The organism is Piscinibacter defluvii, assembly GCF_004011805.1.
Classification (GTDB): Bacteria; Pseudomonadota; Gammaproteobacteria; order Burkholderiales; family Burkholderiaceae_C; genus Piscinibacter; species Piscinibacter defluvii.
Genome location: NZ_RCHJ01000031.1, coordinates 1 through 47,487 on the forward strand (window position 1 = coordinate 1; position 47,487 = coordinate 47,487).

The window sequence follows — 47,487 nt, forward strand, 5'->3', positions numbered from 1 at the left end:
TCAAATTTCGATCGGCACGATCCTCTCAAGTGGGTCAAATTTCAGTCGGCGCCAACAGGAGACGGCTGACACGCGCAGCAGGATCGCCTGGACCAGATCGCGGACCGCTTGACCGGAGGGATCGAAACGCGTCGCGTCTTCGTCCCCTCCGAGACCGGGCACAAGGTGCCTCACGACGGAGGCGACCACTGCGTGCAGCGCCTTGTCCCTGGCACGCGGCGCCCATGGCGTGACACTCGTGGCCTCGACGCTTCGATAGAGCGCACTGTGATAGCTGCGGAAGTGTTCGAAGTGGGACAGGTCCCTGGGCCGTCCGAAGTTGTATAGCGTGATCACCAGGCCCGGGATGCCGCGACCGACCCGGCTGCTGGCCTGGATGTACTCGGCAGTCGACTTGGGTTGCCCGTTGACGACCATCAGCCCGAGCCGCGGCACGTCCACGCCGACCGAGATCATGTTCGAAGCCAGGACGGCGTCCTTCGGCGCAGCGAATTCGAACGGATCGGCCTTGAACTGCGCGAGTGTCGTCGAGAGCGCGTGGAGCAGACCCGGCAACTCGCGCGACGACTTGCGGCTGCTCAGCTCCTCGGGTTCGAGCTCGAGATCGCGCCTCTTCGAGGCGAGACGCCCCGCGAGGAACTGCATCTGGCGGGGGACGTCGTCCTGCATGAGGACATAGGCACCGCCCAGCTCTCGAAGACTGTTGAAGTACGCGACGCAGGTCCAGTAAGCATCGATCGACGCATCATCGGCCTTGCCTCTCTCGGCCAGCGTCGCCGCCGATTGGAGCAGCGCCGCGATCACGGCCTGCAGTGCGAACTTCGGGCTGCGCCCTGCCGTCGGGATGCCGACGTAGAGTCTGTCGGGACCGGTGGAATCGCGCACCGCGAAGAAGGAGTCCGACGCATCGAATCCGGGTGGCGGGAACTGCAGCACACTCCTGTCGAAGAGGGCACGCACCTGCTCGGCCGCGTGGCCGATGGTGGCTGTCGAGCCGATCACCTTGGGCCGCACCTTGCCCCGCGTGCAGACGAGATCGACGATCGTCTCGTAGAGACCCGCCATCGATCCGAGCGGTCCCGATATGAGATGCAGTTCGTCCTGGATGATGAGCCCCGGCGGCAGTCCGCCATCGAGGCCGAAGATGCGCCTGATGTCGGTTCGCCTCGGTAGCTGTGCGAACTTGTCGATGGTCCCGATCAGCAGCGACGGTGGAGACTCGTAGATGGTGGCATCGACGGTCAGAACGGGCAGCGGCCGGCCGCCCGTCTCGCAGTCCTTCTGGCTGCACGTGATGTCGATCCGTGGCTGCAGCGGATCGGCCCGGTATGCGGTACCCCTGAGCTCCGAGCCGCACACCGGGCAGCGGAGCAGTTGCCGCGGCGTGGACTTGGGCTTCTGGTCAGCGTGCTCTTGGTCCAGCGCCTCCCGCGCATCCTCCATCAGGTTGGGCGTTGCTTCGCCGCCGACGTAGAGCCCGAGCGAGATGCGCGCGTCACCCAGACGCTTGTCGGACTCGCGGATCGCCTCGCACGCGGAGATGAGGGATGCGGCGCGCTGGAACTGCTGCACGGTCAGCAGCCGCAGCGTGTAGCGCATCAGAACGTCGACACCACCGTGCTCGCGACGGTGTCCGTCGGTCAGCCGCCGGTGGAAGATCTGGAAGGCAGTCAGCGCAAGATAGGCTTCGGTCTTGCCGCCTCCGGTCGGGAACCAGAGCAGGTCCATGCATTCGCGATCGTCAAGGCTGGGATCAGCCAGGCCGGGAACGACCAGCAGCATGAAGGCCAGCTGGAATGGACGCCACTGGAGCGGTCTCGGATGCTCCTTGGCTCGATATCGCGACTGCCGATCCATCGCGGCATTGGCCAACGCGAAGGCGCTCCAGACGGCGTCATCGCTGCGGAGCATGTCCACGCCAGCCCGGATGCGGTCCAGGGTCGAACTGCATCTTCCGAGGTTGTGGTCGGCGGCATCCCGCAGATCGCCACGGAATTCCTCCAGGCGAGCGCGCAGGAACCGGTCGATCCACTCCGCATACCGATCCGCGAATGCCGCGAGTGCCGCGACGACTGCCGCACGTTCGGACTCCCGCGACAGGAACTCGGCCTTCAGCGCATCCGGATAGGAGGTCCTGAACTCGTCGAGGAAGGCGTGACCGTCAGGACTTGTTCCGAGCACGCGGGTTTCGGGCAGCCATGCCGTGCGCACATGGCCGACGGCCGCGGTCGCATCCGGCGGCCATGTGGCGGCCACACCGTGGCCCACTGCGAACTCGCGCACGTCCCGGTACAGCAGCGAGTTCACCAGCGAGTCCTCGTCGCCACCCGTGATCGGCGGCGCACTCCGGGGCTGGATGCCGGGCGACTCGCCGACAGTCGCTTCGATCACGATGCCCGCCTGGAACAGGCAACGCGCGTCACGGGGCCCGGCATCCTCGTCGTCGGTCTCCTCGTTGATCAGGGTCACGGTGTAGACATGCTGCGCAGGTCCGACGCGCCTTCGGACGTGGAGCGCAAGGCGCTTGTCCGTGATGCCGGCCCCTTGCGCGTCGACGAACTGGTTGATGCGGAGGGTTCCCGACTCCTGCGCAGGCGACAGACGGACCGAATAGCCCAGCTGACTGCGCTTCCATGCCTTGCGGACCTGTGCACCCTTGGGCGCTGCGGTGCCGGCGGTGGGGTCCGGTTTCGCATCCGGGTCGAGCTCCACCGGCACGTACCGGGAGGTTTCCCCCAGGCCGATCGTGATCGTCGCTTCCTTGGCCACGGCGAACGTGATCCCGATCGAGCACGGACGGATGGCTCGATAGCCAGGGACCGAGGCCTCCACCGCCGACGCCGGATCACTGCCGCTGTCGAGCCCGGCGTCGTCGTCCATTCCGTCCACGGGTGCGCCGCGCGGCCAGAGGATGCCGGTCAGGTAGGTGTCCACAGGTGCGGACTCGATGATCTCGTCGGGAGCCAGCGGACCCATGAGCAGTGCGCTCGCCAGCTCGGCGAGATCCGCCCTCACCTGCTCCTGCGGCTTGTGGTCATTTGCCATTGCGCTTCCAGGTCTTGAAGTCACCCGTGCCGAAGAGCGTGATACCCAGCCAAAGGCGGCTTGACCGCCAGGGTTCCGGGACCGCCTCGGCCATGTCGCCACGGGCGCAAAGGGTGACGATCTCGCCGATGCGGAGATTGAAGATCGTGTTCGGCAACCACAGTCCTTCGTTCCACAGGTACGCGAGGAGATCGTCGGTCACCTGCTGGGTGGTCCGTGCGAGCCTCCGGCCCGCCTTGGTGCCTTCCTGCAGGCAGATCTCCCATCGCGCGTCGCGCATGCGCGATTCCTCTTCATCGGAATCCAGCCGCTTCAGGATGACCTTGTGTCCGCGAAGCTGCGCCGCTCTGGACGCAAGCATCTGCTGCAGCTCGGTCACCTGCTCGTCGCCGCCATGGAACTCAGCGTCCACGAGGCTGTGAGGATCGATGTCACCGGCAAGGCCGAACTGGAAGTTCGTCATTCTTCCGGTCTTGCCGGGTGAGCCGAGCATCGCGAATCGACTTCGTCCGGTTCTGAGCGATTCATCGAACGGCCCGGCATACACGGAATCGGACGGTATCCGGTTCAGCACCCTGCCCGCCCGTGTCACCGCGACGAATCCAACGTTCGCGAGTTCCAGCGGATCCTCGGGTTCCTTCTGGTTCTTCCTGGCGCGAGGGTCGAGAAGCGAGACGTTGTCGAACTCCATTCCCTTGGCCTGGTGGACGGTCGTGATGTAGACAGCGGCTTGCTCTGTCGTCTGATCGTCGGGGAACGAATCCGGCCATGCCAGGCGCTCGCGCAGATCTCCCATGTCGATCGCCGAGGCGTCGTCGCTGGCGCCGCTCGCGCGCGCAAGCCTTGCCCAGCACACCTGGAGGGATGGCATGTTCAGAGCCGTGCGCGCGTCCGGATCGAACTCTTCCAGGGTCTTCCGGTAGACGGTCTCGAACGTCGATCTGGCGACGTTCTGCGGCTTGAAGCGCCAGAGGAGTGACGCGATCCAGGCGGGAGCCGATGGCGTCTCGCCCGCTGTCCGGAGTCGCACCGACACTGCCGGGCCTTCGACCTGATCGCCGAGCAGCATCTTCACCACGCGCAAGGCTTCGCCATTCGTGCGCGTCAGGATCGCCACCGAGCCCGCCGGCAGGCTCGCGAGCCAATCGGGGCTGAGCTGCGTTCCTGCCGGCATGCCCGGGATCCGTTCGAGGAACCGCTGCATGGCGGCCAGCTTCTTCGGTGCGGTCAGGTCCTCGCTCTGCAGGATCTTCCGCAGGCTTGCCGCCATGCTGGCGAGCTTTTCGGTGGACCGATGATTGCGGGTCAGCGAGACCTCGCGCAGCCCGGAAGCCATCCGGGTCTTCAGCCTCTCCCACGGATCACCGGCTGCGCCATGTCCGCTTGCTCGGGCCGCCCATCGGTAGATCGACTGGACTGGGTCGCCGAGGACCGTGAAGCCGACACGCCGACCTTCCGCATTGAGCCGGGAGAGCAGCTCGATGACCATGTCCGCCCGCACTCCGGGCAGATCCTGGAACTCGTCGACGATCACGTGGCGAATACCGGCGAGCCGATCGGCGACGATCGCATTGGACTCGTCGGCGAGAGCCGATGTCGCCGCGACGATGTTGTCATCGTGCTGGCGACCCAGGAGTTCCGGTACGGCGGCACCGCATTGCCGGAGAATGCGGAACGCCCAGGAGTCGAAGGTGCGAATCGCCAGGTGCCGCAGGTCCTCGACGACATGCCCGTCGGCGAGCTGCAGGCCGGCGATGCGGCGGGTCAGCGTCGCCACCGCGCTCCGCGAGAAGCTGAGAACCAGGATCTGCGCCGGCAGAAGGCCCGAGCGGATGAGGTGCGCGAGCCGCATGGCCGCGACCTGCGTCTTACCCGTTCCAGGTCCGGCCACGACCAGCAACCAGGCCTCCGACGGTGCGTCGATGACCTCGGCCTGCTCGGGGTTCGGTTTGAATGCCGTGTCTCCCGGCTGCGAACCGGTCCCGGCTGTCATGCCGCCCTTCCCTCTGCCAGCTTCTCCGGGCGTTCACGCGCTTGGACTGCGCGGGATCGCATGAGACCATGCACCACCTCCGCGATGCGTCTCGCGAGGAGCGGAGGAACGGCATTTCCCACCTGCGTGTACTGCTGCGTCCTGTTTCCCTCGAAGAAGTAGTCATCGGGGAACGTCTGCAGGCGCGCAGCCTCGCGCACTGTGAGGCTGCGACATTGGGTCGGGTCGAAGTGGATGTAGTAGTGACCGTCCTTGGCGATGTGCGAGACGATCGTGCTCGACGGTCCGTGCGCGCATTGCACCCTGAACCTGTCAGGAAAGGGCGTTCGGCGCTCGATGATGTCCCTCGCGTTCTCGTGATCGGGAAGTAGCGCTACTGGGAAGTTCTCGAGCTTGGGCGCGTGGCCGAACTCCTGCGCGAACGTTGCAGCGAAGAGGTATCTCGCCAGATCGCTGGCCATGTGCTGACGCGCCTCGTGCTGGATCACTCCACCGAGCCCGGGTGCATCCAGCCAGGCCGAGAGTTCCTTGGGCGCGCCAGTCAGGCTCGCACGTTTACGCACGAAGGCTCCACCGGCATCGTCGAGTTCCGACGCCACCGTGGCCGCAGCGCTCATCGCGGCCATGACCTGCCGCTCGCCGCCGACGCCCCATCCCCTGACCGTCGCCGGCGCGCTTCGTACGACATCGCGCCAAGCCTCGGCGGAGTCGGCGCCTCGGGACAGGCGGCTCCTGATCCTCGGCATGCCCGCCAGGGTCTGCCCCACCGTGACCTGCCGGGCGGCTTCGACGAGGAGTTTCGAAGGCCGACGCGAGAGGTCGGATCGGACTCCGAGAAGGATCACGCGATGTCGCGTCTGTGGGATTCCGTAGCGCTCCGCCTCGATGATGTAGTCGTCGGGGACGAGGCCGAAGACTTCGTCGCGCTTCACGAGGGACCGGATTTCGTAGGAGAGGCCCTTCGCCGGTGCCGCAAGGTCCCTGCAGATGCGAGAGAACATCGGCGTTCCCCCGTGGTGAGAGGAGATCAGCCCCTTGACGTTCTCCATGACGAACACCGGCGGTGCGTGCGCACGGATGATGCGCAGGTATTCGCGATAGAGGAAGTGCTTCTCGTCTGCCTCGAAGGCGATGTCATTTGCTCGCCTGGCCCGACCCGCCAACGAGTACGCCTGGCATGGCGGCCCGCCGATCAGGACCCAGTCCGTCTCACCGGCGAGGGCCGACCGGATCCGCGAGTCGACGGTGACCGCCGGACACTTCCCGAGTTCGGCATTCATCACCTCCTCGCTGGCCTCGCGGAACGCCTCCCGGACCATCGGAAGCCCGTCGAACGTGGCGCGATCGATGCCACCTCGAAGGAGTTCGTAGTAGGTGTCGAGGTCTCCGGCCTCCGCCAGGTGCCTGCGAACGGCGCGGAGGCGAAGCGTCTGGCAGGCAACCGCTTCCTTCTCGACGGAAAGCGCGAGACGGAACGCTCGCTGACCGCGCTCGTCGGTGAGGGACGAGAACCCTTCGCCCAGTCCACCAGGTCCGGCGAATACGTCGACTATCGGAATTGGCCTGGTGCCTCCCACCTGCTGCCCTTCAATTCAATATTGTTCTCGTTGCATTCTGCCCTCTGGCCGAATGGCCGGACCTTCGATCCGCACAAGTTCGGGAACATCCGGGCCGGACAGGGGTGTGCCTGTCGTGCGGGCGAAACGATGCCGCTCCTTGCCTGGCTTCCTGCGGTCAACTCTCTCGAGTGATGGCGAATTCCAGCAACTGCTCCGTCGTCACCTCGCCCGGCCAGAGGGATTCGGCCAGCCAGCGATAGAAGGTGCTCGACGCGATACGGCTTCTCACACCATCGGTGCGCCAGGCCTTGGCGATCGGCGCGGCCAGTTCGCCCAGCTTGTCCGCTTCGAACTTCGCGAACTGCTCGGACTTCTGACTCTCCGTCATTTCGCCGAACAGCACACGTGCCCTGTTGGTTCTTGCATGCTGCCACTCGTCGCGCAGCTGCTGGAGCTTCTCGGTGACGCTCGGCGCGGGGGCCGGTCTCTCTACCGGCTTGTCACTGTCATCGCCGTGACCCGCGTACTGCTTCTTCAGTGCGTCCCGCAGATAGGCAGCGGGCGACTTGAGTTCCGGTAGCGTCTGACTCTTCATTCGCTGCTCGACATGCTCGACCGTCGCACGAAGAACACCTTCGTCGGTCACTGCGTACAGATCCTGCGCATCCGCACGCTTGATCCCGAGGGCGATCAAGCGTTCGACCAGCTGGAGGTCGAACACGTTCTTCGTCGTGTCCTTCATGCCGTCGAGACTGGCCTGCGGCTTGGGGATGATCCGGAACTGGAGCTCCTCGACCTTCCGACCTCGCTTGTGCTCGACGACCTCCATACGGAAGTCCTCGCACAACGTGTCGAGTTCGACGAGCGCCTTCTTGATGGTGTCGCGTCGCAGGATCCGGTAGTCGACCTTCTCGATGTCGCTGCGGCCGGTGAGCACGGAGGCCCACCAGATCACATCCTCCCGCATCGTGATTCGACCTGGCGACGTCAGGTACCGCGCCCCCAGTTCGTACAACACGGCGGCAGCGTAGCTGCGCATCTGGGAACTGATCTCCAGCAGCACCCGTGTGTACTGTGCAGGCTTGAGGAGCTGCTCGCGTATCGGCTCGGGGTATGTCCAGGTGATCGTGCACGCCTGGCCACGACCAGGCTCATGGATGACGACAGGCCCGAGCAGCTGAGTCGATGTCCACTTCCGGGATGCGCCCGAGCTTGTGTGCCACTCGATGGTGGTTGCCTGCATGTCGCGGATGTGCGACTTGAGCAGCTCGGTGTTGTTCGACGTGAATCGTGCGTCGCCGATCAACTCCGCGAGGTTGATGGTGTACGCGGGGTTGTCGACCCCTTGCCGCTGTGCGTGATAGAGGAAGACGTTGTAGATCCGCCTCGACAGCAACGTCAGCTTTCCACGCTTCGGCCTGATGGCAATAGCTTCATTCGCTTTCGCGACGGACTGTTCGTCAGGACGCGTCGCAACAGCTGCGGATCTGGATCGTCTCTTTCTACCGTGGGGCGGCACTTGGTCTTCTGGATCCGACTCCATCAGCGCGACTTAGAGAACTAGCGGAATGCCATCTTGGCTTGGTATTGTGAGTGTGTCAAATCACAGTAGACCACGGGCGGCCGCAAGGTCGCCTTGCTATCTTGAAGATCACACTTGAGAGATTGAAGAGTTGTAGGGGCGGAAAAAGCGTTGTCCGACAGTCACTTGGCGCCAGAGGAGCGAGTGGATATGGGGATGTTCCGGAGACTTCTTGGGCACCTCCCGGAGTGGACTTGGGGTGCGGCGGCGTCGATGCGGAGGTTTTTTGGGGATGTCGGTGAGTGGACTTGGGGTACAGGTCAGTTTGGTCGCACCAAAATGCACAAATCTGCAGCGATTCACCGGCGTAGTTTGGTACGACCGAAAGATCGGCTCTCCGAAGCCGCCCTGCCAGCTCCCAACATCCCCAAAAGCTCTCACAGTTGAGGGTCGCGTCAGGCGTCGCTGAGTTCGGGGTCCCCAAAGAGTCTCACACTCCGTCGGTCTCAGACGGATCGCCCATTTTGCAGCGATTCGACGGTTTTCGGTACACTTGCCGGAAAGCATCGAACGAGGCGAAATCTTGGCGACAACGGCTGATTCAGCGACACAGGTGAGCAGGCCTGGCAACCAGGTTGCCGCGCCCTCCTCCACATCATCGGTCGCTCCGCGCGCGCTGATCGACATCCAGCGCATCCAGGCCCTTGCGAACCGTGCAACCAGCATGGTGGAACAGATCCGAGGCCGCCTGCTGGCGCCCGAGGCCAAGAAGGTCTCGCCTCTCTACTCGGCGTCGCAGGTGGCAACGCTGTGCGGCGTCGACAAGGCGCATGTCAACTACCGGATCTCGAAGGGTGATCTTCCGGTCGGGCAACTGACGCCGACGGGCGGCAAGCGTGAGTTCAGTCTGCCGGAGGTGCGGCGATGGAGTCGTACCTACAGAAGCGAGAAGATGCGACCCGCCGGCCAGAGAGCCATCTGCATAGCCGTCGCCAACTTCAAGGGTGGGGTTTCGAAGACGACGAGCGCGATGATCCTCGCCCAGGGGCTGAGCCTTCGCGGGCACCGGGTGCTCGCGATCGACATGGATCCCCAGGGTTCGCTCACGACGCTCAACGGGCTGCTGCCGGAGGCCGAGGTGAGCGAGGAGATGACGGTCGCGCCGCTCTGTTCCGGTGAGACCAGCGACATCACCCCTGCGATCCGCTCCACGTACTGGGATGGCCTGGATCTCGTTGCTGCGGCGCCATTCCTGTTCTCTGCGGAATTCGCTCTGCCGGCTCGCCAGATGAACGATCCCACGTTCCGTTTCTGGGACGTGCTGAATGCCGGTCTGGAGCCCGTGCGGGACCTCTACGACATCATCATCATCGACACGCCGCCATCGCTGTCCTACGTCACGATCAACGGGCTCTGGGCGGCGGACGGCATCGTTGTTCCGGTCCCTCCTTCCGGACTGGACTTCGCCAGTTCGTCTCAGTTCTGGAGTCTTCTCGCCGATCTGGGTAGCAACCTGGATCAGCAGGAGAAGGGCGGCGCGCGGAAGGTGTTCGACTTCCTCCACGTGCTCCTCAGCCGCGTCGACCAGGCCGACGCCGCAGCACCTGCGGTCAGGCAGTGGATCCAGGCGACTTACGGCGAGTTCGTGCTTCCCGTCGAGATTCCCAAGACCTCGGTCACCAGCAACAAGGCCGCAGAGTTCGCCACGGTCTACGACGTCCAGAAGTACGACGGATCCGCGAAGACCTACAAGCGGGCCGTAGATGCGTACGACCGGTTCGTGGATCTGGTCGAGGAGTCGGCCGTCGAGTCCTGGCGGGCTCGACGCGCCGGCGGAGGGCAAGGCAGATGAAGATGCACCACGCGCGAGCTGAACATGGTTCGTGGCAACCAGGTTGCCAGTCAGGAGGGGCAGGGGAATGAGCACGAAATCGAAGCTGCTTGCAGTGACCGAAGGCCTGCAATTGCCTCCCGAGATTCCGGCCAGCGCGCAGCCGCCGTCCCCCGCGGAAGGACGGCCGGCGGTCGAAGCAGGCCAAGCTGGGGTTGCGGCCGAAGCGCAGACCCGATTCCCACCCGCCGCGCCGAGCCCGTCGGCGAAGACAGGGCCTGGCCAGATGCTGCAGTTCCGGGGGCAGATGCTGGCGGTGGAAGGTGAGCTCGGCAAGCTTCGCGAGCGACTGAAGGAGCACGAGGGGTCTGTACCGACCCGCAAGCTGGACCCGGCGTGCATCGTCCCGAGCCGCTGGGCGAACCGCCATGCGGACTCCTTCGGCAACGCGGACTTCCTGCGACTGAAGCAGGACATCGAAGTCGCCGGAGGCAATGTGCAGCCGATCGCTGTGCGGCCGCTGCCGGAACAGGCCGGGCGATACGAAATCGTGTTCGGCCACAGGCGCCACAGGGCTTGCAGCGAACTCGGCCTTCCTGTCCTGGCCATGGTCGAGACGGCGCCATTCACCGACCACGAGCTCTTCTCGGCGATGGACCGCGAAAACCGCGAGCGCGCGGATCTTTCTCCGTTCGAGCAGGGCACGATGTACAGGCGGGCGCTCGATGCAGGGCTGTACCCATCCAATCGGCGGCTCGCAGAGGCACTGGGGGTCTCGCACACCTGGGTTGCCAACGTCCTCCTGGTGGCCGATCTGCCACCTCCGGTCATCGAGTGCTTCAGGACCCCCATCGAGATCCAGCATCGTCACGCGAAACTCATCGCCAGCGCGTTCGAGGCCGACCGCAAGGGCGTACTCAGGCGTGCGGAAAAGCTCAGGCTCCAGGGGAAGCGGCTGGCCCCGGCGGCGGTCGTCGAGGCGCTGATCGGACGTACGGAAGAGCCTGCGGCGGCAAAGCCGACGACCTTGAAGGTCGGTGGCAAGTCGGTGGGCAGCTGGCGCAGGGACGGGGCAGGGCGGGTGACGGTCGAACTGGCACCGGGTGTCGTCCCGGAGGAGAAGCTGGAGAAGCTGCTGGAAGCGATCGCCCGCTCGATCGAGGAATAGCTCACCGGCGCGCTGCATTTGGGGTTGGCAACCGGGTTGCCACTCGCATGGCGATCCGACCCGTCAGAGCGGCACCCACTCCGGTCCCTCGTCGGCCTTGATCCGCGCGACATCCGCGTCCACAGCGTAGCCGCAAGGCCAGACGACCGTCCCCCCAGCGAGCGCCGCACGGAAGAACTCGGACACGTCGAGCAGTCTCGATTGGTCTCCGCGCAGGCGCTGTGGGTCGAAACGGATCCTGAGGTGTGACGAGTCCTCGAACCTGACATCGATGGCCAGGTGTTCCGGGACGGACAGACCGACGATCCGCACGCCGCGCCAGCCTTCAGTCCGGCCTTGGTTCGCCATCGCCGAAGGCGTCACGGACGGCGCGATGGCGTCTCGCCTTCTCTGCGCGGACGTAGATCGATGTCGTGGCAAGGCTCTCGTGGCCGAGATTGGCCTGCAACACGTCCTGTGGGACGCCGCGTGCCGCCGAGTGCGACCCGTACGTGTGTCGAAGCCAGTGGGTCGATGCCGCGCGGATCTGCTCGGCGGCCCGTCCGTCCGTCGCCAGAACGTGGTTGGCGCACCGCTCGAACCCGGCCGCCAGGATCTCGTAGATCCGCGCCGCCGAGAGCGGGGATTCCTCTCCAAGCCTGGCGACCAAAGGGGCCTTCGGGTCGTTGGCGAGGAGATCCGGATCGAGTCCGCGCGACCGCAGATAGGCCCGTAGAGCTTCCACTGCCGGATCGGGCAAGGGCACCTCACGCCACTTCTTGCGCTTGCCCAGAACCATGATCGACCAGACCCACTCGCCATCGTCCAGTTGTTCGTGGCGAAGCCATCCGAGTTCGGCCGACGCAAGCTCTGCCAGCCGCATTCCGGTCATGTAGGCGAAGTCCAGGATGAACTTCAGCCGGTGAAGGGCAGGGGAGGGCGCCGCGACCAATTCCTCGTGGATCCATTCCTGGACCAGCTGCCACTGCTTCCGCGAGAGCGCCCGCAGCTGCGGCATCGACGGTGCATCTGGGCGTGCCGGTACGTCGTCCCAGGGGTTCGAGTCCAGGTAGTGCCGGCGCACCAGCCACTCACACAGCGATCGCACGATGGTCATGGCGGTCGACTGCGAGCGCACCGACAACGCTCCCTCGAACGGCCGCCACGCTTCCGACCATCGCCGGGCGTTCCTGGGGCCGGTCCATTCGGGACCAGGCGAGGCCAGGAAGTCTCGGTAGGAGACGCAGTCGTCGCCGTCCAGCGAAGACAGCGGCTTCCGCCGATGGATGACGGCCCACAGCAGGAAGCGCTCGGCCTCCTTTCGGTACGCGCGCCAGGTGTGAGTACCTTCCACGCGCAATCGCAGCCAGGCCTGGATCGCCTCGTAGTCGTTCGACGCGGCCACCTTGCAGCGGTCGGGTGATGCGCGGTTCGTGCCTCTCGACCCATCGCGCTCGGCTGGTGGCCGGAATCGTTCCAGCGGAACGATTCCGACACGAGGCGGCGGAGTCAGGGCGACTGTGTCGATCTGCGATAGCGGCGCGAGTGCCGGCGAGGGCAGCGCGCCCAGGGAGTCTTCGTGCTCGCGGATCCAACGCACCAGGCGAGACGCTCCTTCCGGGCCGACCTTCGGTATGTGGCGGTACCAGTGGAATCCCTTCGTCCTGATCCAGAAGACGAGATCCCGCAGTGTCAGGATGCCTACCGCCTCGAGGCGGCGCGCCACACGCTCGTCCAGCCAGGCGCTCGCCGCATCGTCAGGGGAGGGGGCTCGTGCGCCGACGCTCGTGAGCCACTGAACTGCCTGAACCAGCCGCTCCCGCAACCGCTGACGCCGCCGCGCCGCACTGCGTGCGTCCGCAGACCCGTACCGCTCCTGGTGCAACGCGATCAGCTCGGCCTCGCTGTAGTAATCCGCCGGCTGATCGGCTGCGAACTCCTCCAGCGTCGGGATCCGAGAGCCCGTGCCGTCGGGTATGGCCTCGGGATCCCTGCGCAGGAGGGCCGCGATCTCCGGCCTACCGTGGGCTCTGGCAAGGGCGCGCAGTTCGTCCAGCAGGCGCCTGAGCTCGCCTCGGGCGCGCCTCGCGTCGCCGGCACCGTTCACGTAGAGATAGCGGTTCCAAGCAGGAACCAGTTCGAGTCCCTCTGCCCAGCAGCGCACGTAGGCCATGTGGGCGTGGCTGAGGCGAAGGGTTTCGGTGCTCATGGGGTGAGAAGCCGGCACGACAGGGGCTCGAGGGACGCTCGCAGGAGGGAGCTCCTTCGATAGTGCCCAAGTGCTTGTCGCTGAACAAGTTTCTCGAAGTGTGCCCCAAATCGAGGGGGTTTGTCGGCCTAAATCCACTACTTTGATAATAAGGGTTATCAAAGTATCAAGCAGCCTGAGGCGCACCTCGGCAGATCGCTTCTCGCCGAGACGGGCTGCGGGCTCTTGGTTTATGCGACGCGTGCAGAGCCGTCGGCATCCGTGAGAGAAGTCCGCATAGCTCGGGCGTACACCTAGAACACTTGCTGCACTTATTGCGTTTAATCTGTACGATGCCGAAAACGACGGGGTGATGCCCGAAGGAACAGCCAACCGGCTGTCACCGTGGCACCCCAGGAGAACCCGCCATGCGCACCCTCGAGAAGGCAAGACAAGTCCTGCCACCCCCGATGTCGCCGAAGGACATCGAGATGGCCCGTGTCGCCCAGCGTTGCATCATGGAGGCGCTCGACCACTCGCGCGCTGCTGCGATCACGCTCACCACCGACACCGGCGAGCATCCGAGCGTCGAAGTCCCTCCTGCGGCGCTGAAGCTGATCGGCCAGCTTCTGGGCGCGATGAGCGAAGGCAGGCCCATCGCGCTCGTCCCCTCCAGCCAGGAATTCAGTACCGTCGAGGCCGCCCACTTCCTCAACGTCTCCCGACCGTTCGTGATCAAGGAGATCGAGGCCGGCCGACTGCCGCATCGGATGGTCGGCACCCACCGGCGAGTCGCCTTCGAGGACCTGATCGCCTACGCGCGCAAGATGCGCGAGAACCAGGAGGCAGCCCTCGAGCGCCTCGCCGAGAACGCACACGAGCTGGGGCTGGAATACTGACGTGGCCGGGCACGCACGCTACACGGCGCTGCTCGACGCGTGCGTCCTCTATCCGCTGGCCATGACGGACGCGTTGATGAGCCTCGCCACGGCGGGGCTCTATGCAGCCAAATGGACCACACGCATCGAAACCGAGTGGATCGCTGCGCTCGAAGAGCGCCGGCCGGATCTCAAGGGGCGGCTGGACACCCGACGCGACCAGATGCGCGAAGCCATTCCTGATTGGGAAGTCCCGGAGGCAGCGTGGCAGGCATGTGCGGGCAGCCTTCGTCTGCCCGACCCGGATGACGTCCACGTGCTCGCCGCGGCGCTGGCAGGACACGCCGACTGCATCGTCACGGCGAATCTGAAGGACTTCCCGGTCGAGGCCGTGGGGCCGCTCGGCGTCGAAGTCATTCACCCCGACCAATTCATCGTCGCGCAATGGGACCTCGACCAACTCGTGGCGGTCGCGGCCTTCAAGCGTATGCGCGCACGATGGAAGAAGCCGCAGGCGACGGCAGAGGATTTTGCGAACGCCATGGAGCGCGGCGGACTGCCGGCGACGGCGCAGCGGCTGCGCGAGGCCATCGAACTGATCTAGATCGAACCCTTTCCGACCGACGAATCCGGGATGGTGCAATGCCGATCGGATCCGGCGGAAACCCTCGATCCGTCCGGTAAGCTGACGCCCATGGTGCGCATGCCGGCGATCGCATGGCGAAGGCACACGTACCGATCCGGGGTCGCCTCAGAAAACGGAAAACAAAGCACGCTAAGAGTTCAAGGCTGCACTAACTGGCATCAATGGCTTTTTGCCTGCGCCTCTGATACCATACCCACCTATCTTATTTACGCAGGAGCTGCCCGTGAGCCACACCGTCCGCGAAAAGACCAAGCTACTCGGCCGCGTGCGCCGCATCCGTGGCCAGGTCGAGGCGCTGGAGCGCGCATTCGAAGCCGAGAAGGGGTGCGCCGAAGTGCTGCATCAGATCGCGGCCGTGCGCGGCGCCATGAACGGCCTGATGACAGAAGTCATCGAAGACCACATCCAGACACACATCGCCAGCCCGGCGATCACCAACGAAGCGGAACGCAGTCAGGGCGCCGACGAGCTGATCGACGTGCTGCGCGCCTATCTCAAATAGGGAATTTGCACCATGAATCAACGACATGATCATCCGTTTGCGCCGGACTTAGCAGACCAAGCCAGGCAGGGGACCACGGCTCCGGCAGCACACGAGCACCACCACGACCATGATGATGAGCATCATCACGACCACGATCATGCCTTCGAGTGGCCGGAAATGCTCCGTATTGCGGTGGTCGCGCTGGCCGCCGCAGCCGTTTGGTTCCGGCTGTGGGAGCCGTTCTCGGCGGTTAGCCTGATTGGTGTGGTGGGCCTTGCGGTCGGCGGTTGGCCGATCTTCAAGGAGGCATTCGAAAACCTCATCGCGCGGCGCATGACCATGGAGTTGTCCATGTCGATTGCCATCGTCGCGGCGGCGGCCATTTCGGAGTTCTTTACCGCCTTGGTCATCACGCTGTTCGTGCTGGTGGCGGAAGTGCTGGAAGGTATGACGGTCTCGCGCGGCCGACGTGCGATCCGCGATCTGCTCGACTTTCTGCCGCGTGCGGTGTCGGTGCGCCGCGCCGGCAGCGTTTCGGAGGTCGATGCCGACGCGTTGGCAGTGGGCGACGCCGTCCTGGTCAGTCCGGGCGGGCGCATACCGGTGGACGGCACCGTGCTTGCTGGCCACTCGTTCGTCGACCAGTCGCGCATCACCGGTGAATCGCTGCCCATGGAAAAAACGGCTGGCAACAGCGTGTTCGCCGGCTCGATCAACCAGTCGGGTGCATTGGAAATCCGTGCCGAGCGCATTGGTCGCGATACCAGCTTCGGCAAGATCATCGAGGCCGTCGAGCAGGCCGAGCGCTCGCGCGCCCCGGTCCAACGTTTGGCGGACCGGATGGCTGGCTACCTCGTCTATATCGCGCTTGCTGCGGCGGTGCTCACCTGGCTCCTGACGCGCGACATCCGTTCGACGATCTCGGTGGTGATCGTTGCGGGCGCCTGCGGCATCGCGGCAGGCACACCGCTGGCCATTCTCGGGGCGATCGGTCGCGCCGCGCGCGCCGGCGCCATCGTCAAGGGGGGGCTTTTCCTCGAGCAGCTCGGCCAGGTGAATACCGTCGTCATGGACAAAACGGGCACGCTGACCTACGGGCAGCCGGAGGTCCAAGCCCTTCTGCCGGCCCCTGGCGTGGAGGAAGGCGAGCTGCTCGATGCAGCCGCCGCTGCTGAATTGCGTTCGGAACATCCGCTGGGCAAGACCATCGTCGCACATGCCCAGGCGACAGGTCGGATCATTGCTGAACCGGAGCGCTTCGGATACACGCCAGGGCGCGGCATCGACGCAACCGTGAGCGGTGAACGCGTGCTGGTCGGCAATCTCGCCCTCATGCGCGACCACGGCATTGCGGTTCCCGACGGCTTGCTCGTCGCCCACCCGGAGGCGTCCGAGGTATTCGTCGCACGCGGTCAAAGGTTGCTGGGGGCTATTGCGGTTGCGGACCGCGCACGCCTGGAAGCCCGCAAAGCCGTCGCTGCGATTCACGCCCTGGGCATACGCACGGTGCTCCTCACCGGTGACACCAAGGTGGTCGCTGAGGCGATGGCCACCCAGTTAGGGATGCAGGAGGTGGCCGCTGACATGTTGCCGGAGGACAAGCGCCAATATGTACAGCGTCTCGTTGGCGCGGGCCGCATCGTGGCGATGGTGGGCGATGGTGTCAACGACGCCCCGGCGCTTATCGAGGCCCAGGTCGGCGTGGCGATGGGCTCGGGCACCGACGTGGCGCGAGAGAGCGCTGACGTGGTGTTGCTGGGTAACGACCTGGAGAAATTCGTCGAAATGCTTGTGATCGCACGCCGCACGCGGCGGATCATCTGGGCCAATTTCGCAGGCACGATCGGTGTCGATCTCCTAGGCATCGGACTGGCGGCGTTCGGGTTGCTCAATCCGTTGGTGGCTGCGTTCATCCACGTCGCCTCGGAGCTGACTTTCATCCTGAACTCGGCAAGGCTCCTGCCGGCCCGCGCAAACGACGGGGCCAGTGCGGCATTGCCAGAGTCGGAAAGAACGAATGCGGCAACCTGAGGCGTCAGCTTGAGCTATACCCTAACTTGGCGTCTGACCACCCGGCGCGGAAGCGTCAGAATAGAGTCATCTTGCGAATTGTTTGACACGCGCCGTCAAGGGTCATAGATTTCTTCCTGACACATTTCCCTCAGGAGGATACCTTGCACGGCCAGCGCATCGGTTACGCCCGCGTCAGCAGCTTCGACCAGAACCCGGAACGGCAGCTCGAACACGTCCGGGTAGACAAGGTGTTCACCGACAAGGCGTCGGGCAAGGACACCCGGCGGCCTGAACTGGAACGGCTGCTGGCCTTCGTGCGCGAGGGCGATACGGTGGTTGTGCACAGCATGGATCGTCTGGCGCGCAACCTCGACGACCTGCGTCGCCTGGTACAGGGCCTCACCCAGCGCGGTGTGCGCATCGAGTTTGTGAAGGAGCATTTGACTTTCACCGGCGAGGACTCGCCGATGGCGAACCTGATGCTCTCGGTGATGGGCGCGTTTGCCGAGTTCGAGCGCGCCCTGATTCGTGAGCGGCAGCGTGAGGGCATCGCGCTCGCCAAGCAGCGCGGTGCCTACCGTGGCCGCAAGAAGGCGTTGTCGCCCGAACGCATTGCCGAGCTACAGCAACGCGCCGAGGCGGGCGAGCAAAAGACCAAGCTGGCTCGCGAATTCGGAATCAGCCGCGAAACCCTGTACCAATACTTGAGAACGGATCAGTAACTATGCCACGTCGCTCGATCCTGTCCGCCGCCGAGCGGGAAAGCCTGCTGGCCTTGCCGGAGACCAAGGAGGAGTTGATCCGTCACTACACGTTCAGCGACACCGACCTGTCCATCGTCCGGCAGCGGCGCGGCCCGGCCAACCGCCTGGGCTTCGCCGTGCAGCTTTGCTACCTGCGCTTTCCCGGCGTCATCCTGGGCGTTGATGAGCCACCGTTTCCGCCCTTGCTGAAATTGGTCGCAGACCAGCTCAAGGTCAGCATCGAAAGCTGGGACGAGTACGGGCAGCGTGAGCAGACCCGACGCGAGCACCTGGTCGAGCTGCAAACGGTGTTCGGCTTCCAGCCGTTCACGATGGGCCACTACCGGCAGGCCGTCCAGTTGCTGACCGAGCTGGCCATGCAAACCGACAAGGGCATTGTGCTGGCCAGCGCCTTGATCGAGCACCTGCGGCGGCAGTCGGTCATTGTGCCCGCCCTCAACGTCGTCGAGCGGGCGAGCGCCGAGGCGATTACCCGCGCCAACCGGCGCATCTACGACGCCTTGGCCGAGCCGCTGTCGGACGTGCATCGCCGTCGCCTCGACGATCTGCTCAAGCGTCGGGACAACGGCAAGACGACCTGGCTGGTCTGGCTGCGCCAGTCGCCTATCAAACCGAATTCGCGGCACATGCTCGAACACATCGAACGCCTCAAGGCGTGGCGGGCACTCGATCTGCCTTCCGGCATCGAGCGGTCAGTGCACCAGAACCGCCTGCTCAAGATCGCCCGCGAGGGCGGCCAGATGACGCCTGCCGATCTGGCCAAGTTCGAGGCGCAGCGCCGCTACGCAACCCTGGTGGCGCTCGCCATCGAGGGTATGGCCACCGTCACCGACGAAATCATCGACCTGCACGACCGCATCCTGGGCAAGCTGTTCAACGCCGCCAAGAACAAGCATCAGCAGCAGTTCCAGGCGTCCGGCAAGGCGATTAACGCCAAGGTGCGGCTGTTCGGACGCATCGGCCAGGCGTTGATCGAGGCCAAGCAGGCGGGCCTCGATCCGTTCGCCGCCATCGAGGCCGTCATGTCCTGGGATGCCTTCGCCGAGAGCGTCACCGAGGCGCAGAAGCTCGCGCAGCCCGAGGACTTCGATTTCCTGCACCGCATCGGCGAGAGCTACGCCACGCTGCGCCGCTACGCACCAGAACTCCTCGCCGTACTCAAGCTGCGAGCCGCGCCCGCCGCCAAGGACATACTCGACGCCATTGAGGTGCTGCGCGGCATGAACAGTGACAACGCCCGCAAGGTGCCCGCCAACGCGCCGACCGACTTCATCAAGCCGCGCTGGCAGAAGCTGGTGATGACCGACGCCGATATCGACCGGCGCTACTACGAACTGTGTGCGCTGTCGGAGATGAAGAACGCGCTACGCTCCGGCGACATCTGGGTGCAAGGCTCGCGCCAGTTCAAGGACTTCGAGGACTATCTGGTGCCGCCCGCGAAATTCGCCAGCCTCAAACTGGCCAGCGAATTGCCGCTGGCCGTGGCCACCGACTGCGACCAGTACCTGCATGAGCGGCTGACGCTGCTGGAAACGCAGCTCGCCACCGTCAACCGCATGGCGACGGCCAACGAGCTGCCGGACGCCATCATCACCGAGTCGGGCCTGAAGATCACGCCGCTCGATGCGGCGGTGCCCGACACCGCGCAGGCCCTGATCGACCAGACGGCGATGATCCTGCCGCACGTCAAGATCACCGAACTGCTGCTGGAGGTGGACGAATGGACGGGCTTCACCCGGCACTTCGCGCACCTGAAATCAGGCGACCTGGCCAAGGACAAGAACCTGCTGCTGACCACGATCCTGGCCGACGCCATCAACCTGGGCCTGACCAAGATGGCCGAGTCCTGCCCCGGCACGACCTATGCCAAGCTGGCCTGGCTGCAAGCCTGGCACATCCGCGACGAAACGTATTCAACGGCGCTGGCCGAACTGGTCAATGCCCAATTCCGCCATCCTTTCGCTGAACACTGGGGCGACGGCACCACGTCATCGTCGGACGGCCAGAACTTCCGCACCGGCAGCAAGGCCGAGAGCACCGGCCACATCAACCCGAAATACGGTAGCAGCCCTGGGCGGACGTTCTACACCCACATCTCCGACCAGTACGCGCCGTTCCACACCAAGGTCGTGAACGTTGGCGTGCGCGATTCGACCTATGTGCTAGACGGCTTGCTATACCACGAATCCGACCTGCGCATCGAGGAGCATTACACCGACACGGCGGGCTTCACCGATCACGTCTTCGCGCTGATGCACCTCTTGGGCTTCCGTTTCGCGCCGCGCATCCGCGACCTGGGCGATACCAAGCTCTACATCCCGAAGGGCGATGCCGCCTATGACGCGCTGAAGCTGATGATCGGCGGCACGCTCAACATCAAGCACGTCCGCGCCCATTGGGACGAAATCCTGCGGCTGGCCACGTCGATCAAGCAGGGCACGGTGACGGCCTCGCTGATGCTCAGGAAGCTCGGCAGCTACCCACGCCAGAACGGCCTGGCCGTCGCTCTGCGTGAGCTGGGGCGCATCGAGCGCACGCTCTTCATCCTGGACTGGCTGCAAAGCGTCGAGCTGCGCCGCCGCGTGCATGCCGGGCTGAACAAGGGCGAGGCGCGCAACGCGCTGGCCCGCGCCGTGTTCTTCAACCGCCTGGGTGAAATCCGCGACCGCAGTTTCGAGCAACAACGATACCGTGCTTCCGGCCTCAACCTGGTGACGGCGGCCATCGTGCTGTGGAACACGGTCTATCTGGAGCGGGCCGCGAATGCCCTGCGCGGCCACGGCCAGGCCGTCGATGACGCCCTGTTGCAGTACCTGTCGCCGCTGGGCTGGGAGCACATCAACCTGACCGGCGATTACCTCTGGCGCAGCAGCGCCAAGATCGGCGCGGGCAAGTTCAGACCGCTACGGCCCTTGCAACCGGCTTAGCGTGCTTTATTTTCCGTTTTCTGAGACGACCCCGATCCGAAACCAGGCGTCCTCGGGGCGACCGGTCGACACAGGGAGGCTCATGTCACAGGACCCGCCGCTGACATTCTTCGAACATCCGATCCTCAATTCGCCGTATGCCTACCCCGGCCGGCACTGGGAGCTGGATGCGGACGGTCAGCCCACCAACAAGCTGATCGAGTCGCGCCGTCGGTCGGACCTGATCACGCCCGTCCCGAAGGCAAAGAAGCGCAAGGCACCGAAGGGTCCGGTGGCTCAGGTGGAACTGGACCTGGCGGCCGACGACGAGGGCCTCAGCACTGCCGAGCAGAAGTACGACCCCACGCCGATCATCAACGAGCTGCGCGGTTACGTGGACACCTGGCGCGCACTGCCCAACCCGTCGCAGTGGCAGGTCACGCCCGAGACGGCCCGCCTGCTGCAGCACTGGCGGCAGCATCCCTTCCAGAACCAGCGGCCGTTCTTCTGCCAGATCGAGGCGGTCGAGACCGCCATCTGGCTGACCGAAGTCGCGCCGAAGTTGGGCGCGGCCGGCAAGAAGTTCCGGGACCACCTGGCGGGCGCGAATGCGATGTCCAACCCGGACCTGTTCCGCATCGCGCTGAAGCTGGCCACGGGTGCCGGCAAGACCACCGTCATGGCCATGCTCATCGCCTGGCAGACCATCAACGCGGTACGCCATCCGGGAAGCAAGCAGTTCACCCGCGGCTTCCTGATCGTCGCGCCGGGACTGACCATCAAGGATCGTCTCCGCGTGCTGCTGCCGCAGGACCCGGACAACTACTACGTCACCCGCGAGATCGTGCCTGGTGACATGTTGGGCGACATCAAGCGCGCCGTCATCGTTGTCACCAACTACCACGCCTTCAAGCTGCGCGAGACGCTGGAGGTGACCCCTGCGGGCAAGGCCCTGCTGCAGGGGCGCGGGACGCCGCTGCAGACCCTTGAAACCGAAGGCGAGATGATCCGTCGGGTCATGAAGCCGCTAATGAGCATCAGGAACGTGCTCGTTATCAACGACGAGGCGCACCACTGCTACCGCGCCAAGCCGAAGGAGGCCGAGGCCGACATCGACGACCTGAAGGGCGACGAGAAGGACGAGGCGAAGAAGAACAACGAGGCGGCCCGCCTGTGGATCAGCGGCATCGAGGCCGTGAAGCGCAAGCTGGGCGTACCAGTCGTCTTCGACCTCTCGGCCACGCCGTTCTTCCTGCGCGGCTCCGGCTACGCCGAAGGCACGCTGTTCCCGTGGACCATGTGCGACTTCTCGCTGATGGACGCCATCGAGTGCGGCATCGTCAAGCTGCCGCGCGTGCCGGTGTCGGACAACATCACCGGCGCCGACGCGCCGAAGTTCCGCAACCTGTGGGACCACATCGGCAAGCGAATGCCCAAGAAGGGCGTGCGCACCGCCGGCAAGCTGGACCCGCTGGCCCTGCCGACCGAGCTGTACACCGCGCTCGAAGCGCTGTACGGCCACTACGCCAAGATCTTCGACAGCTGGCAGGCGCAGGGCATCGAGGTGCCGCCCGTGTTCATCGTGGTGTGCAACAACACGGCCACTTCGAAGCTCGTCTACGACTACATCTCCGGCTTCGAGCGCGCGGTCGAGCACACCGGCCCGAATGGCGAGAAGACCGAGACCCGCACGCTGGAGAACGGCCGTTTCAAACTCTTCCGCAACTACGACGAGCACGGCCAGAAGCTCGCCCGCCCGCGCACCCTGCTGATCGACAGCGAGCAGCTGGAGTCCGGCGAGGCCCTCGACCCAGGCTTCCGCGACATCGAGGCCGACACCATCGAGCGCTTCCGCCGCGAGATCATGGAACGCACCGGCGACCGCGCCGCCGCAGACAAGCTCACCGATGCCGACCTGCTGCGCGAGGTGATGAACACCGTCGGCAAGCCCGGCAAGCTGGGCGAAGGCATCCGCTGCGTGGTGAGCGTCTCCATGCTCACCGAAGGCTGGGACGCCAACACCGTGACGCACGTGCTCGGCGTTCGTGCCTTCGGCACGCAGCTGCTGTGCGAGCAGGTGGTGGGCCGCGCGCTGCGCCGCCAGAGCTACGCGCTGAACGCCGACGACAAGTTTGACGTGGAGTACGCCGACGTGCTGGGCATTCCGTTCGACTTCGCGGCCAAGCCGGTGGTCGTGCCGCCCAAGCCGCCGGTGAAGACCACCCGCGTGCACGCCATCAGCCCCGAACGCGACGCGCTGGAGATCCGCTTCCCGCGCGTCGACGGCTACCGCGTCGAGCTGCCGGCCGAGCGCCTGAAAGCCACCTTCAGCGCGAACTCGGGCCTCACCCTGACGCCCGACCTGGTGGGCCCGTCCACCACCCAGAACCTGGGCATCGTGGGCGAAGGCGTCAACCTGACGGTGCAGCACCTGGAAGACACGCGCGACAACACGATCGCCTTCCACCTGGCCAAGCACCTGCTGTACCGCAAGTACCGCGACCCGGGCCAGGACCCGAAGCTGCACCTCTTCGGCCAGCTCAAGGGCATCGCCCAGGAATGGGTGCGCGACCACCTGAAGTGCGCCGGCGGCACCTGGAAGGCCCAGGTGATGCATCAGGAGATCACCGACATGGCCTGCGAGCGCATCCATGCCGCCATCAGCGCCACGCTGGCCGGATCGAACGCCGTGCGCGTGGTGCTCGACCCGTACAACCCCACCGGCAGCACCCGGCACGTGAACTTCACGACCGCGAAGCAGAGCCTGTGGCAGACGAACGGGCCGCCGCCGAAGAGCCACGTGAACTGGGTCGTCTACGACAGCGACTGGGAAGCCGAGTTCTGCCGCGTGGCCGAGCAGCACCCGCGCGTGCGGGCCTACGCAAAAAACCACAGCCTGGGCTTCGAGATGCCCTACCGCCTGGGCGGCACGCAGCGGCACTACCGGCCGGACTTCATCGTGCGCATCGACGACGGTCACGACGACCCGCTGAACCTGGTTGTCGAGATCAAGGGCTTCCGCGGCGAAGACGCAGTGGTCAAGGCCGAGACGATGGCCACCCAGTGGGTGCCGGGCGTGAACGCCCTGGGCGCCTACGGCCGCTGGGCGTTCGCCGAGTTCCGCTCGGCGCATGACCTGGAAGCCGACTTCGACAAACTGATCCAGGGCCTCGTGACGACGAGCACCGCGCCCGTGACTGCCTGACGGACCCGACATGGCCACCAAGAAATCCGGAACCACTTTCGTCGGCGTCGATGCGCTGAAGCATGCCGACGACAAGCGTAAGAACATCCCGACGGCCGAGTACCAGAGCCTCATGGCCGACGAGGCGCGCAAACCAGTGCAGGTGACCTATCCGCGCACCACGTCGAACGCCGATCACCTGAAGACCGAGAAGGAAACGCGCAATCACGACCTGGACCCGCAGCTCGTCTGGCGCGGCAAGGATGCGCAGGACTGGAACGACCTCGTCGTCAACGCGCCGCCGCTCTATATCCAGGAGAAGGTGCACCCCAAGGTGCTGATCGACGACCTGCTGCGCCAGAGCCGCGAGCGGCGCGAGGCGGCGGAGGCTGCGGCCAGCGGCACGCCCGACATGTTCGGCGACTTCAACGGCATCCCGGCCGGCGCCGACAAGACCGACTTCTACGCCCACGACCAGAACTGGACCAACCGCATGATCTTGGGCGACAGCCTGCAGGTGATGGCGAGTCTGGCCGAGCGTGAGGGGCTGCGAGGCAAGGTGCAGTGTGTCTACTTTGACCCGCCCTATGGGATCAAGTTCAACTCGAACTTCCAGTGGAGCACGACCAGCCGCGACGTGAAGGATGGGAATCGCGATCACATCAGCCGGGAGCCGGAGCAGGTCAAGGCGTTTCGCGACACGTGGCGCGATGGCATCAACTCCTATCTGACTTACCTGCGCGACCGCCTGACGATTGCTCGTGACTTGCTCACTGAGAGCGGTTCCGTGTTCGTTCAAATCGGTGACGGGAACGTGCATCGTGTTCGCGTTCTGCTGGATGAAGTCTTCGGCGAGAAGAACTTCATCTCGGAGATCATCGTCAAGAAGACCGCCGGTCAGGACCAAGAATCACTCAACAACGTCGCCGACTTCGTGCTCTGGTATGCGCGCGATGCCGTGCAGCTGAAGTTTCGGAAGCTCTTCTCTCCTCGCCCGCGAGATGCAGAGTCTTTGGGGCCATACGGCCGATACGAGACCCCAGAGGGTGAACGGCGCGCACTGCGGCCGGAAGAGCGGATGAATATCGGCGTCTTGCCCGGCAGGGTCTTCCGGTGGGACAACGTGTCCTCCAGTGGATATGGCGGCAACACAGTCTTCCCCTTCACGTTCCGCGGCGTCGAGTTCCTCCCAAGCACGAACCGGCACTGGAGCACCCACGCGGTGGGTATGCAGCGCCTTGTCGCAGCCAATCGAATTGAAGGATCTGGAAGCCTCAGCTACATCCGCTTTTTCGACGACTACCCCTACCAGCCCTTGAACAGCATGTGGACGGACACGTCTGTCGGCGGCTTCACCGATTCGAAGGTCTATGTCGTTCAGACTGTCTCCAAGGTTATCGAACGATGCATGCTCATGGCCACAGATCCGGGCGATCTGGTTCTCGATCCCACCTGCGGCTCAGGAACTACGGCCTATGTGGCAGAGCAATGGGGGCGCCGATGGATCACGCTCGACACCTCGCGCGTCGCCCTCGCTCTCGCTCTCGCCCGCGCCCGCATCATGGGCGCACGCTACCCGTACTACCTGCTCGCCGACAGCCCCGAAGGCCAGTTGAAGGAGGCCGAGATCACGCGCGGCGTGCCGAGCAGCCAGCCCACGCGCGGCAACATCCGACAGGGCTTTGTCTACGAGCGGGTGCCGCACGTCACGCTGAAGAGCATCGCCAACAACGCCGAGATCGACGTGATCTGGGAGACGTGGCAGAAGAAGCTGGAGCCGCTGCGCGAGGCCCTGAACGCCGCCCTCAAGAAGGACTGGCAGGACTGGGAGATCCCGCGCGAGGCGGATGCCAAGTGGAGCGACAAGGCGAAGAAGCTGCACGCCGACTGGTGGGCCGCCCGAATTGAGCGGCAGCGCGAGATCGACGCTTCGATCGCGGCCAAGGCCGAGAGCGAGTACCTGTACGACAAGCCCTACGAGGACAAGAAGCGGGTGCGCGTGGCCGGCCCCTTCACCGTGGACTCGCTCAGCCCGCACCGCACTCTGGCCATGGACATCGACGACGGGCTGATCGATGGCGTGCGTGCGCCGAAGGCCGAGTACGAAGCCAAGGCCGACTTCGCGTCCGTGATGCTGGAGAACCTGAAGGCGGCCGGCGTGCAGCAGGCGCACAAGGCCGACCGCATCACCTTCACGAGCATCGTGGGCTGGGCGGGCGGTGGGTACATCTGCGCCGAAGGTCGCTACATGGAAGGCGACAAGGAGCGGCGCGCAGGCATCTTCATCGGGCCCGAGTTCGGCACGGTGTCCCGGCCAGATCTCGTGAGCGCAGCTCGCGAGGCGGCCGATGCCAACTTCGACGTGCTGATCGCCTGCGCCTTCAACTACGAGGCGCACGCCGCCGAGTTCGAGAAGCTGGGCCGCGTGCCGGTGCTGAAGGCCCGCATGAACCCGGACCTGCACATGGCCGGCGAGCTGAAGAACACCGGCGCCGGCAACCTGTTCGTGGTGTTCGGCGAGCCCGACATCCGCATCGAACCGCAGGCTGACGGCAAGGTGCGCGTGCGCGTCAAGGGCGTGGACGTGTTCCGCCCGCAGACGGGTGAGATCGAGAGCGGCGGCACCGACAGCATCGCGCTGTGGATGATCGACACCGAGTACAACGAAGAGAGCTTCTTCGTCCGCCAGGCCTACTTCCTGGGCGCTTCCGACCCTTACAAGGCGCTGAAGACGACGCTGAAGGCCGAGATCGACGCCGAGGCCTGGGCCACGCTCAACAGCGATGTGTCACGCCCGTTCGAGAAGCCGAAGACCGGGCGCATCGCGGTGAAGGTGATCAATCACCTGGGCGACGAGGTCATGAAGGTGTTCGGCGTTTGATGGGGAGTGCGAGCCATGGACGACCGCAAGTCTGAAGTCATCGGGCCGTACACCCTGGTGGCGCTGCCCCACCAAGGCGGCTTCCACGGGGTCATCTGGCAGGGCGGCAAGAAGACCGAGGCCGTCACCGGCAGCAGCGTCGACGACTGCCTGAACCAGCTTCGCGACCGCGTGGCGGACCTGCTGCAGGCCGAGGCCGCCGCACGCGGGGATTCGTCGCCCACGGTGAGTGCCACCGTCGCGGCCCTGCACCGCGTGGCACCGCGTCTGACCACTGGTCAGATGCAGATGCTGCGGGCCCACTACAACGCGCCTGACCGCTGCATCACGGCAACCCAGCTGGCCGAGGCTGCCGACTACCGCGGCTACCAGGCTGCCAACCTGCAGTACGGCCGCGTCGGGCTGCTGTTGTACGGCGAGCTTCCCGTGGTGCTTCCCCGGCGTGCGAGCGATGGCAAGCTGATCTTCACCTGCGCCCTGGCCGAGGCGACCGACCAGCGGTCGGACGACGAGACCCAGTGGATCTGGCGCATGCGGCCGCACGTTGCCGAGGCGTTGGCAGCCGCGAAGCTGGTCTGAGGGCGCCGCATGTCCAAGGACCAGGCCAGAAGCCCGAAGTCGTACGAGAACGAGGAACTGCTGCTGGCGATGCTGCCGGAGCTGCTGGAGCAGAAGGGCTTTGCCGGCGTGACGACGGTACGCACCGGGGGCATGAAGTTCGTCGACGCCAGAGCGTCGGACGGGTCGAAGGTTCGGTTCTGGCTGAAGCAGGGATGGACCGACTCGCGCAACTACTCGGCCATCCAGTTCGGGCTGTTCAAGGTGCAGGAGCCGGGCAAGCTGCCGGACTCCCACTTCACCGACTATGTGGCCGACCGTGTCGCCAGCGCAAAGGCCAAGGGCGCGACGCACGCGTTGCTGGTGCACATGGTGGACTCGCGCATCACGAACTACGTGGCGCTGACCGTGGACGATGTGGCCGAGGCGTACCGGCAACAGATCGCGCAATGGCGCAAGCGGGCCAGGAACACGAAGACGCCGACGCTGTGGTTCGAGGACGCACGGGGCGGCCCCGATGCCGACTGCGTCACCGCCGTCACGAGCCTGGAGCTGTCGCTTTCGTCCATCTGCGGCCTGAGCGACGACCCCAAGGGCGCACCGGGGTCGAAGAAGATTTCGGCCGAGCTGGAGGTGCGCATGCGGCAGCAGGCGTTCCGGATGCTGGTGGGCAACCGCTGCAAGTGGCGTTGCGTGGTCTCCGGCACGGAGGTGAAGGCCGTGCTGGACGCGGCGCACCTTCCGGGGAAGAACTGGCGGCACGACAACGCGGCCGACGACGGCGTCTTGATCCGAACCGACTTGCACCGGCTTCTGGACCGGGGCCTGGCTGAACTTCGCGACGGCAAGTTCTGGCTGGCCGAGAGCGCGAGGGCCGGCGAGTACGCGCAGTTCCATGACCGGGATCTGGCGGCATGAGGTTGCCGTGAGTACCGGGACTCGTCGATGACCGGTACGCCCGCTCCGGCGGAGCCCCATCGCACGCCCGAGATCGACGAGGTGTTCCGCCGCATCGGCAGAAACCTGCTTCTGTTCCAGCACATCGAGCATCTCCTCAAGCAGCTGATGACCGGCGCCCGGCTCGAAGGCACCCTCCAATCGATGCAGGCGAACTTCGACGAGCGGCGAGCCAAGATTCACAAGCAGACGCTCGGCCAACTGGCCGGGCAGTTCGTCGACGACGTGCTTGCTGACGCGGGCGAGCGGGAGTCGCCAGAGAACGTCGACGAGGCGTGGTTCTCATTCGGCTTCACGATCCAGACGGACAGCGCCTTCGTCGAGCAGCACACAGCCGAGATGAAGGCGGTGGTGGATGCCCGGAACGATCTGATCCACCACTTCCTGCCCCGCTGGTCCCCGGCATCCGAGGACAGCACCCGCGCGGCGCTGGCTTATCTCGACGATCAGCGCGCCCAGGCACTGCCGATGCGAGATCGCCTGCAGAGGTTCGTGAACTCATTTCAGGAGGCGGCAAAGGCCCACGCGGAGTTCATGTCGTCACCCGAGGGTGCGCGAGCGATCGAGCTTCAATGGCTTCGGCACAGCCGTCTCGTGCTGCTGCTCGGGGAAGTGGCCCAGAAGACGCCTCGTGCAGACGGGTGGACCGTTCTGGCTTCTGCCGGGCACATCCTGCGGCGGCAGGAACCACAAGAGCTGGAGCACATGCTCGAACGGTACGGGCACCGAACGCTCAAGAGGCTGCTGCAGGCCACGGAACTGTTCGACATCGAGGAGGAGCCGACGGCCGGCGGCGGAACACGGACGATCTACCGGATCAATCCGCGATTCGAGCTGCACATCCAGCGCCAGGATCCCGGGTCCGACAGTACTGCTTCGCTCTGAAGCAGACGGCCCGGCTGTGGGAGAAGCCGGCGAGGAGCCGTCTGCCGCGAGTGGCGTGCGTCACCCGGACAAAGGCGGTTTGCAGATAGTGGATAAGCCAATGTATTATTGCCTTATCTGTATATCAAAGAGACTTGCATGCAGGAATACGAGCTTCGCGATTTCCTGGGGAAGTTCCTGAGGCACCAGCGGCTCCAGGAGTTCAGCCTCTCCTTCGAACCGTTCACTCGGCGGGGCGCGCGCAGGTCGAAGCGAGGCACCGCAGGGGTTCTGGCCAAGGATCCGGCGTCCGGCACCGTGCTGCCGGGTACCCGCTCGGTCAAGGACCTGTTCGAGAAGCTCCACTCACTGGCCCCCGAGACGCGCGAGTGGTTCGAGAACAAGCAGCACACGCCGCGGCTCTATGACGACGTAGGCGTGCGCATCAACGAGGACGAGCTGCTCCAGGATCTGAGGAACCGGACCGCTGCGCGGCAGGAGGAGGGAGAGAGGCGGGCCCGCAAGGTTCTGCTGAAAGCCATGCAGGCTTGCGATCAGCTCATCGAGCCCGCAGACGTGAACCGTGTCGTCAAGACGATCCTCGCCGAACGCAGCGGGCGGTGAGATGGCCAGGAGCTTCCAGCGAAAGAGCCTCACCTCGCGCCGACACGTCGCGATCGCAGGGAACTTGGCCATCAGTGGCTTTGCAACGGTGGGAGGGAACCTGTCGGTCGAAGGCGATCTCCGCGTCGACGGGCCGTTGATGTGCCTGGGGCGTCTGACCGTGAAGGGTTCGTTGACCGCCCGCGACGTGATCGTCGGTCAGGGTATGCAAGTCCTGGGAGATGTCGCTGCGGATTCGATCGATGCCCGCGTCTGTGGCGATGATGCCGCGGCGCTGGCCGAGATCGCCGAGCGCATCGCCTTCTGGACTCCGGACAGGGCATCCAGTGAGCAGGTCAGCGACGAGGCGCTCGACTGGATGTCCGACAAGAGCACACAGGACGACCTTCTCGATGACTCGCTGCCGTCCGAGACGGCCGTCAAGGTGGGCGGGCGATGCGTGGTGGCGGGCCGCGTGAGCACCGTCGGCTCGGTGGATGTCGGCGACCAGTTCAACCCGGATGACTGCGAGGTGATCGCGGGCAACGTCTACGCGAAGATGGTGCTGACGGAGGGAGATCTCCTTTGCGGAGGTGTGCATGCCGCTCGGTGGGTCAGGGTGGAAGGCGATCTGCGGTGCGCCGTGGTCGAATGCAGTCAGCTCGAGGCCTGGGGCTCGGTCGAAGTGGATGACGCCGTCGTTGCGACCGGGCGAGACACGCGGTGCTCGGAAACGCGCGGCGAAGGCGTTTACCGTTCCCCTGAGATCGACCCCGGGGACGCCCACGAGCGCGATGTGCTCCCGAGCATTCGATGCGCGGAGCTGAAGGCCGGCGCCGTCACTGCGGGCGGATCCATCCTGGTCGACGGTGTGATCGAGAGCCGAGGCTACGTTCGTGCCAACCTCAGCATCACCAGCGGTGGCACCATCACGACGGGCAAGGCCTACGGCATCCTCGCCGGGTTGGACGTGGCCAGGGACAGGTGGCAAGCATCGGGGTACGTGTGTGCCTCGGCGAGGCCGGTGCGCATCCTGACGGGAATGTTTCGCGCCTTGGCCAAGCGACGCCGCGGGGCTGACCCGCGGCCTGTCCGGCTCCCGAAATAGTTGACGGAACCATCGGCAGCAGCGGCGGCCGACGCCGAAGCGTGTCATGCCGCCCGGAGGCCGCTGACAATGCCGGACCCTTTCCGCTCAAGTGCCCATGCGCGCGAGGATTGCCAGCACCCGGTACGAACGGAAGCCGGCTGCAATGTGATGGCAGTTCTTTCCGTCGGCGTCGGGCTTCAGCGGGTCTCCACGGTTGTCCATCATCATCTCGAAGATCGCGGCGAGGTCGGATTCGGCCGCCACCATCAGCGGAGTCCGACCGGGTGTCGGGTATCGATGGCTCCGATTGGGATCAGCGCCGAAGCGCAACAGCAGTGCGATGATCCGCTGCAGCTTCTCCACCGAGTGGCGCGCGACGTGCCTGTCGACCATCGCTTTCACGGATTCGGCGGCGAGTTCCGGTTCCGCATGGACGAGTGAAGCGTCATCGCCGAACGGGCCGGCCCACGCGACGCCGAAGCGGCGGAGCGTCTCTCGTCCAGCTGCATCGAGACCGTGCGCCAACTGCAGCGAGAGCTGCGTCAGCATCCGTTGTGGATGAATGCGTCCGTGGAGCAGGGTGACCGCGTAGTAGAGCGGAGACTGCCGATCGGTGAGGGCCGGGAGGTCCGCGTCCGCACCCATCTCCAGCAGACGCTGAACCACGTCCGGCTGACCGAAATCGATGGCGCTCACCAGGGGCGTGAGCCCCTTCCGGCCAGTGATCGTGTTGAGGGTGGCCGGAGCGTGCGGCACGGCAAGAAGCAGATCGAGCGTCGATCGATCGCCGGTGGCGTGCGCGTACTGGATGCCGCACAGCAGTGCGGATCCACCCGAGCCATCGAGCTCGTCCACCGATGCACCCGCGTCCAGCAGAGCGCTGACATTGGCCGCCATGCCGAACGACGCGAACAGCCGAAGCTGTGGCCAGCGCCTCACGATGCCATTCTCGAACCGGATCGCGCGCACCCGGTTTGGCGCCGAGAGATCGGGCTTCATGCGATCGACCGACTGCGCCGAGATCAGCATGAGTCCGGGAGCAGCGACCGGTGAAAGATCGGCTTCACTCTCGACGAAGCGTCCCTGCGGTGGGAAACGGAGCAGCAACTGCTGGGAGAACTGCTCGATCTCCCAGTCCTCGAGCGCTGCATCCACGTCTGGGCGTACGAACAGGCCGAACGCGATACCGACATGCTTCATCCGCTTCAGGAAGGGCCTCTTGCCGAGGAACGCCGCGATGCACATGGCGTCCTCCGCGACCTCCCTGACCTGGTGTCCAGCGCGATAGCAGGAGAGACGGAACGCTTCCTCGTAATGTGCCAGGGCCTCCTCGTAGAGGCCCGAGAGGGCATGCCAGCGACCCCTCATCCAGGCCGCGTGGTAAGCCGTCCTTCCTTCTGGGTCGAGTTCCCGGGCAAGCTGCTCCAGGACCAGGATCCTGCCCCAGGTGTCCGCGCGCTCGCCAGGATGCTTGGTGGTGGTGCGCCGAAGGTCATGCCAGAGCCTCCGACCCGCGTCTGCCAATTCCGGCCACCGGCGGCCGCTTGTCCGTACCAGTTCCAGCAGACGCTCGCCGGCAGCGCCTGCAGGTACTCCGGCACGGAGGCAGGAATCCAGCCCGGCGCGAACCCGCTCGCCGCCAAGCCGTTCGAAGTGTGCAAGGGCACGAGCTGTCAGCAGCCAGACACCGGCGGCGTCGGCCAATGCCAGGCTTCTCGGCTCGGCGCGCATGGCGTCGAGCAGCAGTTTCAGGCCATGGGCAGACGGAAGATCGACACCGGCTCGCCACTTGCCCATCTTGTCCCGAGTCGACTTCGACTCTCCGACGGTCTCGGGATAGAGCAGCTTGTCGATAGGTTCTCCGACGACATTGTCGAGCCAGTCGAGCGTCGCCGAGACGGGCGAGGTTCCAGTGGTCAAAAGCCGATCCAGGCCCGGGCCACGGCACTGTTCGTTCATCGCCCGCAACAGGCTGGCGGTGACCGGAACGAAGAACCGATCGATCAGAACGGGCAGGGCCTCCTCTCGATCGATGCCGTCGAGTGCGACACCCATCACGAGTCGGCAATAGGCATCGCGGGCCGAATGGAGCCAAGCCTCGAACGTCGGGCGAACGCTCGCGGCCAGCAAGCGGCCGGTTCCGTCGATCAGGAGTCTGCCGATGACGGTGTCCAGGACCGACCAGTCGAAGTCGCCTTCTCGCGCCAGCCGGTCCACATCACGGTCGCTGGTCTTGGAATCGAGGGCGCTGGCCAGTGCTCTCACGCACTCCCCGAGGCGCGGATACGGTGTCGAGGTCATGGCCGGGTTTGCAGAGCGATACGCCGAGCGTCGCACTTGAAGTTGACCCCCGCGCGCCAATCGCTCGGGGAACCGGGTACCGGTAGCGATCGCCCGTTCGGTGCGGTGAGCTTGCCGTGCTTCCTTCCGGGCAAGTATCGCCAGCCCTCGGCAACCAATGCTCTGACCGTCGCCGCGATGATCTTGTCGTTGCTGTATTTCATGGTGTGTCGCCGGCGCGGTGCCGCAGTCTGCGCCGCGCCGACCTCCTTACTTCGAGACCTTGCCCGTTGCGCGGCTGGTGGCCACGGCGCGCTGGGCACGCGCTGCGAAGGAGCCAGTTGCCACGTTGCCGCCGCTCGCTTTCGCGGTGTGCGACTGGATGCGGCCGGCGGCCTGCTGCGTCATGGGGATGGCCTTTGTGCTCGACTTGGTGGTCATGTTCATGCTTCCTTTCGAAGGACGTTGCGCGGATCGACAACGAAGGAAGAGTAGGGCGGTCCGGCAGTGGAGTCCGCTGCGCGGGTGGTCAAGAAAATCCGGATTCTGGCCAGCGTCGGGCTCCATCTCGAGGCACGGAGTCTGGGAGAAAGAAAACCCCCTGCGCCGAAGCGGAGGGGGTTTGGGGTGGGTCGATGCATCAAGCGTGCATTTGCGTCGCATGCGCGACGTTCGACGGTTTGGAGCATGGCTCCTTCAAGGTGAACGCATTCACCAGCCCGGATAGTTCTCCGAGCAGTCACACCTTCTCGATCGACATACTGCAGGTCGACAGACACCTTGCCATCGGTGCGGTGAGCCTTGCAATCAGCTCGGCTGGCGGTAGTTGCACAACATCCATTCAGGATGACGATTCCAGGTTCTCTGCACGTGTGCAGCCAACCGGTCAAAGAACATACCCCGGGGTGCCATCCCAGGAGGTCGATCAGGCGCCAACCTGATCGACCTTGGCCCGCTTTCGCGGGATAACACTCTCACTCACTGGTTTTCAACCAGCGCTCTTTCGCACGGTTTTGGCTTTCGATACTTTCTCGGACCACATCGGTTCAGCCCTCGATTTCGAACTCTACTTGCCAAATCTCCTTGACTTGCGCCTCGATGGTGCCACCCATCTCGATCGGCCGTCAGTCATTCCCACGTTAGTCGCGCGCTACTTCGTTAAGACACGCCGCCGCTCTCTGGATCGAGTCATCGCTACGCTTACCCATTGGTCGGCATTTGCCGGTTTATCTGGTTTTAGTACCGCGAGATTCCAAAGCCGGTTACTTACCCGACCCGATCCTTCTTCGAGCTACCGATTATGTTTCTGTGAAACACAACGGCTTGTCCAAACTCCAGACAGCATCCTCGAGGGACGCCGTTAGACGGTTAAGCTATCACCGACCCTGCATTTCTGCAGGTGCCGCTGCCGGTTCCCCGACCAGGTTCAAACGCACAATATCTATTGTGCTCCCTCACGCTCACACTTCTGCTGCGTGGCTGATACCATTTCTGGATACCCTGAGCCCTCGTCTCTGGTACCCGTCGCCCTGTTGCCACAGGCGCCGGGAGCAGGCCTTGATTCCTGCTTTCGCTACGTGACCGGTCGCCGTCGACATTTCCTTCGACGTGCCGTTTCCGTGTCGCCCAAACTCAATCCGACAAATCGGAACTCGAGTGAGTCGAAGAGGGCATTGCAGCCCCCAGCGCTCAGCGTAACGGACCGAGCTCAACTACGAGCAGTCCGCTTCACCGTGCTGCCCACCGACTGGCGGTCGATGGGCGTGGTGCATCCGCACCAGGCGCTTGAGTGAGAGGGCTTGGCGGCCCCCGCTCGATTGAGTGAGAGGCTTGGCTAGCCCAAGTGCAGTTTGGGTCGATGAAGCGTGGCTGTCAAATCGAAGCTTGGAATCTCTTTCTATCCGGTAGCACCCGACCGGTTCGTTCTTTTATGTTTGATAGCAGGCCGCCATCACGCTGCCCGCGTATTCCCGACTTGGCTGGAAGGGCTTGCACGGCCGTACATGCCGCGGCCGAGACGAACACCTGCCGCACGCCTTGAAAAAAGTCGGCCTGCGGTTCCGTGTTATTGACGGTTCGCTCGTAGGATTAGCGCATGAAGCACGACACCAGCCAGTTCGTTGATCACTTCGTCTTCACGAAGAAGGCCCCCTTCATGCAGAGAGTGGGCGACCTCGTTCGAAGTGGCCACACCTCGTACATTCAAGGTCGCGTGAGCGTCGATAAGGCGGGCTTCTTGGCTGGCAAATTCGAATCCAGATTCTCGATCTGTCGGGACAATCTGGAGGCATCCCGCGCCCGACGGAAGGGGCTTTCGACCTCCCGGCTCATCCTTCTGGAACAGAAGGCCGATGAGGATCTGAGTTGGATACTTCTTCATCGACATGGAGCAGAGCTGGACCGCAGTGAAAAATGGCGTGACGCTCTCAAGGATCGAGTCAACATTACCGGCTTCGAGCTCGTCCGCATCACCAAACCCGAGGAGCCCAAACCCGTTTGGACGTGGAGATACTCACGCAAGCGACATGATGAAATCCGGGAGGAATTCATCATGCTCATCCGTCAACGACGTGATGCCGATCTCGAACGGATGATCGAGACGGTGTGGCGCACTCCCGGCTTTGCTGGCGCCCGGGATCAGGTCAAGAAGATCAAGGATCTGATTCTTTCGGAATGGCGCCGATCGCGCCAAGTCGGTCAGCTGCCGCCAACCTTTCCGGAACGCATGGGGTATCTGCGGCGGATCCCGGATGTTGGTGCGAAACTCAGTGCCGTCCGCAAGCGTCGATTGGCTGCTGGGCGGGCGCACATCGAAGCGAACCGGGACGCGTTGACGCCGGTGTTGCAGGCTCGCCGGGAGGAGAATCCGAGTTCGCGATGGTTCGAGTTTCTGGGCGGCACTACGCCGGTCGGGGACGTGCGGCCGGAAACCTTGTCGCTGCTGCAGGCCATCGTCGAATCGCGGATGCGCGAGGCCGACCGGCATCTCGGCACTGCCGATGCGGGGCGCTGGTTGGAGAGTTTCCTGGATTGGCCTCAGCCGCGATTCATGTGCAGCCGGCCGGCTGATGTCGTGGCGTGCCAGGAAGGTGTCGCGGAAGTCATCAATGGCCTCGTCTCTTTGCCCGCGGACTGTTTTGCTTAGTTCTTCTGCCGAGAAGTTGTCCGGAGCGGTCCGGAGGCAGGCTCCCAGGAAATAGGTCGGTCGGCGGCTTCTCATGTGCAGGCCACTGACACAGGCGCTGCATGCCATACTGAAAGCTCTATCGCCGAGCGTGCACCGCACCCGAATTGTCGATCACTGACGCCGCATTCCGTGGCGTCGGGGCTGGTCGGTATTGGGGTGTTCATGTCCAAGTGTGTGTACGAATCTCCGGAGCGAGTAGCTCGCGGCCCGTCTGAACCGAGCGAACAGCGGCAGAAGGTCCGGACGTTGTGGGCGCAGCGCCCGTTCCTCGTCGCTGCGGGTCAGTGCCTTGCTGTTCGGATGGACGGCGCGGAGCTGATGGTGGCGCTTCGCCGGGTCCAGTCGCCCGGCCGGGTGGAGTGGGTTCCGGCTGCTCGCGTGCTGACCTCGTCCGAAGCGGAGAGGTGGTCGAAGATGGGCTTCGTCAACTCGGACTGAACGACGACGTGCCCCGGCGCACCCGATGGCCGTGCAGTGCCATCCTCAATGCCCGGACGCCAACAGTGCCATCTTCAATGCTCTGGGTGTCCGGCCCTGACCGGCCGACCGGGGTCTCCAAACCGTCCGGTGCCGCCGCGGAAGCCGGGAGCGCGCCCGGCTATCGGCGATCAAGGTAGTCGGCTGGCAGCTCGGCCTCGGCCTCGGCGACCAGCTGGCTTCCGCTGATCCCGAGCGCCCGGGCGATCTTGAGGAGCGCGGACAGAGTCGGCAGGTGTTCACCTCGCTCGATCTTGCCGACGTGGCTGCGTTCGATTCTGGCCAGGTGAGCCAGCGCTTCCTGCGATATCCCCCTGATCGTTCTGGCGGCACGAACCGCCGATCCGAAGGCCTCCGCCACGACGGGGTCGGACGTCTTGGCGCCCTTCGGGCGACCTGGGCGGATGGATCGCTCCTGCATGGACAGGAGCATCCGTTGTTGCCACAATGAAACCCACGTTATCTTTAACTCATCACCGATGGATGATCTTCTTCTCGTGTTTCACGGACTCATGAAGCTGATGCTCGTTGTCGGCGTCATGGTGCTGGTTGCCACGGCGCCGCAGTCCGCCGGGGCCTCGGGCGTTCACGCTGCCGGCATGTCCGCACAGGCGCAGGCAGGCGGAACTCGAAGACTCTCCGACCACACGACGTTCGACGCCGACGACCCGCTCGATGGCGCGACCGACTCGGGGTGGGAGGAACGCCGAGTGTCGGAGGACAGCATCTGGTCCACCACATCGGATCGGGACCCGTTCGAACAAGACTTCAACATCGACGGCACGCCGATGTGCGGCGCTGTGGACATCAACGGCAACGCGTGGGGCATCACCGAAACTCACTTCGACGACTGGTGCTGCACGGGCACGTCGTCGAGCATGTTCGACTGATCCGGGCGTCGTGGGACGTTCAGGGCCTCAGCAGTTCGAACGGCTCCACGCCGAGCGCGAACGCAAGCTTCTCGAGGTTGTCGAGGGCGATGTTCCTCGCCTGGCGCTCGACATGAGCAACGAAGGTCCGATGCAGGCCGCACTCGAACGCCAGTGCCTCCTGTGACCAGCCTTTCTCGCGACGCAGAGAAACGACATTGGTGGCCAGCACGGCTCGCGCGCTGATCCTCTTCTTCGAGTGACCTCCGGTGGATGAAACCATCCGGGCCAGTCTCTCGACATGTCGCGTTTGCGTCAGCCGTGTTTAAGTCACAATTTCAGATCGACGCGGACAAGGGGAGAGCGCATGCGTGGCAAGTTCCAGGCCGTTGAGGGTGTGCTGGCAAACCGAGGACATCTCGTCTGCACACTGGTCTTCGCGATCGGCCTGTCCGCGTGTTCCACGAATCCACGCGTGGAAGGAGGCAGCTCGATCCAGGACTTCGCGAGGAAGCTGAACGGTCGCAGCTTCAGCTTCGAGACGACGGGGAAGATCTTCGTCCCGAGCATGTCCGGCGAGCCGGTGATGCCGCAGCGGATTCCGCGCGGTCTGCTCGTCGCCATTGCTCCGGCGATGGATCATTGCAAGCAGTCGGCGGGCGAGCTCTCGTACACCAAGTTCCAGTCGGCCGGCGAGCTGCAGCTGCCTCAGCGCGTGGTCTGCATGCGAGGCACTTCGCAGGCCTGGGCCCTCGAGATCGCTTACCTGGACGTCGGAACGCGAACGGGCGAAGACGCCATGGGCAGACCGACCCTGAGATACCTGACGATGACCACTCGGACGGATCTGCTCTCGGCGGAAGCGCTCGCATCGCGCATGCAGAGCGAACAGGCTCAGGCGCTGGCCGCGGAAACCGCTGCCACAAAGCGACGGGAACGCGAGGCAGCGGACGAACTGGAACGCCAGCGGATTGCCAGGATGCAAGAGGCCGAAGCGCGACGGCTCGCGGCCGAATGGCCCGCCCGGGTCGCGGAGTTCCGGAGTCGAATCAAGCCGGGCGATCGATTTCGCTGGACATCGCCGCCAGGTGCAGTCGGGAGCGGGCCGTTCGTCGGCATGGTGATCCGGGTCGAGGGCAAACTTGTCTTCGTGCAGTTCGAGAATCTCAAGATCGGTGGTCAGCAGACCCGCTTCGTGCGCAAGAACGAGATCGAGCCCTTCGATGGACCGACGCCGAGCGTCCGATTCGAGCTCCCGTGAAGCCATCAGCTCTGCACCGCAGGGTGCATCGAGAGCGCGGTGAGATCCGCATCCTTCCGAATCGGCCGAGGCATTGAACTTGGCACTGTTCGTCCACGAGCCTGATTCGAAGCAAGGCGCGTCCACTCCCAACCTCTGCCGACCCGCCCACGGCGTGCAGCGCACCGACCAGCTGCAGGCAACGCCTCCTCTTGTATCGAACCGGCAAGGGGATCGTCATGGCTGCTCGACGATGCGTCGCGTGCGGAAAGAGCTTCCGCGTCCTGTCGCAGGTGCCTGACCAGGCGTACTGCTCGGAAGCTGCCTGTCAGCGCGAGCGGCGAAAGCTGTGGCAACGGTCGAGACGAGAGGCGGATCCCGACTACGGTGACAACCAGTCACGCGCCCAGCAGGCGTGGATGGAAAGGAACCCGGACTACTGGCGAAAGTACCGCGAAGCACACCCCGAATACGCGGAACGGAACCGAGAGCTGCAGAAGCAGCGCAATCGCGATCAACGCGCCAGGAAGGTTGCAAAGAAGAACGCGTCCGCCATGCCGCCGCCGATGTTGCCCGGTGTCTACAGGTTGACACTGGCCTCCGAGGAAGGAGTTGCAAAGATGGACTCGTGGCTCGTCGTGCTGACGTTCGTCACCACGGATTGAACGCGGAGCGCAACGGGTTGCAAAGAGAGGACGTGATCGGCAGACGAAGAAGGCGCTGGTAACTTCTGCGAATCGAATCGTTCGACGGCTGAAGGCCGGGCGGGACAACCCAGCGGGATCCTCATGCCGGCCCTTCAGTCCCTTACCACGCTCCTCGTTCGGGCCATGTCGCAGCACGAAACCACGCCGCAGGAATCGACCGCCATCTCGCAACCGAGGGCTGCTCGCTATGTCCGTATGTCCACCGAGCACCAGCAGTACTCGACGGAGAACCAGGCCGACAAGATCGACGAGTACGCAGCCCACCGCGGCATCACCATCGTCAGGACCTACGCCGACGAAGGCAAGAGCGGCCTGCGGATCGACGGCAGGCAGGCCCTCCAGCGACTCATCCGGGACGTGGAATCGGGTGAGGCGGACTTCCAGATCATCCTCGTCTATGACGTGAGTCGGTGGGGAAGATTTCAGGACGCCGACGAGAGCGCCTACTACGAGTACATCTGCCGACGCGCCGGCATCCAGGTCGCCTACTGTGCAGAGCAGTTCGAGAATGACGGCTCGCCCGTCTCCACGATCGTCAAGGGCGTGAAGCGAGCGATGGCCGGCGAGTACAGCCGCGAGCTGTCGGCCAAGGTCTTCGCGGGGCAGTGCCGGCTCATCGAGCTCGGCTTCAGGCAGGGCGGACCGGCCGGCTTCGGCCTGAGGCGTGTGCTCGTCGACCAGTCGGGACTGCTGAAGTCGGACCTGGCCCGAGGCGAGCACAAGAGCCTGCAGACCGATCGCGTGATCCTGATGCCGGGCCCCGAGGACGAGGTACGCATCGTGGGTGAGATGTACAGATGGTTCGTGGAAGACGGCTTGGTCGAGTCGCAGATCGCGGGCAGATTGAACGGAATGGGGCTCAAGACCGACCTCGGACGGGACTGGACCCGCGCCACAGTGCACCAGGTCCTGACCAACGAGAAGTACATCGGCAACAACGTCTACAACCGGGTCTCCTTCAAGCTGAAGAAGCTCCGCGTGATCAACACGCCCGACATGTGGATCAGGAAGCCTGCTGCATTCGAGCCGATCGTCGCTGCCGAGGTGTTCTACACGGCACAGGGAATCATCCGCGCCCGCGCCCGCCGCTACAGCGACGAGGAGCTGATCGACAGACTGAAGGGCCTCTACCTGACCAAGGGATTCCTCTCCGGGATCGTCATCGACGAGGCGGAGGGCATGCCCTCGAGCTCGGTGTACGTGCACAGGTTCGGGAGCCTCATCAGAGCCTATCAGCTCGTCGGCTTCTCACCAGGTCGCGACTACCGCTTCCTAGAGATCAATCGAACGCTCCGCAGGATGCACCCGGAAGTCGTCGTCGAGACCCAGCGCCGCGTCGCGGAACTCGGTGGCAGGATCGAGCACGATCCGGACACGGACATGATGACAGTGAACGGTGAATTCACGATCTCCATCGTGCTGGCGAGATGCCACCAGAGTGACGAAGGACGCCGACGCTGGAAGATCCGCTTCGATACCGGCCTGCTGCCCGACATCTCCGTCGCCGTGCGGCTCGACGCGTCGAATGCGCGTGCGCTCGACTACTACCTGCTGCCCCGTCTGGACTTCGGCATCGAGAGAATCAGCCTCTCCGAACAGAACGGCCTGGAGCTGGAGAGCTACAGGTTCGAGAGCCTCGAATACCTCTACGACATGGCACGCAGAGAGAAGCTGCGGTGGGCAGCATGAGCGATGTCCAACAACGCGGGGAGGTCCGGATGATCGCGCTGGACAGCATCGACGTGCTGAATCCGCGCGAGCGCAACGACAAGCTGTTCGACGAGATCGTCGTCAACATCAAGCGGGTCGGATTGAAGAAGCCGATCACGGTGACGCCGCGCGCGGACGGCTCCGGCGGCGAACGCTACCTTCTCGTCTGCGGTGAAGGACGAATGAAGGCGTTCAAGGCCCTCGGCGAAGCGCACATCCCGGCACTCGTGGTCAACGTCTCGGACGAAGACGCCTTCATCATGAGCCTGGCCGAGAACATCGCACGGAGGCAGTGCCGGCCGCTGGAGCTCCTCAGTGGCATCGAACAGCTGCGGGACAAGGGATACAAGCCGAAGGAGGTTGCTGCGAAGACCGGCCTGACGCCGACCTACGTCCAGGGCATCCTCACCTTGCTCGAGCATGGCGAGCAGAGGCTCATCGTTGCGGTGGAACGCGGCGAGATTCCCCTGAACGCGGCGATCGCGATCGTCGGCGCAGGCGACGACGACAAGGCCGTGCAGGCAGCCCTGCAGGAGGCGTACGAGTCGGGGACGCTGCGTGGCAAGAACCTGCTGGATGCGAGGAAGGTCATCGACCGGCGGAAGACGCTCGGCAAATCCATCGCCCATGGAACTCCACGGAAGCGCGAACAGGTCACGAGCACGAGCCTCGTGCGCACCTACCAGAAGGAGGTCGAGCGCCAGAAGCTCATCGTGAAGAAGGCGGAGTTCACACAGCATCGTCTGCTCTTCGTCGTCTCGGCCCTCAAGCAGCTGCTCACCGACGAGCACTTCGCGACCCTGCTGCGGGCGGAAGGGCTCGACTCGCTACCGAAGCAGCTCGCGGAACGCGTCTGGGCCGGAGGCCATCCCGCATGAGCAAGGTCGGTCTCGGATTCGATCCTCAGCCTCTCGAAGTGCCGGTCGAGAACATCCTTCCTTCGCGCGGCATGCCCCCCGGCCTTGCGACCTCCCGCAAGTTCCGCCAGATCAAGGTCTCGATCGGCGAGATCGGGCTGATAGAGCCGTTGACGGTGTCGCCGGTGCCTTCAGATCCCGGTCGCTTCGTGCTGCTCGACGGGCACATGCGGCTTCTGGCACTGCGGGAGCTCGGCCGCACTCACGTCCCATGCCTCGCGGCGATCGACGACGAGTCCTATACCTACAACAACCGGATCAATCGACTGAGCTCCATCCAAGAGCACTACATGCTTCGCAGGGCCATCGAACGTGGCGTGTCGCCGGAACGGCTGGCCAAGGCGCTGAGCGTGGATGTCAGTCACATCATGAAGAAGATGAACCTGCTGGAGGGCATCTGCGCCGAGGCCGCTGCGCTGCTGGAGGACCGGCAGTTCTCGGCCGAGATGGCACGTGTCATCAGGAAGATGAAGCCGACGCGACAGATCGAATGCGTCGAGCTCATGACATCGGCGAACAACATGACGGTCGCCTACGCCGAAGCACTACTGGCCGCGACACCCGCGGAGCTCCTCGTCGACGGCAGGAAGCCTCGCAAGATGTCCGGCGTGACGAAGGAGCAGATGGCCAAGATGGAGCGTGAGATGGCCAACCTCCAAGGCCAATACCGGCTGGTCGAGCAGACATACGGCCAGGATGTGCTGAGCCTCGTGCTCGCCCGCGGCTATCTGGCCAAGCTGATCGAAAACGCTCATGTCGCCCGCTACCTTCGACAGCGAGCGCCGGAGATTCTGGAACAGTTCGAATCTATCGCTGCGGCAGCGTCGCTGGAAGGCGGCGGCTAGCAGCAGCACCCGTTGAGATCTTCTTCTGCGCCATGGGTGGCAACTGCGGCCCTGTTCGCAATGGCCAGTACTCGTTTCTGGCCCAGTGCAAGACAGCGAAGGACAAGACCGCCCCCTTCTGCTGGACCTTGACGAACCGCTCGAGCTCTGCCTCGTCTTCTATCGGCACATGCTGCAATGACTCGAGCAACGCCTGCCTTCGACCCTCGAACTGGTACCAGGTGTTCAGGTCCTGATACCGCGTTGGCAGACGGACCAAGCGAAGGAAGCCCTCCACTGCTGCATCGCCTCTTGCCGCGCTGATGCTGAGCTGCGCCTTCACGGGATCATGTGTGAAGCGGACGCAGCCCCCGATCTCCTTCACATATGGGGATGTCAAATGACCAACGACTCTTGCTCCCTTGGCAGCGGACGAGTTGCAGCCCTGACAGGCGGAGAACAGGTTGCGAGGGTGTACAGCGAGCAACGGGAACTTCGACTTGGGCAGAAAGTGCTCGACGATTCTTGTCCCCTGCGAGTTCATGGTGTCGAGATCACAGTATGGGCAGGTCGAAGGGTTCCCGTTGTCGCGACGAAAGTTTTCGTGAAACGTCTCTCTGGTCAGACGCGGAAGGCTCAACGATCGCCACACTTCGTCGCTGTCGAAGAGCTTTTCGTACAGGATATTGACGAACAGGCGCTTGATCTCAACAGCAACTTCCTCTTGGGGAAGTGAGTAGTTTCCAGAGGAAATGGCGGAGGTCTGATAGAGATAGAGCTTTTCCGCCCGCTGCAATGCCTTCTTGGGCGTTCTCTTCACCACAATGTCGCAGCGCTGTTCCAGCGTCTCCTTCTTCGACAGCTTGATTGAGAGCAGCGTCCTGAATCGACTTGCTTGGTCTGGGGGCAGCAATGGCGCAACAACGTCCGATACGACAGACTTCGCGACCTTTGCGCCTGTGAGCAAGGTTAGGAGGGGGACAACAAAGCCGCTTGCAAACGCGTCAAGCGCTTTGGCGTTCATCGAGTTACTGACGAGATGCATCCCTGCTACCGACCTTCGGCCGGATTGGCCTTGCCTTCCACCAACTTGAGCACGTCGTATCTCAGAGGTGACTCACCGACGCGTGCAGCCAATGCTCGCAGTTCTTCCATCGATGCCCCGGCCATCGCCTTTCGAACCGAGGTTTCAACGGCGTTCCGGTCCGGATGGAACAACGCGAATGCCACTGCCGACTCATTCGCAAGAAACAGTGAGCGGGGGGCTGGCTGGAAGGCGCCTTCTCTGACCAATACCAGCCATTCGTGCGGCACGGAGTTCAGTAGGGCAAACGAATGCGTAGCGATCAGAATGTGGGATCGGTATGGACGAAAGAGTAGGACGAGCAGGCTGATCAACTGACGGCACCACGAGGGATCGAGGTGAAGCTCGGGCTCTTCGAGAATCACGAGACTGTCGTTCTCGATTTCCCCAAGAATGGACAGGATGCGCAGCAGCAGCATCTTCTGTCCCGAGCTCATGTTCATTAGAGTTAGCTGCTCGCCATTACTCTGGAGTAGCTCGACATCGTTGATATAGATGTCGCCAGCGGCTTCTTGGTCAAGAATCGACTTGTCCACATCTACCCAGTCATCCTCATAGGCGTAGTTGTGCCGAGAACGCACCCGCACTCGCTGAGTGAACTTCGCAGCGAGCAGTCCTTCGATAGCCTTTACCGGTTCGCTGTACGCTCGGATTTGCTCGCACAGCCTAGCTATTGCAGTGGAGAGTGACGGAAAGCTGAAGTGGTTCCTGCCGTAAATCTGACCAACGTCGTACATGAATACTCGTTGATCGCCGACGTAGTTCCTTGGCCTTCGAGGTGGATATTCCCCCTGAAATGAGAACGCCGAAACAATGATCTTCTCGGGTAGGTATCGGCGGGCATCCTCGTACGCTATGCATCCTTCGAGATCGCTCGTTTCCCGAGTGAGTATCTTGTCAAACAGCCCCTCCACCTGGAGGTTTATGGGGCCCTTGCCGGTGTGACGATAGACGGCACACCGCACTCTTCGCTTCGGCGCGATCGAGCGGCTGTACTCGACCCGGAAGGCTCCGGGCACGCGCTCCGGAAATCGTTCGAGGTTGTGAAAGAGCTGGGCCAAGAACGACAGGAGCGAGGTCTTGCCTCCCCCATTGGGTCCAGCGAAGACAGTGAAGACCGACCGGCCATAGACGGAGCTGCCGACGAACCTATCGTTGAGTTCAATGAAGTTGATGGAAGCGGAGTTGAGACGACGGTGCTTTCCAATCTGAATTCGCTCGAGCTTCAATTCAGTGCCTCGCCTTGATCACGACTTTGGTGCTGGAGTGTGCCAGCAGGAAGAAAGCTGAAAGTCCGGCTTGCGTCCGCTCTTTCTGTCGACACGGTAGCTGAACTCAGATCACGATCCTTTCCACTTCGCGATGCGTGACCTGACCGACTCGGCGGTCGTAAAGGCCGGTTGTCCGTGCCGATTCGTGCCCGGCCAAGGCCTGGGCCACTTCGAGTAGTCCACCGTTCCGCAGGTACTCGGTGATGCCAGTTGCCCGGAAGCTGTGGCACCCGACCCGAGTCTTGATGTCCGCAGCGCTTGCCCGCCGGCGGATCATCCTGAACACATCCGCCTGCGCCAAGGCCCGCCCCGACAGTGAGCCGCTCCGACCGGTCACGGACTGGAAGAGGACACACCGTCCTTCGCTGATACGGGCACTGTCGATGTAGGCACGCAGCCACGCTTCGAGGCTTGGGTGGCACGGGACTTCATGGAGTTTGCCGCCCTTCTCGTGCAGGCGAACCCATGTCTTCCGGCCCTGGATGTAGACATCGGCTCGGGTCATGCCGATCACAGCGCCGACACGCGCGAAGGTGTAGAGCATCAGACCGAGAAGCGCACGGTCGCGCAGGCCGATGATGTCCGAAGTGTCGATGGCGTCCAGCATCGCCCTTGCCTCTTCGGCCGTCAGAACTTGGGTCCTGCCTTTGCTGGCGGAGTATCGAGGCCCGCGCACGGCGCCTGCGGGGTTGACCGGCACGACCTGTCCGACGACAAGCCAGTCGAACAGCATCCTCAGTGCAGCCAGGCGCTGCTTCACCGACGGTGGCGCCAGATCGAGGCTCTCGATGTATGCCGCCACATGGATCGGCTGGACCTGCCGAACATCCCGCACAGAACGCTTCTCGCACCAGTTCGCGAAGTCCGAGGCCGCTCGGGCGTAGGCCTTGCGCGTGTTCTCGTTCCGGATGTTGACCGCGAAGAACTCGACCGTGCGCCTGGCCGACGCCTCGTCACCGCAAAACAGCGCCGGCACGCCCGCCCGGTATGCAGCAAGGGCCGTCCATCGTGTCGACGGTACGAGGGGTTCGCGGTCAGACATGGAGAGACCAGACCTGGATGTCGCTCCGTTCGTACTTGGGTTCCCGGTTTCCGGCGCTCTCGCGGCCGAAGAGCGGTGCGTAGAAGACGTAGCGATGCTTCATGCGATGGCGCGCGACGCGCCGGACCGCGCCAGATATGTGTCGAGCCAAGCCCTCGCTCATGCACGGCAGGACGATGGCGCCAAGCACGCCGGGGTCACGAGAGACGATTGTCAGTTCCTGCTCTGCCTCGGGCAGCGGTGCAACCAGTAGGGGGCCGATGCCCGAATGCATCCGATGCAGCTCGCTCAGAGCCGCGGCGATCGACATGAACAGCGCGATTTGGCGAAGGCTCTCGAAACCCGAGAGCGTCCGGGACATCGTCACGTCCGGATGCAGGCCGAGCACTGCGTCGCGCGTCAGATCGACTGCGTTTTGGTGGCGAGACAGGCGTACGAGCAGGTTGCGCGAGGCATCGCGGGCCATGCGCGAGAAGTCACTTTCGGGGAACGGGCCGGACGCAAGTATGGACATCAGCAAGTCAATCGCTCATCGATCGGCGACTACCGCACCGTTATCAATCGACGCAGGCAATTGCGTCTTTGTGGCGGCTTGACAATGTGAATTATAAAGGACGTTATCATACATTATAGCCTCGTGAAACACCTGCAAGGGGCGGGCGACGATGGAAGCTCTCAAGGTCGTATTCGATTGCGGCAGGCCGCATGTGTCCGCGCCGATCGAACTTTGACCCACCCTGCCGACTGAACTTTGACCCAGGGCTGG

37 protein-coding genes are annotated in these 47,487 nt (G+C 64.1%); 22 read left to right on the forward strand and 15 right to left on the reverse strand.

Going from position 1 to position 47,487, the window contains the following annotated elements:
• The 4 genes from D9C15_RS30280 to D9C15_RS30295 all read right to left on the reverse strand — a co-directional run bounded on the left by D9C15_RS30280 (position 1) and on the right by D9C15_RS30295 (position 8,140).
• Positions 1 to 3,045 carry a helicase-related protein gene (locus D9C15_RS30280; protein ID WP_128003220.1) on the reverse strand — a complete coding sequence of 1,015 codons (3,045 nt, stop codon included), beginning with the start codon at positions 3,043 to 3,045 and terminating at the stop codon, positions 1 to 3.
• Positions 3,035 to 5,038, reverse strand: a complete 2,004-nt coding sequence (locus D9C15_RS30285) for a UvrD-helicase domain-containing protein (protein ID WP_128003222.1) — start codon at positions 5,036 to 5,038, stop codon at positions 3,035 to 3,037. The genes D9C15_RS30280 and D9C15_RS30285 overlap by 11 nt, the downstream gene beginning before the upstream one ends.
• Complete coding sequence (locus D9C15_RS30290) at positions 5,035 to 6,615, reverse strand: DNA cytosine methyltransferase (protein WP_128003224.1); 1,581 nt, start codon at positions 6,613 to 6,615, stop codon at positions 5,035 to 5,037. Before D9C15_RS30290 ends, D9C15_RS30285 begins: the two co-directional genes overlap by 4 nt.
• 157 nt (positions 6,616 to 6,772) lie before the next feature.
• On the reverse strand, positions 6,773 to 8,140 hold the full coding sequence (locus tag D9C15_RS30295; RefSeq protein ID WP_128003226.1) for a replication initiation protein: 1,368 nt from the start codon (positions 8,138 to 8,140) through the stop codon (positions 6,773 to 6,775).
• A 592-nt stretch (positions 8,141 to 8,732) separates the two neighbouring features.
• On the opposite strand from D9C15_RS30295, the gene D9C15_RS30300 reads away from it, so the two are divergent.
• A complete protein-coding gene (locus D9C15_RS30300) occupies positions 8,733 to 9,971 on the forward strand; it encodes an AAA family ATPase (protein ID WP_128003228.1) in 1,239 nt (412 codons plus the stop codon).
• A gap of 67 nt (positions 9,972 to 10,038) precedes the next feature.
• On the forward strand, positions 10,039 to 11,118 hold the full coding sequence (locus D9C15_RS30305) for a ParB/RepB/Spo0J family partition protein (RefSeq protein WP_240668656.1): 1,080 nt from the start codon (positions 10,039 to 10,041) through the stop codon (positions 11,116 to 11,118).
• A 63-nt stretch (positions 11,119 to 11,181) separates the two neighbouring features.
• Here D9C15_RS30305 and D9C15_RS30310 read toward each other — a convergent pair whose 3' ends face one another.
• On the reverse strand, positions 11,182 to 11,466 hold the full coding sequence (locus tag D9C15_RS30310) for a hypothetical protein (protein ID WP_128003230.1): 285 nt from the start codon (positions 11,464 to 11,466) through the stop codon (positions 11,182 to 11,184).
• Complete coding sequence (locus tag D9C15_RS30315; RefSeq protein WP_128003232.1) at positions 11,444 to 13,306, reverse strand: site-specific integrase; 1,863 nt, start codon at positions 13,304 to 13,306, stop codon at positions 11,444 to 11,446. Before D9C15_RS30315 ends, D9C15_RS30310 begins: the two co-directional genes overlap by 23 nt.
• A gap of 407 nt (positions 13,307 to 13,713) precedes the next feature.
• Here D9C15_RS30315 and D9C15_RS30320 point away from each other — a divergent pair, with 407 nt between their 5' ends.
• The 13 genes from D9C15_RS30320 to D9C15_RS30380 all read left to right on the forward strand — a co-directional run bounded on the left by D9C15_RS30320 (position 13,714) and on the right by D9C15_RS30380 (position 31,131).
• On the forward strand, positions 13,714 to 14,184 hold the full coding sequence (locus tag D9C15_RS30320; protein ID WP_128003233.1) for a helix-turn-helix domain-containing protein: 471 nt from the start codon (positions 13,714 to 13,716) through the stop codon (positions 14,182 to 14,184).
• A 1-nt stretch (position 14,185) separates the two neighbouring features.
• A complete protein-coding gene (locus D9C15_RS30325; RefSeq protein WP_128003234.1) occupies positions 14,186 to 14,767 on the forward strand; it encodes a PIN domain-containing protein in 582 nt (193 codons plus the stop codon).
• A 265-nt stretch (positions 14,768 to 15,032) separates the two neighbouring features.
• Positions 15,033 to 15,311, forward strand: coding sequence for a metal/formaldehyde-sensitive transcriptional repressor (locus D9C15_RS30330; protein WP_128003235.1), 279 nt, complete (start codon positions 15,033 to 15,035; stop codon positions 15,309 to 15,311).
• Between the two features lie 12 nt (positions 15,312 to 15,323).
• On the forward strand, positions 15,324 to 17,324 hold the full coding sequence (locus D9C15_RS30335) for a heavy metal translocating P-type ATPase (RefSeq protein WP_128003236.1): 2,001 nt from the start codon (positions 15,324 to 15,326) through the stop codon (positions 17,322 to 17,324).
• A 143-nt stretch (positions 17,325 to 17,467) separates the two neighbouring features.
• Positions 17,468 to 18,028 (forward strand): recombinase family protein, encoded by a 561-nt coding sequence (locus D9C15_RS30340; protein WP_128003237.1) that lies wholly within the window; start codon positions 17,468 to 17,470, stop codon positions 18,026 to 18,028.
• A 2-nt stretch (positions 18,029 to 18,030) separates the two neighbouring features.
• A complete protein-coding gene (locus D9C15_RS30345; protein ID WP_128003238.1) occupies positions 18,031 to 20,997 on the forward strand; it encodes a Tn3 family transposase in 2,967 nt (988 codons plus the stop codon).
• Between the two features lie 82 nt (positions 20,998 to 21,079).
• Positions 21,080 to 24,181 (forward strand): BPTD_3080 family restriction endonuclease, encoded by a 3,102-nt coding sequence (locus D9C15_RS30350; RefSeq protein ID WP_128003239.1) that lies wholly within the window; start codon positions 21,080 to 21,082, stop codon positions 24,179 to 24,181.
• 10 nt (positions 24,182 to 24,191) lie between these two features.
• Positions 24,192 to 27,041: a site-specific DNA-methyltransferase gene (locus tag D9C15_RS30355; RefSeq protein WP_128003240.1), complete on the forward strand. Its 2,850-nt coding sequence runs from the start codon at positions 24,192 to 24,194 to the stop codon at positions 27,039 to 27,041.
• Between the two features lie 15 nt (positions 27,042 to 27,056).
• On the forward strand, positions 27,057 to 27,620 hold the full coding sequence (locus D9C15_RS30360) for a hypothetical protein (protein ID WP_128003241.1): 564 nt from the start codon (positions 27,057 to 27,059) through the stop codon (positions 27,618 to 27,620).
• A 9-nt stretch (positions 27,621 to 27,629) separates the two neighbouring features.
• Complete coding sequence (locus D9C15_RS30365; protein WP_128003242.1) at positions 27,630 to 28,517, forward strand: HNH endonuclease signature motif containing protein; 888 nt, start codon at positions 27,630 to 27,632, stop codon at positions 28,515 to 28,517.
• 27 nt (positions 28,518 to 28,544) lie between these two features.
• Positions 28,545 to 29,441 (forward strand): OST-HTH/LOTUS domain-containing protein, encoded by an 897-nt coding sequence (locus tag D9C15_RS30370; protein WP_128003243.1) that lies wholly within the window; start codon positions 28,545 to 28,547, stop codon positions 29,439 to 29,441.
• A 138-nt stretch (positions 29,442 to 29,579) separates the two neighbouring features.
• Complete coding sequence (locus D9C15_RS30375; RefSeq protein WP_128003244.1) at positions 29,580 to 30,044, forward strand: hypothetical protein; 465 nt, start codon at positions 29,580 to 29,582, stop codon at positions 30,042 to 30,044.
• Between the two features lies 1 nt (position 30,045).
• The gene (locus D9C15_RS30380; RefSeq protein ID WP_128003245.1) at positions 30,046 to 31,131 is read left to right on the forward strand and encodes a polymer-forming cytoskeletal protein; all 1,086 of its coding nucleotides are present in this window, start codon (positions 30,046 to 30,048) and stop codon (positions 31,129 to 31,131) included.
• An 87-nt stretch (positions 31,132 to 31,218) separates the two neighbouring features.
• On the opposite strand, the gene D9C15_RS30385 is transcribed toward D9C15_RS30380, so the two are convergent.
• Both D9C15_RS30385 and D9C15_RS33580 read right to left on the reverse strand, forming a co-directional pair.
• Entirely contained in the window at positions 31,219 to 33,414 is a 2,196-nt protein-coding gene (locus D9C15_RS30385; protein ID WP_128003246.1) for an ankyrin repeat domain-containing protein, read from the reverse strand.
• Between the two features lie 249 nt (positions 33,415 to 33,663).
• Entirely contained in the window at positions 33,664 to 33,840 is a 177-nt protein-coding gene (locus D9C15_RS33580) for a hypothetical protein (RefSeq protein WP_164886925.1), read from the reverse strand.
• Between the two features lie 1,648 nt (positions 33,841 to 35,488).
• Here D9C15_RS33580 and D9C15_RS30395 point away from each other — a divergent pair.
• Positions 35,489 to 36,538 (forward strand): hypothetical protein, encoded by a 1,050-nt coding sequence (locus D9C15_RS30395; RefSeq protein ID WP_128003248.1) that lies wholly within the window; start codon positions 35,489 to 35,491, stop codon positions 36,536 to 36,538.
• 640 nt (positions 36,539 to 37,178) lie between these two features.
• Here D9C15_RS30395 and D9C15_RS30400 read toward each other — a convergent pair.
• The gene (locus D9C15_RS30400) at positions 37,179 to 37,478 is read right to left on the reverse strand and encodes a helix-turn-helix domain-containing protein (RefSeq protein WP_128003249.1); all 300 of its coding nucleotides are present in this window, start codon (positions 37,476 to 37,478) and stop codon (positions 37,179 to 37,181) included.
• Here D9C15_RS30400 and D9C15_RS30405 point away from each other — a divergent pair.
• Positions 37,477 to 37,947, forward strand: a complete 471-nt coding sequence (locus tag D9C15_RS30405) for a hypothetical protein (protein ID WP_128003250.1) — start codon at positions 37,477 to 37,479, stop codon at positions 37,945 to 37,947. The two genes, D9C15_RS30400 and D9C15_RS30405, sit on opposite strands and share 2 nt — an antisense overlap.
• 19 nt (positions 37,948 to 37,966) lie before the next feature.
• Here the strand turns inward: D9C15_RS30405 and D9C15_RS30410 are convergent, their stop codons facing one another.
• Positions 37,967 to 38,209: a helix-turn-helix domain-containing protein gene (locus D9C15_RS30410; protein ID WP_128003251.1), complete on the reverse strand. Its 243-nt coding sequence runs from the start codon at positions 38,207 to 38,209 to the stop codon at positions 37,967 to 37,969.
• An 84-nt stretch (positions 38,210 to 38,293) separates the two neighbouring features.
• On the opposite strand from D9C15_RS30410, the gene D9C15_RS30415 reads away from it, so the two are divergent.
• The 5 genes from D9C15_RS30415 (at position 38,294) to D9C15_RS30435 (ending at position 43,345) form a co-directional block, all read left to right on the forward strand.
• Positions 38,294 to 39,187: a hypothetical protein gene (locus D9C15_RS30415; RefSeq protein WP_128003252.1), complete on the forward strand. Its 894-nt coding sequence runs from the start codon at positions 38,294 to 38,296 to the stop codon at positions 39,185 to 39,187.
• A gap of 218 nt (positions 39,188 to 39,405) precedes the next feature.
• Entirely contained in the window at positions 39,406 to 39,831 is a 426-nt protein-coding gene (locus D9C15_RS30420; protein WP_128003253.1) for a hypothetical protein, read from the forward strand.
• 165 nt (positions 39,832 to 39,996) lie between these two features.
• Entirely contained in the window at positions 39,997 to 41,562 is a 1,566-nt protein-coding gene (locus tag D9C15_RS30425; protein WP_128003254.1) for a recombinase family protein, read from the forward strand.
• Positions 41,559 to 42,461, forward strand: a complete 903-nt coding sequence (locus D9C15_RS30430) for a plasmid partitioning protein RepB C-terminal domain-containing protein (RefSeq protein WP_128003255.1) — start codon at positions 41,559 to 41,561, stop codon at positions 42,459 to 42,461. Before D9C15_RS30425 ends, D9C15_RS30430 begins: the two co-directional genes overlap by 4 nt.
• Positions 42,458 to 43,345, forward strand: a complete 888-nt coding sequence (locus D9C15_RS30435; RefSeq protein WP_128003256.1) for a plasmid partitioning protein RepB C-terminal domain-containing protein — start codon at positions 42,458 to 42,460, stop codon at positions 43,343 to 43,345. The genes D9C15_RS30430 and D9C15_RS30435 overlap by 4 nt, the downstream gene beginning before the upstream one ends.
• Here the strand turns inward: D9C15_RS30435 and D9C15_RS30440 are convergent.
• From D9C15_RS30440 to D9C15_RS33780, 5 genes are all read right to left on the reverse strand, one after another.
• A complete protein-coding gene (locus D9C15_RS30440; RefSeq protein ID WP_128003257.1) occupies positions 43,308 to 44,348 on the reverse strand; it encodes an HNH endonuclease in 1,041 nt (346 codons plus the stop codon). The two genes, D9C15_RS30435 and D9C15_RS30440, sit on opposite strands and share 38 nt — an antisense overlap.
• 26 nt (positions 44,349 to 44,374) lie before the next feature.
• Positions 44,375 to 45,637 carry an ATP-dependent nuclease gene (locus D9C15_RS30445; RefSeq protein ID WP_128003258.1) on the reverse strand — a complete coding sequence of 421 codons (1,263 nt, stop codon included), beginning with the start codon at positions 45,635 to 45,637 and terminating at the stop codon, positions 44,375 to 44,377.
• Between the two features lie 106 nt (positions 45,638 to 45,743).
• Complete coding sequence (locus tag D9C15_RS30450) at positions 45,744 to 46,721, reverse strand: tyrosine-type recombinase/integrase (RefSeq protein WP_128003259.1); 978 nt, start codon at positions 46,719 to 46,721, stop codon at positions 45,744 to 45,746.
• Positions 46,714 to 47,241 (reverse strand): hypothetical protein, encoded by a 528-nt coding sequence (locus D9C15_RS30455; protein WP_128003260.1) that lies wholly within the window; start codon positions 47,239 to 47,241, stop codon positions 46,714 to 46,716. Before D9C15_RS30455 ends, D9C15_RS30450 begins: the two co-directional genes overlap by 8 nt.
• A 9-nt stretch (positions 47,242 to 47,250) precedes the next feature.
• Positions 47,251 to 47,487: hypothetical protein (locus D9C15_RS33780; protein ID WP_205854951.1), on the reverse strand; the 237-nt coding region annotated here is incomplete at its 5' end.

Excerpts from the sequence above, each read along its gene's own strand:
- D9C15_RS30310 (WP_128003230.1), bottom strand. The coding sequence starts at position 11,466 with ATGGCGAACCAAGGCCGGACTGAAGGCTGGCGCGGCGTGCGGATCGTC.
- D9C15_RS30355 (WP_128003240.1), top strand. The coding sequence starts at position 24,192 with ATGGCCACCAAGAAATCCGGAACCACTTTCGTCGGCGTCGATGCGCTG.
- D9C15_RS30425 (WP_128003254.1), top strand. The coding sequence starts at position 39,997 with ATGTCGCAGCACGAAACCACGCCGCAGGAATCGACCGCCATCTCGCAA.
- D9C15_RS30420 (WP_128003253.1), top strand. The coding sequence starts at position 39,406 with ATGGCTGCTCGACGATGCGTCGCGTGCGGAAAGAGCTTCCGCGTCCTG.
- D9C15_RS30320 (WP_128003233.1), top strand. The coding sequence starts at position 13,714 with ATGCGCACCCTCGAGAAGGCAAGACAAGTCCTGCCACCCCCGATGTCG.
- D9C15_RS30380 (WP_128003245.1), top strand. The coding sequence starts at position 30,046 with ATGGCCAGGAGCTTCCAGCGAAAGAGCCTCACCTCGCGCCGACACGTC.
- D9C15_RS30370 (WP_128003243.1), top strand. The coding sequence starts at position 28,545 with ATGACCGGTACGCCCGCTCCGGCGGAGCCCCATCGCACGCCCGAGATC.
- D9C15_RS30395 (WP_128003248.1), top strand. The coding sequence starts at position 35,489 with ATGAAGCACGACACCAGCCAGTTCGTTGATCACTTCGTCTTCACGAAG.
- D9C15_RS30375 (WP_128003244.1), top strand. The coding sequence starts at position 29,580 with ATGCAGGAATACGAGCTTCGCGATTTCCTGGGGAAGTTCCTGAGGCAC.
- D9C15_RS30305 (WP_240668656.1), top strand. The coding sequence starts at position 10,039 with ATGAGCACGAAATCGAAGCTGCTTGCAGTGACCGAAGGCCTGCAATTG.
- D9C15_RS30405 (WP_128003250.1), top strand. The coding sequence starts at position 37,477 with ATGGACAGGAGCATCCGTTGTTGCCACAATGAAACCCACGTTATCTTT.
- D9C15_RS30450 (WP_128003259.1), bottom strand. The coding sequence starts at position 46,721 with ATGTCTGACCGCGAACCCCTCGTACCGTCGACACGATGGACGGCCCTT.
- D9C15_RS30430 (WP_128003255.1), top strand. The coding sequence starts at position 41,559 with ATGAGCGATGTCCAACAACGCGGGGAGGTCCGGATGATCGCGCTGGAC.
- D9C15_RS30400 (WP_128003249.1), bottom strand. The coding sequence starts at position 37,478 with ATGCAGGAGCGATCCATCCGCCCAGGTCGCCCGAAGGGCGCCAAGACG.
- D9C15_RS30295 (WP_128003226.1), bottom strand. The coding sequence starts at position 8,140 with ATGGAGTCGGATCCAGAAGACCAAGTGCCGCCCCACGGTAGAAAGAGA.
- D9C15_RS30350 (WP_128003239.1), top strand. The coding sequence starts at position 21,080 with ATGTCACAGGACCCGCCGCTGACATTCTTCGAACATCCGATCCTCAAT.
- D9C15_RS30415 (WP_128003252.1), top strand. The coding sequence starts at position 38,294 with ATGCGTGGCAAGTTCCAGGCCGTTGAGGGTGTGCTGGCAAACCGAGGA.
- D9C15_RS30410 (WP_128003251.1), bottom strand. The coding sequence starts at position 38,209 with ATGGTTTCATCCACCGGAGGTCACTCGAAGAAGAGGATCAGCGCGCGA.
- D9C15_RS30360 (WP_128003241.1), top strand. The coding sequence starts at position 27,057 with ATGGACGACCGCAAGTCTGAAGTCATCGGGCCGTACACCCTGGTGGCG.
- D9C15_RS30365 (WP_128003242.1), top strand. The coding sequence starts at position 27,630 with ATGTCCAAGGACCAGGCCAGAAGCCCGAAGTCGTACGAGAACGAGGAA.
- D9C15_RS33580 (WP_164886925.1), bottom strand. The coding sequence starts at position 33,840 with ATGAACATGACCACCAAGTCGAGCACAAAGGCCATCCCCATGACGCAG.
- D9C15_RS30385 (WP_128003246.1), bottom strand. The coding sequence starts at position 33,414 with ATGACCTCGACACCGTATCCGCGCCTCGGGGAGTGCGTGAGAGCACTG.
- D9C15_RS30280 (WP_128003220.1), bottom strand. The coding sequence starts at position 3,045 with ATGGCAAATGACCACAAGCCGCAGGAGCAGGTGAGGGCGGATCTCGCC.
- D9C15_RS30335 (WP_128003236.1), top strand. The coding sequence starts at position 15,324 with ATGAATCAACGACATGATCATCCGTTTGCGCCGGACTTAGCAGACCAA.
- D9C15_RS30440 (WP_128003257.1), bottom strand. The coding sequence starts at position 44,348 with ATGAACGCCAAAGCGCTTGACGCGTTTGCAAGCGGCTTTGTTGTCCCC.
- D9C15_RS30435 (WP_128003256.1), top strand. The coding sequence starts at position 42,458 with ATGAGCAAGGTCGGTCTCGGATTCGATCCTCAGCCTCTCGAAGTGCCG.
- D9C15_RS30285 (WP_128003222.1), bottom strand. The coding sequence starts at position 5,038 with ATGACAGCCGGGACCGGTTCGCAGCCGGGAGACACGGCATTCAAACCG.
- D9C15_RS30315 (WP_128003232.1), bottom strand. The coding sequence starts at position 13,306 with ATGAGCACCGAAACCCTTCGCCTCAGCCACGCCCACATGGCCTACGTG.
- D9C15_RS30345 (WP_128003238.1), top strand. The coding sequence starts at position 18,031 with ATGCCACGTCGCTCGATCCTGTCCGCCGCCGAGCGGGAAAGCCTGCTG.